Source organism: Oerskovia turbata (assembly GCF_000718325.1).
Classification (GTDB): domain Bacteria; phylum Actinomycetota; class Actinomycetes; order Actinomycetales; family Cellulomonadaceae; genus Oerskovia; species Oerskovia turbata.
Window position 1 is genome coordinate 112,628 of sequence record NZ_JOFV01000003.1, and the last position, 56,821, is coordinate 169,448.

Below are 56,821 nucleotides of genomic sequence, written 5' to 3' on the forward strand. Positions count from 1 at the left end.
CTTGGTGCTCCGGGTCAGGCGGCGGGCCGGTGCCTCTCCGGTCGGGTCGACCTCCCACAGCGCCGAGACGTACGCGGTGCGCTGGGCGTCGAGCGTCGACACGCTCGTCACGAGGCGGCGCCCGTCCGGGGACATCACGAGGCCGCCCGTGCGGGGGATCGCGACGTACTGGTCGAGGTCGTGGAAGGGGGTGGAGCCCGGCTGGTGCGGGGCGTTCGCGGAGTCGGTGGTCACTGCACCGTCCTATCACGACGCCCCACCCCCGGCGCCACACCCCGGCCCGCGCCCTCCCGGTGCCGAACATGCGGTTGGTGTCGTTCCAGGCCGGATTCCGGACGACAACCGCATGCTCGGACCGCGACAACCGCATGCTCGGCGACCCCGACCCGTGCCCGTCCGACGGACCGTGCACGGAGCCTGTGCTCCGCCGTCGAGCGCATACTGGACCCGTGCCCAAGGTTCCCTTCCTCGCCCTGACCGTGAGCGCCGTCGTCGGGCTGCTCCTGACCGGGTGCGGGTCCGAGCCCGCGCAGGATCTCGACGACACCGTGCTCGCCGGGATCGTCGCCGCGGGCCGGTCGGACGGCGACCTCGACCTCATCTCCACGACCCACTTCGACTGGCAGAAGGCCGTGATCGTGTGCCCCGGCGACGACCCGACCGACGTCGCGGAGGCCGCCGGGACCGACGGCCCCGCGCAGGGCGAGCTCCCGAGCACGGTCGACGTCGGCACCGGCCACCTCGTGTTCGTCAACGACGACGAGGTCGCGCAGGTCGCGGACCTGCGCCTCGCCCAGGCCGACGTGTGCTCCGAGGACCTCTCGATCACCAACCGGGTCCTGAGCCCGGGCGCGAGCCTGCACGTCGCCCGCGGCACGGGCGACGGCTGGGTCGTGACACGGGGCTGAGCCGCCGGGCTCCCCGGGTACCGGGTGGTGGGGGTCAGGCGTTGAGGCGTGCCACGAGCTCCGGCAGGTCCGCTACCGAGTCGAGCAGGAAGTCGTGACGCTCGCGCCCGAGGTCCGCCGCGCCGAGCTTGCCCGTGAGCACCCCGACGACCGCCCCGGCCCGCGCGTTGACCCCCGACCGCAGGTCGAGCACGGTGTCGCCCGCGACGAGCACGCGCGCGGCGTCGAGCACGCCCGTGCGCTCCATGCCGCGGTGGACCATGTAGGGCGCCGGGCGGCCCAGCGGCACCTCGTCGGCGCACGTCACGGCGTCGAGCGTGACGTCGGGCGAGAGCCACTGCTCGGGGCCGGACGCGACCGTCCAGCCGAGCACGTCGAGGATCCCCCGGGTCACGTCGCGCGTGAAGCCCGTCGTGAGCGCGACCTTGACGCCTGCGGCGCGCAGGGCCGCGAGGGCCTCGGGGGCGCCGGGGATCGGGGTCGGCGGGTTCAGCCGGTACGCCTCGTGGAGCAACGCGGTGAAACGCGCGAACGCGGCGTCGACCGTCGCCTCGTCGGGCGCGGGGGCACCGTCTGTGCCGGAGGTCCTGTCAGAACCAGCGTGAGCCAGGGCGCTCGCTGGTTCTGACACACCGATCGCGAGCAGGGCGGTGATCGCCGCGCGCTTCTCGGCGCCCATCCAGTGCTGGACGTCCGACGACGTCGCGCCGCTCCCGTGCTCGAGGACCGCCGTGTGCAACGCGTCGTAGACCGCGCCGCCCTCCTCGACGGTCGTCCCCGCCACGTCGAGCGCGACGAGCTCGATCGCGAGGGGCGGTCGCGCGGCGGGCGAGGTGGGCCCGTCGGGCACGGCGGGTGCGGTGGTCGCGGCGGGTGCGGTGAGGGTGCCGGTCATTCGGAGGGCTCCTGGTTCGGGTCGGTGACGCTGTTGGCGTCGGTGAGGTCGGTGAAGGGGGCCGCGTCTGCCCGACCGACCGTGGGCGACACGAGGGACGCCGCGGCGGCCGACGCCGTCGGGAAGCGGACCATCGAGAGCGACGTGTCCTGGGTGTTGTCGATCGTGAAGGCCGCGAGCTCGGGCAGGTAGCGGTCGTCGGCGTACTCGACGGGGACGCCCACGGCGTTGCGCGTGGTGCGGCGCTCGCGCAGCAGCGGGGCGCCCGCGGGCACCTCGAGCAGGTCGGCGTCGGTCTCGTCGGCCGCGACGGCGTCGATCACGTGGCGGGCCGCGTGCAGGTCCGCGCCGCGTGAGATGAGGTGGTCGTAGATCGAGCCGGTGTCCGGGTCGAACTCGAAGATGAGGCGTCCGACGGGCTCGATGAACGTGTCACGCTCGACCATCGCCGGGACCCCGTCGAGCAGGCGCAGGCGCAGGACCTCGACCACGGGCGTGCCCTCCTCGAGGCCCAGGGCGTCGGCCGCGACACCGTGCACGCCGCGGCGCGCGACCTCGACGGTCCGCTGACCGGGCACACGCCCGACCCCTGCGGCCCACCGGCTGAACGACAGGAACGTCTCGAACGGTTGCGGGACGGCGCGCGAGCGCACGACCGGCGGGCGCCCCTGCCCCCCGCCGATGAGTCCTTCGCTGCGCAGCGTCCCGAGCGCCTGGCGGACCGTGCCGCGCGAGATCGAGAACTCGGCGCACAGCGAGGACTCCGACGGGAGCGAGTCGCCGATCGCGTACGTGCCGGACACGATCCGACGGCGCAGCTCACCCAGCACGTGCTGGTGCAGCGGGCCGTGCGAGGGCTGTGCCGCCGACGCCGCCTGGGCCGAGGGGCCCGCCGGGGACGGTGCGGTGCGGGGGGACGACGAGGACTGAGCCATGACTTGACCATACAGGCCGCTCCCTCACCGAGATCGGCGATCTGGTGACTGCCGCATGAACCCCACGGAAGAAGCGCCAACGCCAGGTGAACACTCCGGAAACTTGTCTGGACAAGTCGCGGAATCGCTTGATCCGTGCTCGATCCGCACGGCAGTGTCCGTGTCGTGAGCAGCACAGCACCTCGACGCCCGGACCCGTCCGGCCGCGCCCCCAGACTCCCGGCCGGCCCCACCGGCACGCGCACCCCGTCCGCAGGGACCGACCTCCCCGCCCGCGTCGACCTCGTGGTCGTCGGCGCCGGGATCGTCGGCCTCGCGCACGCCGTCGACGCCGTCGGGCGAGGACTGTCCGTCCTCGTGGTCGAGCGCGACGACCGCGCCGTCGGCGCCTCGGTCCGCAACTTCGGGCACGGCTGCTTCACCGCGCAGGACGGCACGGCCCTCACCTACGCCTTCGCGGCCCGCGAGCGCTGGATCCAGCTCGCCAAGGAGGCCGACTTCTGGCTGCGCGAGTCCGGGACCGTCGTCGTGGCCCGCGCCGACGACGAGCGGCAGGTCCTCGAGGACTTCGCCCACGGCCGCGACGGGCACGTCCGGCTGCTCGACCGCGACCAGGTCCTCGACCGCGTCCCGGGCGACCCCGCCGAGGTCGTCGGCGGTGCGTACCTGTCCCAGGACATCCGCGTCGACCCCCGCGAGGCGGTCCCCGCGATCGCCCGCTGGTACGCCGAGCAGCGCGGCGCCCACCTCGCCTGGTCCACGACCGTCCAGGGCTTCGAGGCCGGCAGCGGCGTGACCCTCGTGCGCACCTCCCGGGGTGACGTCGTCGCGACCAAGGTGATCCTCGCCGTCGGGCACGACGTGGACCGGTTCTTCCCCGACGCCGCCGCCGCCGCGGGCGTCCAGCGGTGCACGCTGCAGATGCTGCGCGTCGACGCCCCCGCGGGCGCAGGCAGCGGCCCCCGCGAGATCGACCCCGCGATCTTCACCGGCACCTCGCTGCTGCGCTACGACGGCTTCCGCCACTCCCCCGCGGTCGCCGCCGTCCGCGAGCGCCTGCGGGCCCAGCACCCCGCCCTGATCGACGCCGCGGTGAACCTCATGGTCACCCAGCGCCCCGACGGGACGCTCACGCTCGGCGACACGCACGCCTACGCGACCACGCCCGGGCCGTTCCACCCCGAGGCCCTCGACGAGCTCCTGCTCACCGAGGCCGCACGGCTCTTCGGCACGGGCCCCCTCACGGTCCGCGAGCGCTGGCAGGGCGTCTACGCCTCCGCGCCCGCACCGTTCCTCGACGTCACGCCCGTGCCGGGCGTGCGCACGGTGTCGGTCACGTCCGGCATCGGCATGACCACCGCGCTCGGGCTCGCCCCGCGCGTGCTCGACAGCTTCCTCTGACAGACGACCCTCTCTCGCGAAACCCCCACCCCAGGAGAAGACATGCACCGCAGCCGCACCGGCCAGGCCACCTCGGTCCTCGCCGCCGCACTGCTCCTCGGCGCACTCAGCGCCTGCTCGACCGGCACGGCCGACGCGGGGACCAGCGCCGACGGCGCCGAGTCCGCGACGTGCCCGAACGGCGTGATCCGCTTCGGTATCGAGCCCTACGAGGACCCCGCCAAGCTCGAGCCCGCCTACCAGCATCTCGCCGACGCCCTGTCGGAGAAGCTCGACTGCCCGGTCGACCTGACGATCGTCGAGGACTACTCGGCCGAGGTCCTCGCCATGGAGAACGGCAAGCTCGAGCTCGCGCAGTTCGGCCCGCTCGGGTTCGTGTTCGCGAGCGAGCGTGCCGACGCGGAGCCCCTTGCCTCGTTCGGCCTGGCCGACGGCTCGCTCTCGAGCTACACGGCCGGGATCTGGGTCCCCGCCGACTCCCCGGTCCAGAGCATCGAGGACCTGCCGGGCCACTCGCTCGCGCTCGGCTCGACCGGCTCGACGTCGGGCGACGCCCTGCCGCGCTTCGCGATCCTCGACGCGGGTCTCGCCGAGACGGACGTCGAGATCACGTACGCGGGCGGCCACCCCGAGGCGCTGCTCGCGCTGACCAACGGTCAGGTCGACGCCGCGCAGATCAACTCCCAGACGCTCGCGACCGCCGAGCGCGAGGGCACGTTCGACTCCTCGGCGTTCCGCCAGGTGTGGGAGTCCGACCCCGTCCCGAACGACCCCATCACGGTCGCCGGGTCGCAGAGCCAGGAGTTCAAGGACGCCGTGCGCGAGGCCCTCCTCACGCTCGACACGGCCGACGTCGAGGCCATCGGCGCGTTCCTCGACGTCGACCCGGCGGGCCCGCTCGTCGAGGTCGACGTCGACACGTACCAGCCGCTGTTCGACCTCGCGAAGACGCTGAAGCTGACCGCCGACGACGTCTGACCCTCACGGACGTGCGCGGGGTGGTCGCCGGGTCGCCCAGGCCCGGCGACCGCCCTGTACGTCCCGTCCGGTCGGCAGCGATCCCGACCGTCCTGTCCCCCGCGGGCTCGCGTCCCGCTCCAGCAAGGAGTTGTTCCAGATGGCTTCACACCACGGCGCGCTCGCGCCGGGCTCGCCGGGGCTGCCCGGCGGGCCGGGCGGCCCGTCCGGTCCCGGCGCGGCCGAGGGCGTGCTGCACCTGCCCGACGGCGTCCGCTCGCCCGGTCTGCACGTCCGCGACCTGCGGGTCCAGTTCAGCACGCGCTCCGAGGCCGGCGACGCCGTGCTGCGCAGCGCGGTCGACGGCATGGACCTCGACGTCGCGGCGGGCGAGCTCGTCGCGATCCTCGGCGCCAACGGCTGCGGCAAGTCGACGACGCTCAGGTCCGTGATCGGGCTCGCGCCCGTGGCGGCGGGCGAGGTGTGGGTCGACGGCGAGCAGGTCCTCCCCCACCACCGGACCTCGGCGGCGGAGCAGCACGAGGCCAGGCGTCGGGTCGCGATGATCTTCCAGCAGGTCAACCTCGTGCGACGACGCAGCGTGCTCGACAACGTGTGTGCCGGGGCGCTCGGGCGGCTGCCGCTGAGCCGGTCCCTCGTGGGGTCGCTGTTCCCCCACGACCTGCGCGCCGAGGCCATGCTCTGCCTCGACCGGGTCGGCCTCGCCGACCGTGCGCTCGACCGCGTCGGTCAGCTCTCGGGCGGGCAGCAGCAGCGCGTGGCCGTCGCGCGCGCCCTGTGCCAGCGGGCGAGCGTCCTGCTGGCCGACGAGCCCACGTCGGCGCTCGACCCGGCGGCCTCGACCCAGGTCATGGAGCTGCTCGCGACCCTCGCGCACGACGAGGGGCTCGCGGTCGTCGCCGTCCTCCACGACCCCGAGCTCGCGCGTGAGCACGCCGACCGCCTCGTCGGGATGGTCGCGGGCCGCGAGCGCCTCAACGGTGCGCCGGACGCGGTCACGCGCGACGCCGTCGAGCACCTGTACGCGGCCGAGACCGCTTCCGCGGCCGTTGCCCGGACGACCGTCGGAACGAGGATCCCCGCATGACCGCCACCGCCCCCACCCGCTCGCCCCGCTCGCCGCGCTCCTCGCGCGGCGGCTCGCCCGCCCGGGCCGAGGGGCCGTCGCCCGAGAGGCTCGCGCACGTCGTCGTGCCGACGGCGCACCGCTCGGGCCGGCAGGTCACGACCTGGGTCACCGCGGGTGCGGTGCTGCTGGGACTGCACGTCCTCGCCTGGCAGGGCACGGGCTTCTCGATCAGCGCGCTCGTGGGCGGCTGGGAGGGCATGGCCCGGTTCGTCGGCGAGGCGTTCCCGCCCGACCTCGACTGGTCGACCGTCGTGGCTCCCGGGCTCCAGGCCACGCTCGTGACGCTGTGGATCGGGCTGCTCGGGACCACGCTGTCCATCCCGCTCTCGCTGCTGCTCGCGGTGCTCGCCGCACGCGGCAGCACGCCGGGGTCGTTCTGGTACCAGGGGTCGCGCGCGATCCTGTCGTTCTTCCGCGCGGTGCCCGACGTCGTGTTCGCCCTGATCTTCGTGACCGCCGTCGGGCTCGGACCGTTCGCGGGGGTGCTCGCGCTCGTCGTCCACAACACGGGCGTCATGGGCAAGCTGTGGGCCGAGGCCATGGAGGAGATCGACCCCGGGCCCGCCGACGCGCTGCGCACCAACGGTGCAGGCCGCACCCAGGTCGTCACGCACGCCGTGCTGCCCGCGGTCGTGCCGCAGTTCCTGGGCCTGCTGCTCTACCGGTTCGACGTCAACGTGCGCTCCTCGCTCGTGCTCGGGCTCGTGGGGGCCGGCGGGATCGGGTTCCTCATCAACAAGTCGATCAAGCTGTTCCGGTTCGACGAGATGCTGACCTACATCCTCATGGTCCTCGTGCTGGTGTGGGTGGTGGACCGCTTCTCGTCCTGGGCGAGGGCAAGGATCGCGGTCTGAGGCCCCACCCGTCGGTGCCGAGCATGCGGTTGGCGTCCGAATTCGTGTGATTCCGGACGCCAACCGCATGTTCGGCCAACGCCAGCCGCATGTTCGGCACCGAACGATCAACGGCCCAGCACCGCCCGGACCGTGCGCCCCACTCCCGGCAGGTCACGAGACGTGAACCGCAGGACGTCGACCTGCCCGGTGCCGACGATGAGGTTCTGCCGGTGCCGGTCGGCATACACGGCTCTCGGCTCGCCATGCAGCTCGTGGCCGTCCATCTCCGCCACGAGCCAGCGCCCGTCCGCCCGGCGCCACGCCATGTCCGTCCGCAGAGGCGCCAGACCGTCGGGGTGCTCGATCGGCAGCTGGAGGGTCGTCGGCGGAACCCCCTCGTCGAGGCAGTCGAGCCTGCCGAACGACTCGAGCGGCGACTCCGCCCGCCCGTCGGCCACCGTCCACAGGTCATGTGTACGGGCGACCCCGCGCCGCCCCCGGGACATGTCGTGCGCGACCTCGAGGCCCCGTGGGCCGATCGCACCACGGTGCAGCGCCGAGTCGAGGACGGCGAGCGCGTTCGCACGCGGAAGCTCGGGGACCGCCTGGGCCAGCGCCCAGTCGACCGTCGCGAGACGCCGCGCCCCGACCCGGGTCGTCGTCATCCCGTCGTCGAACTGGCGCAGTCTGACGCCCTCTCGGTCGACCCGGTTCACCCCCCTGGGGAGTGCGGCCTCAGGACGGATGGCGACCGGCAGCCCCTCGATCCCGTGCAGCGCCAGGGCACATGCACCGACGGCGACCGCGCCCGGCCCGAACGCGAGCAGCGCCGCCCAGGCCGCGCGGCGCCGTCGGGCACCGAACGGCTGCTCGCGGACCGGCACGCCGGACGTGTCGTAGACCCCACGGGCGATCCGAAGCCACTCGCCACGGGCGACGAGCCCTCGGACCTGGCCGTCCGTGAGTCCTGAGGCACGGGCCTGATGGATGTCGACCAGGCCCGCCTGGTCGACGGCGTGGACGAGCAGAGCGGGCGGCACGGGTCGACGAGGCATCGGCCCACTCCAGCGGATCGGCACGACGTGCGTGGGCGGCCTGGCCCGGACCTGTGGAGGACGGATCTGGGACCACGACTGTGGACGGCTCGGTCCGCCGCCGAGCATGCGGTTGGCGTCTGCCGAGCATGCGGTTGGCGTCGAAAATCCGCCCGATCCGGGCGACAACCGCATGTTCGGCACCGGGCACCCGGGTACCCCGGCACCGGGCACCCGTGAGCACAGCTCAGTCCTTGTCCTGGTCCGCCATCTTCGCGAGCATCTTGTTGTACTCGTCCATCTCGACGTCGCCGACCTGGTCGACGCGGCGGTCGCGGCGCTTGGCGTCCTTCTCGTCGGACCGTGCCCACATGACCGCGACGACGATCGCGAGCGACAGCGTCGGCAGCTCGCCGATCCCCCACGCGACGCCGCCGCCGCGCTGCTGGTCCTCGATCGCGCTGATCCCCCAGTCGTGGCCCATGAGCCCGAACCACTCGGGCACGAGCAGCGCCGTGCCGGTCGTGAGCGACACCCCGAAGAACGCGTGGAACGCCATCGTGACGAGCAGGAGCAGGAGCCGCTGCGGCCACCCGGGCCGGTGGGGACCGGGGTCGATCCCGACGAGCGCGTTCGCGAACAGGTACCCGGCGAGCGTGAAGTGCAGGAGCATCGCGAGGTGCCCGACGTACGTCGTCATCGCGAGCTCGAACGCGGGCGTGTAGTAGAAGACGATCATCGACCCGGCGAAGTTGATCGCCGCGACGATCGGGTTGGCGAAGAACTGCCCCCACTTCGAGGTCACGAGCGCGAGGACCCACTCGCGCGGCCCGCGCGAACCGTCCTTGCGCACGGGCACGGCCCGCAGCAGCAGGGTCACGGGCGCGGCCAGCACGAGGAAGATGGGCACGACCATCGCGAGCACCATGTGCTGGACCATGTGCGCGCTGAACAGCACGTGGCCGTACACCGCGGGCCCGCCGTTGGTCACCCAGAACAGGACGACGATCCCGGCGCACCACGAGACGGTCCGGCCCAGGGGCCACCTGTCGCCGCGCTTCGCGAGGCGCCGGACCCAGCGCAGGTAGACGACGAGGGCCGCGACGCACGCGAACGCGGGCAGCAGGTCCCAGCGCCACTCGGAGAACCAGCGTCCGAGGTCGGGCTCGGGGGGCAGCGGGTGACCGGTCACGAGCTCGGCCGGGGTCGGGAGCGCGATCGGCTCGTCGGGCACGGGAGGTGCCGTCGACCCGAGCGCGACGGCCACGCCGGACACCGCGCCCATGACGAGGAGCTCGACCGCGACGAGCCGCCAGAACAGCCACGTCGCGGCCTTCTCTGCGGCGGCCTGCGGTCCGCCCTTCCCGTTCGTCTGCCCGACGGCGGAGCCTCCCGCCGTCCCCGGCTCGCCCGCGGCGACGGCACGGTCGGACGTGCCGGACGTGCCGGTCGTGCGCGGTCCGCGGGCGGGGCCACCGACGACCTGGAGCCGTCGCACGACGAGCTCGCGGTGTGCGAACCCGATGGCGCCGAGCACGACGATGAGGCCGATCTTGGTGAGGATGAGCACGCCGTAGTCGGTGTTGAGCCCGGCGAGGCCGCCGAGCCGGATCCAGGCGTTGGCGACGCCGGAGACGGCGACCGCGACGAAGGACCAGCCCGCGATCGAGGAATAGCGCGAGACCGAGGACGCGAAGGCGGTGCGGTCGAGCCCGCCGCGCAGCCGGACGATCGCGAGGACCCCGAGCCCGCCGATCCACAGGGCCGCTCCGCCGAGGTGGAGGAACATCGAGGAGATGGCGAGCTCGTGGCTCGCGGCGCCGGCGGTGTGGCCGGTGTTGGCCTGGAACGCGAGGGCCGAGAACGCGAGCAGCGCCGTCCACAGTGCGCCGGTCGCGGTGCGGACCGCGAACGCGCACGCCGAGGTCAGCGCCGCGACGACGATGACGCCCAGGAGGCTGCGGCCGAGCGAGATCTGCGTGACGAACGCCGCGAGCTGTTCGCCGAACCCGACGCTCGTGACGGGCATGCTCGACAGGACCGAGTAGCGCAGGATCATCTGGACGACGGTGAGCACGGCCCACACGGCCGAGGCGGCTCCTGCGACCCCGAGTGCCTTGCGCAGCGGTGGCCCGGCGGGCAGCACGCAGGCCGCGAGGACGAGGGACCCGATGGTCAGGGCGATCGCGAGCTCGGTCAGCGTGGTCGAGATCGGCAGCCCCCAGCGTGCGACGGCACCGGGGTCGGCGAACCCTGCGAGGGGCTGGAACGCCCCGGAGAAGGCTCCCGCGGCGACCACCGAGAGGATCGCGACGACCACGGCCGCAGGCCCGGAGAGCACGAGCCACCAGGGGTTGCGGGGTGCGTCGGCGACGCCTCGACCGGGGGACTGCGCGGCCCGGTCGGGCGCGGTTCCTGAGGTGCTGCGGGGGGCGGTGGCGGTCACCCGACCAGGGTAGGCGGCATGCGGGTGATCGCGGTATTCCCGTCGGGCCGCGGACTCCGGGGACCGGGCCGTCGAGGCGCCCCGGGGCCTCCCGGCGGGGACCTCTCCCCGTGCCTCGCCGGTGGACGAGGCGCCGCGGCGCGAGGCACCCGCTGGCATACTGGGCCGGGTTCGCACGGCGTCCCGCTCCCGGGCCGGGCCTCGTCACTCCTCCCCCGAGCACACGCGAAGGACCTCACCATGGCCACAGGTCACGGCAGCATCTCCACGACGGACCTGGACCGTGCGGGTCACCTGCTCAAGCGCGTCGAGCAGGTGTTCGACGAGCGCGTCGTCGGGCAGGAGGCCCTGCGCACGGCCCTGGTCAGCTCGCTCCTCGCGGGGGGCCACATCCTGCTGGAGTCCGTCCCGGGTCTCGCCAAGACCACGGCCGCGCAGACGCTGGCCGCGGCGATCGACGGGTCGTTCCGCCGTATCCAGTGCACGCCGGACCTCATGCCGAACGACATCGTGGGTACGCAGATCTACAACTACGCGACCGGGTCCTTCACGACGCAGCTCGGGCCCGTGCACGCGAACCTCGTCCTGCTCGACGAGATCAACCGGTCGAGCGCCAAGACGCAGTCGGCGATGCTCGAGGCGATGCAGGAGAAGCAGACGTCGATCGGCGGCGAGAACTTCCCGCTGCCGTCGCCGTTCATGGTCCTGGCGACGCAGAACCCCATCGAGGAGGAGGGCACGTACGTGCTGCCCGAGGCCCAGATGGACCGCTTCCTCATGAAGGAGGTGCTGACGTACCCGGCCCCGCAGCAGGAGCTCGAGATCCTCGACCGCATCTCGACGGGCCGCATGTCGGCGCCTCTCACGGCCGAGCCGATCAGCATCGACGACGTGGTCTTCCTCCAGCGCCTGGTCGACGACGTGTACGTGGACGAGTCGATCAAGCGGTACATCGTCGATCTCATCAACACGACGCGTCTGTCGGGTCCGCGGCCGGTGCCGGGCCTCGACCGGCACGTGCGGGTCGGCGCGAGCCCGCGTGGTGGGATCGCGCTCATGCGCGTGGGTCAGGCGCTCGCGATCCAGGCGGGTCGTGCGTACGTCGTCCCGGACGACATCAAGGCGGTCCGTTACTCGGTCCTGCGTCACCGCCTGGTCCGTACGTTCGACGCGCTCGCGACCGACGTCGCGCCCGAGCAGCTCATCGACGCCGTGTTCGACGCGGTCCCGACCCCGTAGGGCTCCCCATGACAGACGTGTCGCGACTGGCCCAGGTGCGGGCCAGGCTCGAGCTCCCGCTGGCCCGGCGGGCCTCGGGGCTGCTCGAGGGGCGGCACCGTTCGATCCTCAAGGGGCACGGGCAGGACTTCGACGACCTCCACCTGTACGCGCCGGGCGAGGACGTGGGCGACATCGACTGGAAGTCGAGCGCTCGCGCGGGCATCCCCGTGGTGCGCCGGTTCGTGCGCGAGTCCAACGTGAACCTCGTCCTGGTCGTGGACACGGGCCGCAACATGGGGGCGACGGCGGCGAGCGGGGAGCCCAAGGCCGACGTCGTGAGCTTCTGCTGCGCGCTCGTGGCGTACCTCGCGCGTGACCGTGGCGACCGGGTCGCGCTCGTCGCGGCGGATGCGGAGCGCGTGGTCCAGCTTCCTCCTCGGGCGAGCACGCGGGACCTCGAGCTCCTGCTCCGCACGGTCGAGGGGCAGCTGGGCGTCGACGCGCCCGCGAGCGACCTGAACCGCGCGCTCGACCGGGCGCTCAACGCCTTCCGGCGCCGGTCGCTCATGGTCGTCGTGACCGACGAGGCCCGCCCTGGTCCGGAGCACGAGCGCCTGCTGCGGCGTCTGCGCGTGCGCCACGAGGTCATGGTCGTCGCGGTCGCGGACCTGTCGCCCGTCGCGGGCGGCCTCGTGCCGGCGGGTGCGGACCACGCGATCGCGGCCGGTCCGACGGGCCGGGCCTCCCGGCGGGCGACGCAGGTCGCCGACGTCGACGGCACGCTCGACCTGCCGCCGTTCCTGCGTGGTCGGGCGGACGTCGCAGCGGGTGCGGCGCAGGCCGCGCAGTCCCGGCGCGAGTCGGTCGTGGCCCTGCTGCGTTCGCTCGAGACGGAGGCCGTGAGCGTGACCGGGACGCACGACGTCGTGCCGCGCTTCGTCGAGCTGCTGGGGAGGGCGAAGCGTGCCCGACGATGAGCTGTACGCCCCCGCGCTGTACAGCGGCTGGTGGGCGGCCCTCGGGGTGGTCCTCGTGCTGCTGGTCGTGGGCTGGGTCGTGTTCGCGCTGGCGTCCACGCGCGCGTCGGCCCAGGAGAAGGCTTCACGGTTCGCGCCGCCCTGGGCGGCCCCGGGGCTCCACGACCCGTTCGCGGGGCTGCGCGTCGAGTTCGCGTCGCGCCTCGACGCGGTCGAGGCGACGTATCTCGCGGGCGGGCTCGACGAGCGCGGTCTGCACCTGGCGTTGTCCAAGGAGGTCCGCGGGTTCGCGTCGGGTCGCCTGGGCGTCGACGCGTCGGTGCTGACCCTCTCGGAGATCGAGCACATGACGGGCACGCAGCACCTGACCCGCCTGATCGCCCGGTACTACCACCCGTCGTTCGCGGAGGACGAGGCGTGGGAGCACGCGCCGCCGACCGGGCGGGACCTGGCCGGCACGCCCACGGGCAGGGAGTCGATCGACCGCGCCCGTTCGGTGGTGAGGACGTGGTGACGCCGGGTCCGCAGGGCGCCTCGATCCTGTGGCCGTGGCTGCTGGCCGCGGTCGTGGTCCTCGTCCTGGCCGCGGGTGCGACGGGGTGGTGGCTCGCGCGCCGGCGTCGGGCGCGGGCGGAGAAGGCGCGGCCCGACGACGTCACGTGGGTCGCGAACTCGTCGTACCTCGCGCAGGTCCCGGCCTTCGCGGCGTGGGTGCGCCGCTACCGGGCGCTCCAGGTCGCGGGGCTCGTGGGGCTGCTCGTCGCGCTGGTCGGTGTCGGCGCGGTGGCTGCCCGGCCGGTCGAGACGGACCTGGTCGTGGACCGGCTGGGGACCCGGGACATCGTCCTGTGCCTCGACGTGTCGGGGTCCATGACGGCGTACGACGGAGAGATCCTGAAGGTCTACTCGGAGCTGGTGGACAACTTCGAGGGCGAGCGCATCGCGCTGTCGATCTTCAACTCGACGTCGCGCACCGTGTTCCCGCTGACGGACGACTACACCCTGGTCCAGGAGGAGCTCGCGGCGGGCGTCGCGGCGTTCGACAAGGACCCCAGTACGCTCGACTTCAGCAGTGCGCGCGACGAGAAGGACATCCTGGAGTTCCTCACGTACACCGCGGGGACCCTCGCGAACGAGTCCGCGGCGAGCCTGATCGGCGACGGGCTCGCGAACTGCGCGCTGCAGTTCGACGAGGGGGCGACCGACCGGTCGCGCTCGATCATCCTCGCGACCGACAACTACGTCGCGGGCGAACCCATCTACACCCTCGAGGAGGCCTCGGCGCTCGTGGCGTCGCGCGACATCACGCTGCACGGCATCTACGGCGGTTCCGACCTCTACGCGGGCACCCCCGAGGAGACGCGGTACCGCGAGGTCGTCGAGGGAGGCGGCGGGCTGTACTTCCTCGCGGGCGACCCGCAGGCCGTCGAGGGCATGGTCGAGGACGTGGTCGCGCAGCAGGCCGTCGAGCTCGACGCGAGCCCCGAGGTCGTCGTGACGGACCTGCCCACGGCCTGGTTCCTCGTGGCGACCGCCGGTGCCGCACTGCTCGTCGTCGTCGCCTGGAGGTTGCGCGAATGACCTTCCAGCCGTTGATCCCCCTGTGGGCGTGGGTCGTCGTGTTCGTCCCGCTGCTCGGTCTCGCCGGGTGGCAGCTCGTCGTCGCGCTCCGCGGCCCGTCGCGCCGCGCCGCCGGGCGGGGCACGCCCGCCGGGCCGCGCGGCGCGTGGGTCCGGCGCACCGCGCTGGTCGCGGTCCTCGCCGTGGTCGGGCTCGGGCCGTCGGTCCCCGTGACGGACCGCGACACGTCGGTCGCGAACGTCGACATGTTCTTCGTGGTCGACCGCACGGGTTCCATGGCGGCCGAGGACTTCGACGGCGCGAACGAGCGCCTCGTGGGCGTCCGGCACGACGTCGCGAGCCTCACGGCCGACATCCCGGGGGCCCGCTACTCGATCATCTCGTTCGACTCCCAGGCCAGCCGCCAGGTCCCCCTCACGACGGACGCCCGGGCCGTCACGTCCTGGGCCGACACGTTCAAGCGCGAGATCACCCTCTACTCCAAGGGGTCCCTCACCGACCGGCCGCTCGACGCGCTGCGTACCGCCCTCGAGGGGGCCGCGACGGACCGCCCGGCCAACGTCCGCCTGGTGTTCTTCCTGTCCGACGGCGAGCAGACGGCGGACGGCGAGCCCCGCTCGTTCGAGGACCTCGCACCTTTCGTCGACGGCGGCGCCGTCCTCGGCTACGGCACCCCGGAGGGCGGGCGCATGAAGGAGTACATGCCGGGCGAGGACCCGGCGACGGCCGAGTACCTGCGGGACCCGTCGGGCGCGACCCTCGACGACCCCGACTCGCCCGACGCGCTGTCGGTGATCGACGAGGACAACCTGCGGGCGATCGCCGGCCAGCTGGGGGTGCCGTACGTGCACCGCGAGACCACGGGTCCGACGGCGGAGCTCGTCGCGGGCGTCGACCCTCAGCAGGTCGCGGCGGACGGCAGGCGCCTCGTCACGGCCTACCGTCCGGTCGTGTGGCCGTTCGCGCTCGTGGGCGCCGTGCTGCTCGGGTTCGAGGCGTGGGCCGCGGGCAGGTCGGCCTCGCGTCGGGTGGGGGTGAGCGCATGAGCGGCGACGGCCTGCCTCCCCAGCCTCCTCAGCCCCCGCCCTCGTGGGGCAGCCCTGGCGCCACCGGCGACCGGCGAGCGACGCACGGAGGGACGCCGTTCCCGGCGCCCCGGGCCGGCGTGCTCTCCCCCCAGGGTGCGGCGTTGCGCACGAGGCGGCTGCGTCGTCGGGCGCTGCTGCTCCTCCTGCCTCTCCCCCTGCTGGTCGCTGTGCTCGTGCTCGGTGCCAAGCTGGTCTCCCTCCCGGTGGTCGCGTCCTCCGCGTCCGGGCGCTACGACGCAGGTGACTACACGGATGCCGCGGCGAGCTTCGGGCTCCAGAAGACGATGAACCTCGTCGACCCGTGGAAGGCGTGGTTCAACACCGGTACCGCGGCCCACAGCGCGGGCGACGACACCGCGGCGATCGCCGACCTGCACCGCGCCTACGACCTCGCCGAGGGCGAGCAGCCGATGGTCCGCTGCCAGGTCCAGGTCAACCTGTCGATCTCCTACGAGACCTCGGGCGACCACGAGACGAGCACGGGTGAGGACCTCCTGGCGCAGAAGGCCGCGCTCGAGCAGGCGCTCGCGGCACGGGCGGCGGGCGAGGACTACGACCAGTACGTGATCGACCCTTACGGCACGGGCGAGGAGCTCGCCCCCCAGGACCTCCAGGACGAGGCCACGCAGTGGTTCTCGTTCGCCGAGCGGTCCTTCGCGACGGCCGAGCAGGTCCGCGGCTGGCCGGGCTGCGAGGAGCAGCCGCCCGAGGAGAAGGAGCAGAACGAGGCGTCCGTCCAGCGTCTGCAGGACAAGCAGCAGCGGGCGAAGGACGCGCAGCCGCAGGCCCCGCAAGACCCTCAGGGCGGTGCGCAGGGCGAGGAGGTGCCACCTGAGACGGACCGGACCGACCAGAGCGAGCAGGAGCGGGCCGAGGCCGAGCGGCAGGAGAGGCTCCAGCAGCAGAACTCCGAGGCCCGTGACGACGAGGACCAGAGCCGGCAGGAGTACCAGGAGTACTTCGGTGGCGAGGACCCGGCCGGCGGCTCGGGCGACGGCGGCGGGTCCTCGAAGAACTGGTGAGGGCTCGCGCCCTCGCACCCCCGTGGCCGGGTGTGTCAGAAGGAGCGTGGTCCCCGGGCACGTCGGTTCTGACAGCCTTGCACGAGCCCTCAGTCGTCGAGGCCTTCGACGAGCCAGGTGCGCGGACCGGGGCCCTCCTCCGCGAGCACGTCGTGCGGGTTGGCCAGGACGCACTTGCGCAGGGAGAGGCACCCGCAGCCGATGCAGTCGGTGAGGTGGTCGCGCAGGCGCACGAGCTGTTCGATCCGGGCGTCGAGGTCCGCGTGCCACATCCGGGACAGCCGCCGCCAGTCCTTGGCGGTCGGGGTCCGGTTCTGCGGGAGCGTCGCGAGGGCCTCGCGGACCAGCGCGAGCGGGATCCCGACGCGCTGCGAGACGCGGATGAACGAGACGCGGCGCAAGGTCTCGCGGGGGTAGCGGCGCTGGTTGCCGGGCGTGCGGCGGGCCGTGAGCAGACCTTCGCGTTCGTAGAAGTGCAGGGCCGACACCGCGACGCCGCTGCGCCGCGCGAGCTCGCCGACCGCGTCTTCCCCGAGGCACGACGGCCCGCGGTGTTCGCGGCGTTCGCCGCGGCGTGGGTCGTGCCCTCGCTCGTCGGGCCCGTGATCTCGGGACTCATGGTCCAGCACCTCGGATGGCGCTGGGTCTTCCTCGCCGTGCCCGTGCTCGCCGTCCCGGCCGTGCTCATGATGCGCCCAGGCCTGCGGGCCGTCGAACGGGACCGCCGCGAGGCCACCCCCGACGCGACCGGGAACGCGGCCCTGTGGTGGGCCGTGGCCGCCGCGGTGGGGATCGGGCTGCTGCACTTCGCCGGGCAGCAGGAGGGAGCGCGGCTGTACGTCCCGCTGGTCGTGGCGCTCGCGCTCGTCGTCGTCGCCGTCCCGCGCCTGCTCCCGCGCGGCACCGCGCGCGCCGCCCGCGGCCTCCCGTCGGTCATCGCGATCCGCGGCCTCGTCGCGGCGGCCTTCACCGGGACCGAGGTCCTGCTCCCCCTGCTCCTCCAGTCCGAGCGTGCCCTGTCCCCGACCCTGGCCGGTGGCATCCTCACGTTCGGGGCGATCGGCTGGTCGGTGGGCGCATGGTTGCGCGGCAAGGCGCACTGGGGCTGGTCGCACGCACGGTTCGTGCTCGTCGGGTCGCTGTTCGTCGCCGGCGGGATCTCCGGCACGGTGCTGCTCGCCTGGTCCGCGGTGCCGCCGATCGTCGGCATGCTCGCCTGGACGTTCGCGGGCCTGGGCATGGGCCTGGTCCACCCGACGCTCTCGGTGCTCACGCTCGCGCTGTCCCCCGAGGACCAGCAGGGCGCGAACAGCTCGGCGCTCCAGGTGTCCGACGCCCTGTCCGCGGCCATCGCGCTCGCCGTGGCGGGATCGATGCTCGTGGTGCTGCGCGAGCCGCTGGGGCTCGGGGCGTACGTCGTGTGCTTCGGGGCCATGGTCGCGATCGCGCTGCTCGCGGCGTTCGTCTCGCCGCGTACCCGGGTCCCGGCCTGAATCCCTCGTGTCAGCGGCTCGCGAGCGCCTCGACGCCCTCGGCGTAGCGGTCGAGCACGATGGCCGTCAGGCGCGCGTCGGGTGCGAGCGGGGCCGTGACGAGGTCGGCGCCGGTCTGGAGCAGCCGGTCGTGGAAGAAGCCGGGGGCGAGCAGGTAGGCGGCGACGACGACGCGCGGAGCGGGTGCGCCCGTCCCGCGCTCGTCGCTGCCCGACGGCGTCGCGTGGGTCTCACCGGTGGGTTCGCCGTCCGCGGTGGCCACCTCGCCCGTGGCTGCGCTCGTGGCGAGCGCCTCGCGCGCCGCCGCGACGGCGTCGCGCACCGTCGGGGTGGCCATGGCGCCGAACCCGACCGTGACGGGGCCGTCGTGGCGCGCACGCAGGAGCTCGGCAACGGCCTCGACGTCGCGTGCGGCGCCCGCCTTGCTCGACCCGGCAGCGGCCAGGACCACCGAGTCGTGCGGACGGACACCGGCCTCGGCCAGGCGGTCGGCGAGGATCTCGGCGAGGCGCGGGTCGGGGCCGAGCGCGCGGGCTGCGGCCGCCGCTCCGTGCTGGGGTCCGCGGCCCTCGTGCGTGGGCGAGACGGCCTCGGTGATGTCGACGTTCACGTGGAAGCCCGTGGACAGCAGCAGGGGGACGACCACGGCTGCCGCGCCCCGACCCTCGCCCGTGGCGGGCGGTGCGACGGACTGCGTGACGACGTCGGCAACCTCCGGCTGCTGGACGTCGACGAACGCCTCGCGCACGTCGAGGTCGGGGCGGGTCGCACGGACGTCGTCGAGGATCGCGCGGATCGCGGCCTGGCCGTCCGGGTTGTCGGTGCCGTGCGAACAACCCACGAGCACAGGGCCACCACCGCCCGCGCCGCTGCCCGCGACGGCGCCGGCGCCGGACGGCACGCTCCCCTCGGTCGCGTCGGAGGGGAACCCCAGGATCTCCGTGCTCATGCCAGCTCCAGTCGATAGCCACGTTTGACGACGGTCTTGACGAGGGTGCGGTCGCCGACCGCCTCACGCAACCTGGCGACCGCGACCTCGGCGGCGTGCGGGTCGCGCGAGTCGCCGGGCAGGGCCGCGAGGACCTGGTCCCGCGTCACGACGTCCCCCGCCCGGTCGCCCGCGCGCGCGGCCAGCAGCCGCAGGACCTCGAGGCCCGACGGCGAGAGCGGCAGGACGCGGCCGTCGAGCACCGCGACGCGTGAGCGGATCTGCAGGTTGCCCGCGACGGTCACGAGCGCGAGGGTCTCGGCGTGCTCGTAGTGCCCGACGAGCGTGCGGACCAGCGCGCCGAGGCGGCCGCGGTCCGGCTGGAGCGTCGGGATGCCGCGGTGCGCGAGCGGGCGGGCCGTGATGGGGCCGACCGCCGCCGCGATCATGGCACCGCTCGCGAAGCGCGCGACGACGGCGTCCCCGACCCCCTCGGACTCGGTGGCCGCGAGCCAGGCCTCGGCACCGGGGGCCGACGTGAAGACGACCGCGTCGATCTCCCCGGCCGCGGCAGCGTGGACCGACGCGCGCAGCGCCGCCTCGTCGGGCGGCGGCCCCCAGCGGTACACGATGAGGCTCGCGACGTCGGCCCCCGCCTGCGCGAAGACCACGTCGAGGCCGTCCGCGCCGGCGCCGTGGTGCTGGACCGCGATCCGCGACCCGTCGACCCCCTCGCCGAGCAGCACGTCCGCGATCTCGCCCGACGTCTCGGACTCGGCGACCCAGTCGGCCTGGAGGCCCGCGGCCTGGATCGCACCGCGCGCCTTGGGGCCCCGCGCGACCAGGCGGGCCCGGCCCATGACGTCCAGCAGCTCGTCGGCCAGGCCGTGCGCGTCGGCGGCCTCGATCCAGCCCCGGAACCCGATGCCCGTGGTCACGACCACGACGTCCGGCGGGTGCGCGATCAGGTCCCGCGTACCCGCGAGCAGCGCCTCGTCGTCCTCGTTGGGCACCATGCTCAGGGCCGGCGCGTGCCGCACCTCGGCGCCCCGGCGGGACAGCGCCGCGGCGAGCTCGGCCGACCGGCGGTCGGCCGTGACGAGGACCGTGCAGCCTGCCATGACCTGGCCCAGCGCGGGCCGGCGCTCACCGGTGGGCTCGTCCGCGACATCGGTGACGTCCGTGGCCTGCCCCGTCACAGGGCGGGCTCCGGCACGAGGACGGACAGGGCGGGCAGAGCAGGCAGCGGCGCCGATCCGTCCGGGACGAGCAGCCCCTCGGCCGCGACGTCGCCCACGACCACGACCGCGGGCGCGCGGATCCCGACCTCGGCCGCACGACGGACGAGCGTCCCGAGCGTGGCGCGCGTGACCCGCTGGTGCTGCGTGGAACCGGACTCGACCACGGCGACGGGCGTGGCGACGTCGGCCCCGGCGGTGATCGCCTGGTCCGTGATCTCGCTCAGCATCGACACTCCCATGAGGATCACCAGGGTAGCCGTGCGGTCGCGCACCGCGGTCAGCGCGACCACGCCCAGGGGCTCGTGACCGTTGACGACCAGGAACGCGCCGACCGTCCCGCGGTGCGTGAGCGGGATGCCCGCGAGCGCCGGCACGGACAGCGCGCTGCTCACGCCGGGCACGACCTCGACCGGGACGCCCGCGGTCCGGCACGCGAGGACCTCCTCCCCGCCCCGCCCGTAGACGAACGGGTCGCCGCCCTTGAGCCGGACCACGCGTCGCCCGCGGCGGGCCTGCTCGACGAGGATCGCGTTGATCTCGTGCTGCGGGACGGGGTGGTGGCCCGGGGTCTTGCCGACGTCGATGATCTCGACGCCCGCGGGCAGGTCGGCGAGGACCTCGGTAGGCCCGAGGCGGTCGGTCACGACGACGTCGGCGCTCGCGAGCGCTCGCCAGGCGCGCACCGTGAGGAGGTCGGCGGCACCAGGTCCGCCGCCCACGAGCACGACCGAGCCGCCGGGCCCGGTGCCGCCGGCGCCGAACATGCGGTTGGCGTCCGCCGAGCATGCGGTTGGCGTCCGTTCCTGGTCCGATCCGGACGACGACCGCATGCTCGGCACCGAGGGGGGCGTCACGGGGTGGGGCCGGTCGGGGTGGGATCAGCCAATGTGGGGCCGGTCGGCACGGCGAGGTTCACGACGCCGTCACGCACCTCGACCGGCCACGTCGCCAGGTCCGGGCCTGCCGCGAGCACCGGGAGGAACCCGACGGGATCGAGGCACTCGCCCGTCTCGAGCGCGAAGACCTGCTTGTACATCGGGGACGCGACGGTCGGCACCCCGCGACGTGTCCCGACGATGCCGCGCGACATGACGTTCGCGCCGCTGAACGGGTCGAGCTGCTGGACCGCGAGCACGCGGTCGTCGGTCAGTCGGAAGAGCGCGACCTGCCTCCCGCCGACGAGTGCTGCGGCCCCGCGCTCGACCGCGAGGTCGGCGACCCCGCACACGGGCTGCCACACCAGGTCGGCCTGCCCGTGGGGATCGACCCGCCCCGCGCCACCGGGTGCCCCCGTCGGCCCCGTCAACCCCGTCATCTGCGCGTTCATGCCCGTACCTCCAACGTCGTCCCGGCGACCAGCACCGCGCCCGCTCGCTCCGCGGTCGTCGCCGGGCGCGGCTGCCCACGCTCGGCCACGTACGCGAGGTCGGGGTCCGCCGTCGTGGGCGCGTTGACGAACGACCCGAACCGTCTGAGCTTCTCGGGGTCCTCCAGGACCGCGCGCCACTCGTCCTCGTAGGTGTCCACGTGCAGCGCCATCGCGGCGTCGAGGTCCGCCGCGATGCCCAGCGAGTCGTCGAGGATCACCGCGCGGATCCCGTCGAGCCCACCCTCGACCTCGTCGACCCACACCGACGTGCGCTGGAGCCGGTCGGCGGTGCGGACGTAGTACAGGAGGAAGCGGTCGATCGTCCTGATGAGCGTCTCGTCGTCGAGGTCCTCCGCGAGGAGTCGCGCGTGCCGGGGCGTGAAGCCGCCGTTGCCGCCCACGTACACGTTCCAGCCCTTGTCGGTCGCGATGACCCCGACGTCCTTGCCCCGCGCCTCGGCACACTCGCGCGCGCAGCCCGAGACGCCGAGCTTGATCTTGTGCGGCGACCGCAAGCCGCGGTACCGCAGCTCGAGGCGCACCGCCATGCCCACCGAGTCCTGCACCCCGAACCGGCACCACGTCGACCCGACGCACGACTTCACGGTCCGCAGCGACTTGCCGTACGCCTGCCCCGACTCCATGCCCGCGTCGACCAGGCGGCGCCAGATCAGCGGGAGCTGCTCGATCCGTGCCCCGAACATGTCGATCCGCTGACCGCCCGTGATCTTGGTGTAGAGCCCGAAGTCCTTCGCGACCTGCCCGATCACGAGCAGCCCTTCGGGCGTGATCTCTCCACCCGGGATGCGCGGGACCACCGAGTACGTGCCGTCCTTCTGCATGTTCGCCATGACGTGGTCGTTGGTGTCCTGGAGCGCGGCCTGCTCACCCGACAGGATGTGACCGTTGCCCAACGACGCCAGGATCGACGCCACGACCGGCTTGCAGATGTCGCACCCCCGGCCGGGGCCGGCGGCCGGGAGCGCGGCCGGTGCGACGCCGTCGGGCATCTGGGGGGCCGTGGCCGCGACCGGCGCCGGGACGCGGCCGAACCGCGCGATGATCTCGCTGAACGTGTGCAGGTCCGCGACGCGGACCGCGTCGAAGAGCTGCGCGCGCGAGAGCTCGAAGTGTTCGCACAGCGCGTTCGAGACCTCGATGCCGGCCCTCTCGAGCTCGGTCGTCGTGATTTTCTTGACCAGCGGGAGGCACGAGCCGCAGCTCGTGCCGGCCCTGGTGCACGACTTGACCGCGGCGACGTCGGTGCACGCGTGCTCGGTCACGGCCGAGCGGATGGTGCCCGCCGTGACGTTGTTGCACGAGCAGACGGTCGCGTCGTCGGGCAGCTCGATCCCTGCTGCACCGCCGCCCGCGGCACCCTCGGGCAGGAGGAACGAGCCGGGGTCGGCCGGCAGCTCGCGCCCCAGCAGGGGCCGCAGGGCCGCGTACGGCGACGCGTCGCCCACGAACACACCACCCAGGAGGGTCCGTGCGTCGTCGGACAGGACGAGCTTCTTGTAGACGCCCGCGACCGGGTCCGCCCAGACGAGCTCCATGGCGCCTTCGGTGCGCGCGAACGCGTCGCCGAAGCTCGCGACGTCCACGCCCCGCAGCTTGAGCCTGGTCGCGGTGTCCGCGCCCGGGAACGTCGCCTCGCCGCCCAGCAGGCGGTCCGCGACGACCTCGGCCATCGCGTAGCCCGGGGCCACGAGGCCCAGGCACCGGCCCTCGATGCACGCGACCTCGCCGACCGCCCACACGTGCGGGTCCGGCGTCCGGCACGACAGGTCGACGACCGCTCCCCCGCGCTCGCCGACCGGCAGGCCGGCCGCCCGGGCCAGCTCGTCGCGCGGCCGGACGCCTGTCGCCAGGACGACCACGTCGACGTCGAGCCGCCCGCCGTCCGCGAAGTCGAGGCGGCCCACGTGACCCGTGGTGCGCGCGGGCCGCATCTGCTGGGTCGCGGTGCTCACGCGCACCGCGATGCCCCTGTCGTTGATGAGGCGACCGAGCGCCTGCCCACCGCCCAGGTCGACCTGCGCGTCCATGAGGTGCGTCCCGAACTGGACGACGGTCGCCTGCGCGCCGAGCGCCTTGAGGGCTCCCGCGGCCTCGAGCCCCAGGAGCCCGCCACCGATGACGGCGCCGCGCACCGGGCGGTCGTACGACGCCCCCGAGCGTTCCGCCCGCTTGGCCTCGACCCACCCGCGCAGGGCCGCGACGTCGTCGATCGTGCGGTACACGAACACGCCCGGCAGGTCGTTGCCCGGGATCGGCGGCCGCGCGGCGTCCGAACCCGTCGCGAGCACGAGCTCGTCGTAGTCGTGGACCCGGCCCAGCCGGTCGGTGACCTGGCGGGCCGCGCGGTCGATCGAGTCGACGCGGCAGTCGCGGACCAGGCGCACGAGCGGGTCGTCCCACAGCGCAGGGTCCCCGAGATCGAGCTCCTCGGGGTCGCGCGCCGAGAAGTACGAGGTGAGCGCGACGCGGTCGTACGGGTAGCGGGGTTCCTCGGCGAAGACGGTGACCCGCCACTCGCCGGCGGTGTCACGGGCGCGCAACGCCTCGACGAGACGCTGGGCGACCATGCCGCCGCCGACGACCACGAGGTGGCGGGGAGAGCTCGATGGTGTGGTCACGGGGGCTCCTGGGGGGTGCGGTCCGGGTGTCCGGGAAGCGGCTGCTGCTCAGACACTAGGGACGCCCCGTTTCCGTGCCGCACCCTCCCCTTTGCCCCTCCGTAACGTTCTTCTCACGCCCGCCGGGGCCCGCCCGTGAGAACGTCCCGGGCGACCCGCGAGCGCCGCCCGGGAGTCCTGTCAGCGGGGCAGGTCGGCGGGCTGGGGGGCCGTGGGATGCGCGGGCGCGGGGCTGTCCTGCTCCGGGTCCGCGCGGCGCAGCCAGTCGGCGAGCCCGCACACGACGTCCTTGCACCCGCCGCACCCGGTCGTCGCACGCGTCGTGCGCGCGATGTCCGTGGTGCTGCGGGCGCCTTCTCGCCAGCTCGCGACGATGTCGCCCTTGGTCACGCCGTTGCAGCTGCACACCGTGGTCCGGTCGGGCATGCGTGTGGGGTCCGACGCCGGTGCGGCGGCCTGCGCGACGGGTCGCAGCAGGAGGTGGGCCGGGTCCGCGGGCACGGGGACCCGGCGCGTGTAGGTCGCGGCGAGGTCGGCGCCGACCTGGGCGGCGCCGACGACGGTCGCCCCGACGAGGACCCCGCCCGCGACCACGACCTCGACGTGGCGTCCCGCGTCGGGGTCGGTCAGGCGCAGCGTGCGGTGGGTGGGGTCGTGGGGGCGCTGCGACCCGCAGACTCCCATCGCGACGACGTCGAGACCCGCGGCCTTGAGCCGCACGACGTCGGTGGGTGGTGTGGTGGACGCCCCACCGCCGCGAGGGTCTTCCCGAGTTGCGGCCAACGGGGGTTCCTGGGCGCCGTGGACCCCCGCTGGCCTCGTCTCGCGAGGGCCGCGACCCGGCGTATCCCACGCGCTCCGCCCGACGTCGAGCGCGATCCGCAGCGCCATGCTGGGTCGGTCCTCGTCGACGAACCGGACTCGGGGGCCCGGCCCGGCCTCCGTGGCGCCGGAGGCCGAGCGCCGTGGCCCCCTCACCGGTTCCGAGACGTCCGACACCCGCAGGGCGAGCCGTGCCGCGAGCCGCCGCGACTGCTCCCACCCCTGTGCGATCAGGCCCGTGCCACCCTCGGGCGGCTGCGCGCAGTCACCGATCGCGTAGACGTCCGGGTCGTCGGGGCTCACCAGCCCCTGCCCGACGACGACGCCCCGGTCCACCGTCAGTCCGGCGGTCCGGGCGAGGGTCGCCTCGGGCACCGTCCCGCACGCGAGCACGAGCAGGTCGGCCGGGATCTCGTCGGCCGGGGCGACCGGGTCCGGGGCGGTGGGCCCCCCGGTGATCCCGGTCCCCGGTGCGCCGGTCGCACGAGGCGGGCGTCCACCGTCGGGCACGAGGACGAGGCCCGAGACCACCGCGCCCTCGTCGCCGACGCCGCGCACCACGACCTCGCGCGTGCGCGTCCCGGTGCGCACCGTGATCCCGAGCGCGGTGAGCGTGCGCAGCGCGGCGAGGCCCGCGTCCGGGCCGAGCTGCCGGTCCATGGGGCTCGCGCCGCCGTGCGCCACGGTCACCGCGAGACCGCGCCGGGCCAGGCCGCACGCGACCTCGAGCCCGAGGACCCCCGCACCGATCACGACGGCGCGGCGCGCGTTGGCGGTCGCGGCGACGATCTCGCGCGCGTCGTCGAGCGTGCGCAGGGCGTGCACCCCGGCGGGCAGCGAGCCGCCGGGCCCCGAGCGCAGGCCCGGGACGTCCGGGATGCGCGCGGCCGAACCGGTCGCGAGCACCACCGCGTCGTACCCGAACGCGCCGTCGCTCGTGAGCACGGTGCGCGAGGCCCGGTCGATCGCGATCGCGGGCGCTCCCCGGTGGACCTCGACGCGTCCGTCGTCGACCGAGGGCAGGGTCAGGGCACCGATGTCGGCCCGGCCCGCGACGACGTCGCTCAGCAGGACACGGTTGTACGGCTCGTACTCCTCGTCGCCGAGCACGGTGACGTGCAGGGCACGGGCGCGGTGCTCCTGGTCCGGGTCGATCGCGGCCAGGAGGTCGGCCACGAACCGCGACCCGACCATCCCGTCACCCACGACGACGACCCGGAACGAGGTGTCAGAACCAGCGTGACCCCTGGCCCACGCTGGTTCTGACACCTCGATGGCGTGGGTCATGCGACCACCTCCTCCGGGGCCGGCTCGACCGCGACCGCGCAGACCTTGAACTCGGGCATCCCGGAGATCGGGTCTGTCGCGTCGGTCGTGATGCGGTTGACGCTCCCGGCGCCGCTCCAGTGGAAGGGCATGAACACCGTGTCGGTGCGGATGTCGTCGCTCCACCGCGCGGGGGCCCGGACGTCGCCCCGGGCAGACGTGAGCCGCACCGGGTCGCCGTCGCGGATGCCCAGGCGGAACCCGAGGACCGGGTGCATCTCGACGAACGGACCAGGCACGATCCGTTCGAGGTCGGCGACGCGGCGCGTCTGCGCACCCGACTGGTAGTGCTGCAGGACGCGGCCCGTCACGAGGTACACCGGGGCGTCGGGCCGCAGGTCGTCGCTGGGCCCGACGTGGTCGACCGCGACCATGCGCGCACGCCCGTCGGGGGTGTGGAAGCGGTCGAGGAACAGTCGCGGGGTGCCGGGGTGCGGCTCTCCCCCGACCGGGTTGTCAGAACCAGCGTGGACCATGGCACTCGCTGGTTCTGACAAGCCAGCGGGTTCCGCCGGCACCGGCCAGTACAGGCCCGGTCCGCCCGCGGCCTCGTCGGCGTCGAGCCTCGCGTGGCTGAGCCCCGAGTAGTCCGCGACGCCGCCCGCCGAGGCGCGGGCCAGCTCGTCGAAGACCTCGGCCGGGTCGAGCGGGAACGGCACGGTCGAGCCCAGGCGTCGCGCGAGCTCGGCGAAGACCCACAGCTCGGACCGGACGTCTCCCGGCGGCGTCACGACCTGCCGTCGGCGGATCACGCGTCCTTCGAGCGACGTCATGGTCCCCTCCTCCTCGGCCCACTGCGTCACGGGCAGCACGACGTCGGCGCGCAGCGCTGTCTCGGACGGCACCAGGTCGCACACCACGAGCAGGTCGAGGGCGTCGAGGCGCTCCGTGACGCGGGTCGCGTCCGGGGCGCTGACCAGCACGTTCGAGCCGTGCACGAGCAGCGCCCGGGGGCCGCCCGGTGTCCCGAGCGATCGCAGCAGCTCGACCGCCGGCCTGCCGGGCCCGGGCAGCGAGTCCGGGTGCACGCCCCACACCGCAGCGACGTGGGCGCGTGCGGCCGGGTCGTCGATCTTGCGGTAGCCGGGGAGCTGGTCGGCCTTCTGCCCGTGCTCGCGCCCGCCCTGCCCGTTGCCCTGCCCGGTGATCGCGCCGTACCCGGACCCGGTCCGGCCGGGCAGGCCCAGCGCGAGCGCGAGGTTGATCGCAGCGGTGACGGTCGCGGTCCCCTGGGTCGACTGCTCGACGCCCCGGCCCGTGAGGACGTACGCCCCGCGCCCGCCGCGCGCGGGCGAGGCCGCAGCGAGCAGCCGAGCGACGCGGCGGAGGTCGTCGGCAGGGACACCGCACACGGTCTCGGCGCGCTCGGGCCACCAGGCCGCGACCGCTCGCCGCACGTCCTCGACCCCGGACGCCCGCGCCGCGAGGTACTCGGTGTCGGCGAGGCCCTCGGCCCACACGACGTGCAGGAGCGCGAGCAGCACCACGAGGTCGGTGCCCGGCACGGGCTGCAGGTGGATTCCCTGCGGCGGGCCCTCGCGCGGCCCGGTGAGCGCGGCGGTCGCCGAGCGTCGCGGGTCCACGACCACGAGCCCGCCGCGCTCGCGCACGCCCGCGAGGTGCTGGACCGAGGGCGGCATGGTCTCGGCCGGGTTCGAGCCGAGCAGCAGCACGGCATCGGCCCCGGCGAGGTCGGCGAGCGGGAAGGGCAGACCGCGGTCGGCACCGAACGCGCGGTTGGCGCCGGCGGCCGCGCTCGCCATGCAGAAGCGCCCGTTGTAGTCGATGTTCGCGGTGCGCAGCACGGCCCGTGCGAGCTTGCCCAGCGCGTACGCCTTCTCGTTGGTGAGTCCCCCGCCGCCGAAGACCGCGACCGCGTCGCGCCCCGACGCAGCCTGGATCTCCGTGATGCCGCGGGTGACCCGCCCGAGCGCCTCGTCCCACGTCGCGGGCCGCAGCCCGCCGCGCGTCACCGCCCCCGCCGCATCGACCGTGCGGTCGCGCACGAGTGGGACCGTGAGCCGGTCGTGCGCGGTGAGCAGGCTCGCGCTGGTCCAGCCCTTCTGGCACAGCCCGCCCTTGTTGGTGGGGAACTCGCGCGGTACGACGACCACGCGGGGCGAGACTCCGCCGTCGGGCCCGGGGTCCTGTGCGGGCGTGAGCGTCATGCCGCACTGCAGCGCGCAGTAGGGGCAGTGCGTGTCCCGGCCCGACGGCGCCGCTCGCCCGGCGCGGGCTGCGGCACCCGGGGCGTGGGCCGGCCGGGCGACGGGGTCCACGCTCAGACCCCCGCCGCGGCCAGCGACGCACCCTGGCGCTGGTAGACGGCCCACGTCACGACGGCCATGACGGCGTACACGCCGATGAAGATCCACAGCGCCGGGACGAGCGACCCCGCGAGGTCGTTCGAGACCGCGAAGCCGCGCGGGATGAGGAACCCGCCGAACGCCCCCACAGCCCCTGCGATCCCGATGCACCCCGCGGCCGCCTTGCGGACCCGCAGGCGGTGGGCGGCGCGCTCGTCGTCGGGCAGTCCCTTCGCGGTCGCCTCCCCCGACGCCGCGAACACCGCGGGGATCATGCGGTAGGTCGCGCCGTTGCCGATGCCCGTCGCGACGAACAGCAGCAGGAAGGAACCGAAGAACAACCCGAAGTCGTGCGACTCGAGGGCCCGGATCGCGCCGAACGCACCGACGGCCATGACCACGAACGCCACGATCGTCACGCGCGCCCCGCCGACCCTGTCGGCGACGATCCCGCCGAGAGGTCGGGACACCGAGCCGACGAGCGCACCGAGGAACGCGATCGAGAGCGTGACCTCGGGGAACTGGTTCCCCAGCAGCGTCGGGAACGCGCCCGAGTAGCCGATGAACGACCCGAACGTCCCGATGTAGAGGAACGAGATGATCCACGTGTGCCGGTTGCGCGTCGCCGCCGCGAACGACCGCACGTCGGCCTTGGCGTGCGACAGGTTGTCCATGAAGCGCCACGCGAGGAACGCCGCGAGCAGGACGAACGGGATCATCATGAGACCCGCCCGCTCCAGGGCGATGCCCGCCCCCGTCACGATCACGAGCGGCACCGCGAGCTGGACCGCGGCCGTCCCGAGGTTGCCGCCCGCAGCGTTGAGCCCGAGCGCCCGGCCCTTCTCCTTCTCCGGGTAGAAGAACGAGATGTTGGCCATCGAGGACGCGAAGTTGCCGCCGCCGACACCCGCGAGCGCCGCGACGAGCAGCATCACGCCGAACGGCGTCCCCGGGTCCTGCACGACGACCGCGAGCGAGACCGTGGGCACCAGGAGCAGCAGCGCGGACACGACCGTCCAGTTGCGTCCCCCGAACAGCGGCACCGCGAACGTGTACGGGATGCGCAGGGTCGCGCCCACGAGGCTCGGGACGGCGATGAGCCAGAACTGCTGGTCCACCGTGAAGGCGAAGCCCGCCGCACCGAGCTGCGGCACGACGATGGACCACAGGGCCCACACCGCGAACCCGAGAAACTCGGCGAGCACCGAGATCCACAGGTTGCGGGTCGCGACCGTCCGACCGCCGTCGCGCCAGAACGTGGGGTCCTCGGGGTCCCAGTGCTCGATCCAGCGACCGCGGCGACGAGCCGGGGACGGTGCGGGAGACTGCGGCGGTGACGCCGATGACGGCCCGAGCGTGGTGGTCGTGGCCTGCGGGGTGGGGCCTGCGGGGACGGGCATGGCGCCTCCTGATGGGACCGGGCGTGGGACCGGGGGACCTGACGTGGGACCGGTTCGGCGGGCTCGTCGAGCGACGCCCGACCGGTACCAGCGACGGTAGGAAGCGCGTGTTTCTGCCGGACGCGGCGCCCGTTTCCCGTCCGTAAGGGTTTGCGCACACCGCGACCTGCCCGGCTGTGAGGGCTCGTGCCGCACGGCGGGGAGAGGCACAGTGACCAAACCGTCAGGTGATTTGCGGGCGGTGCGGCGTTTCATCCTGCCTGAGTCTCACGACGCCGGTTTAGACTCACGCCAGTCCCTTCGACGGCGGCCGGGCTGGGCGCGCTCCGACCACTGCACGACGGGGCGAACCTCCGGACCGACGTCCAGGGGTTGAATTCGAGAAAAGGATCCACGCATGCCGCGACAGAGCACCGCTGCATCCGGAGCGGTCAACCCGCTGCGCGCGCTCGCCGCGCTCGTCCGTCTGACGAGCGCGCCCGCACCGAAGGACGTCGACCACAGCGCGGCCCTGTGCCGGGTGTGCGCCTGGTACCTCGACGACGCGGGCTGGACGCTCGACGGCCCCACCCACACGATCTGCGACTGCTGCGGCGCGGAGAGCGGGATCGACGACACGACCCCCGAGCGCATCATCGCGTACCGCCGCCGCTGGACCCGCGGTGGCCACGTCTGGTTCGACCCGACGCGCAGGCCCGCGGGCTGGTCCTACGACGAAGGGCTGCCGTCGGACACGCAGGACCGTTCGAGCGCCGCACGTCACTGACGGGGGCGTCGTCGGGCCCGGCGGGAGCCGGCCGACGAACGAGCAGGGGGTGGTGAGCCGGTCCGGCTCGCCACCCCCTGCTCGTTCGGGCCCGGAGCTACTTCGTGCCTGACGTCCAGCGTCGGCGGGCGACGACCGCCGCGAGGCCGACCGCGACGAACAGCACCGACAGCCCGGCGATCATCGCGATGTCCGCTCCCGTCGTCGCGAGGTCGCCGTCGGGGGTCGTCGGGACGGACGGCGTGGGCGTCGGCGTGGGGGTCGGCACGGCGTCGGCCGTGTTGGTCACGACGACCTCGGCCGAGGCCCCTCCACCCACCACGAGCCGGTTCGTCGACTGACCGTCGACCGTGATCGTCGGTGTCCCCCAGGTGACCCCCGGGACCCCGGGCAGCGCGATCTCCTCGAACGTGACGACCGTGCCCTCGGGCAGGTCCTGCGGCCCTGCGACCGAGGTTCCGTCTGCCGGGACCTGGACGTCCTGGCTGACGGTCGTGCCGTTGAGCGCGTACGAGTAGCGCACGGTGAACACGGCGTCCGCGGGCACCTGGGCGGCGGCGTCCCCGTCGAGCGCCTTCGCGATCTCGAACCCGCCGACGGTGCTGCGGAACGTGTTGGTCACGGTGACCGCGACGATCCCCGTCTCGCCCGTGCCGATCACGACGTCCGTGGGGTCGACGTCGGAGCCCGTCCACTCGTGGGTGTCCGACGCGAAGTCCCCCGGTTCCTCGGTGAGCGGCGCCTCGGTGAAGGTGCACGTGGTCCCGACCGGGAACCACGCCTCGTCGCCGCCGACCGCGGGGCGGACCGTCGCGCCCGCCGCGACGCTCACGGTCCCGGACGTCACGGCCGGGTCGACGGCGACGCCGTCCACGTAGGCCCCGGCCGAGCACTGCCAGTCGACGTCGAACGTCCGGTCACCGACATACCCGCCCTCGGGTCCGGACACGACCTTCGTCACGTCGGCAGTGCCGAGCAGGGTGTTGTCGATGTCGATCGTGATGTTCTGACCGTCCTCGGTGATCTCGAAGGTGTCGGTCTCGACCCCGTCGACCGTGTACACCGGCTCGGCCCACTGCCTGTCCTCCACGTCCACGGGGACGAGCACCCCGTCGACGTCCTCGTAGACCCCGTCGAGGTCCTCGATGATCACGCACCTGACGTCGAGCGGGAGGCTGTCGAAGACCGTGACCTCGTCGGCCCTGACGGACCACCCGGCGATGAAGATCGAGCCGTCCGTGAGGGTGCAGCGCGCCGACCCCGTGAAGACGAGGTTCGTGAGACCCGAGCCTGGCGCGACGCTCTTGGTCACCGTGAGGGAGCCGTTCTCGGTCGGGAGGGGCGGCACGTCGTCCTCGCACGGGAACGCGTAGTTCCAGGGGTAGTTGTGGTGCTCGGTGCCCGCGCCGCCCATCGTGTAGTCGCCCCCGACGAGGAGGCGGCCGTTGGTGCTGGTCGTCGCCGTGAGGTTGATACCGGGACCCATGATCGATCCCATGAACTGGCCGTTCTGACCGATCGACACGTCGGTGTCCCCCGTGAAGTTCCACATCAGGCTCGACGCGAAGGCACCGAACCCGGGGAAGCCGAACGCGTCGACCCGCACACCGTCCGCGGTGAAGTCCTGCGGCGAGAAGTCCACCGGGCCACCGGTCACGTTGACCACGATCGAGTCGCCGTCCGGGATGCCGTTGAACTGGAGGGCGGTCGTCCCGTTCAGGCTCGCCGCGTCGATCTCGAAGACCTGGAGCCCGCTGTGGGTCGGGTCGTCGGGGCCCGCGGTGAAGATCACCGTGTCGCCCGACCGTGCGGCCGTACCGTTCGCGGCGAACGCGGCGAGCTCGGCCGAGACGTCGACCATCTCCTGCGGGAAGACGTCCGGGTCGTAGGGCAGCAGCGCGCTCGCCCCCATGTTCTCGATCGCCCCCGCGCCGTTCGTCACGAGCCGCGACTCGCCGTCGATCTCGCCGCCGACGTGCACGGCGCCCCCTCCGGTGGCCCCGGCACCGACGTCGACCGCCGACGAGGGGCCGATGGTCAGGTTCCCGCCCACGGCCAGCATGGTCGAGCCGGGGGTGGGTACCGCCCCCGAACCTGCTCCCACGATCCCGACGTTGAAGAGGCCCTCCCGCTCGAAGCTCGCGTCCCCGTGCACCACGAGCAGGCCCTCGCTCTCGGCCGCGTTCTCGTGCGCCGTGAAGTCCCCGCCGACGTACACCGAGACGGCGTTGTCGGTGAACAGCGGTGGCCCGACGGTCCCGTCCCCCTCGCCGTCGGGGCAGGTCGGGAGCTGTTCGGCGGCGGCCGGGGCGACGTACGGCCCGACCGCCGCGGCCCCGAGCGTCAGTGCGGCCGTCAGGACCAGGACCGACGTCGCGGCGACCAGCCGTCGACGCGAGGTCCGTCCTTCGGGGGAGCGGGTGATCGTCATCGGGCACGCCCTTCCTCGTCGGTTCCTGACAGTCTCCGGTGGAGGACCTGGACGAGCAACCGGTAGGGATTCGGCGTGGTGGTGCTGCGAGGGCGTCAGCCCCAGACGAGCGCCTGGGCCGGGTCCTCGAGGATCTTCGCGACGTCGGCGAGGACGTACGCGCCGAGCGCGCCGTCGACCAGGCGGTGGTCGAAGCTCAGCGCGAGCTGCGTGACCCAGCGCTTCTTGATCTTGCCCTTGTGGACCCAGGGCTGCTCGCGGATCGCGCCGAACGCGAGGATCGCGGCCTCGCCCGGGTTGAGGATCGGGGTACCGGTGTCGATCCCGAACACGCCCACGTTCGTGATGGTGATGGTGCCGTCGGACATGTCGGCGGGCGACGTGCGTCCTGCACGGGCCGTGGCCGTGAGGTCGGAGAGCCCCTGTGCGAGTCCCTTGAGGTCGAGGCGGTGCGCGTCCTTGATGCTGGGCACGACGAGCCCGCGCGGCGTCGCGGCCGCGATCCCCAGGTTCACGTAGTGCTTGTAGACGATCTCCTGCGCGGCCTCGTCCCAGCTCGCGTTGATGTCGGGGTGGCGGCGCACGGCGAGCAGCAGCGCGCGGGCCGTGATGAGCAGGGGCGTGACGCGCACGTCCTTGAACTCGCGGTCCTCGCGGAGCCTCGCGACGAGCTTCATGGTCTTGGTGACGTCGACCGTCTGGAACTCGGTCACGTGCGGGGCCGTGAACGCGCTCTGGACCATGGCCTCGGCCGTGCGCTTGCGCACCGACTTCACGGGTACGCGCGTCTGGCGTCCGTCGGGGGTCACGGTCGAGCCCGCGCCGGCGTCGTTGAGCCAGGGCGAGTCGTCGCCCGCGTAGGTCGCGAGCGTGCGCGGCTCGGAGCGTGCGTTGTAGGCGAGCACGTCCTCGCGCGTGATGATCCCGCCGGGACCGGTCGCGGGCACGGACGCGAGCTCGACGCCCAGGTCGCGCGCGAGCTTGCGCACCGGGGGCTTCGCGAGGACGGTCCGACCGGCGGTCGCGGCGGAGACCAGGGCCCGGATGGGGCCCGACGGCGCCGGTCGCGCCGGCTGCACGGGTGCGGCGGGTGCCGGGGTCACCCGAGCGGGGGGCGCGGCGACGGGAGCGGGGCGCTCCGCCGTCGGGCCGGCGGCAGGGGCTGCGGCGGCGCGGCGCGGGCGACGCGCGCTCGCCTGCTCGGCGACGCCGTAGCCGACGAGGACGGCACCGCCACCCTCTGCGGCAGGGGCCTGCGCCGCGGGGGCGGCGGGGTCCGACGCCGACGGCTGACCCGTCGGGTCGGTGTCGACCACGATGATCGGCACGCCGACCTCGACCGTGTCGCCCTCGGCGACGAGCAGCTCGGTGACGACGCCCGTGTAGGGCGACGGGAGCTCGACGAGCGACTTGGCCGTCTCGATCTCCACGATCGTCTGGTTGACCGTGACCTCGTCACCGACGGCGACGTGCCACTGCACGATCTCCGCCTCGGTGAGTCCCTCGCCGGCGTCAGGGAGCTTGAACTGCTCGAAGGTGGGCACTGCCTGCTCCTCGGGTGGTCGTGCTGCTGTGGTCAGGGGGTGGTGCGACGGGGCCGGGGCTAGAACGCCATGGCGCGGTCGACCGCGTCGAGGACCCGGTCGAGGCTCGGCAGGTACTCGTGCTCGAGCTTCGCGACGGGGTACGGCGTGTGGAAGCCGCCCACGCGCAGCACGGGCGACTCGAGCGCGTAGAAGCACTCCTCGGTCACGCGTGCGGCGATCTCGGCGCCCGAGCCGAGGAACGTCGCGGCCTCGTGCACGACGACGCAGCGACCGGTCCGGCGGACCGACGCGACGACGGTCGCGGTGTCGAGCGGCGAGATGGTGCGCAGGTCGACGACCTCGATGCTCGTGCCCTCGGCGGCGGCCGCGGCCGCGGCCTTGAGCGCGGTCGGGACCGTGGGGCCGTACGCGACGAGCGTGAGGTCCGTGCCCTCGCGCACCACGACCGCGGAGTTGAGGGTCGAGTCGCCGACGGGTCCGTCGAGCACGACGTCGCCCTTGTCCCAGTAGCGTCCCTTGGGCTCGAAGAACAGCACGGGGTCCGGGGACGCGACGGCCTCGCGAAGCATCGTGTACGCGTCCTGCGGCGTCGACGGCGAGACGACGCGCAGCCCGGGGGTGTGCGCGAACAGGGCCTCGGGGCTCTCGCTGTGGTGCTCGACCGCGCCGATCCCGCCGCCGAACGGCACCCGGATGACCACGGGCAGGTTGAGACGCCCGCGCGAGCGGTAGTGCATCTTGGCGAGCTGCGTCGTGATCTGGTCGTAGGCCGGGAAGATGAAGCCGTCGAACTGGATCTCGCACACGGGCCGGTACCCGCGCAGCGCGAGGCCGATCGCGGTCCCGACGATGCCGGACTCGGCGAGCGGGGTGTCGACCACGCGGTCCTCGCCGAAGCTCGCCTGGAGCCCGTCGGTCACGCGGAAGACGCCGCCGAGCCTCCCGATGTCCTCACCCATGAGCAGGACCTTGGGGTCGCCCGCGAGCGAGGCGCGCAGCCCCTCGTTGATGGCCTTGCCGAGCGTGAGGCGGACCGCTCCGGTCGCCGCGGCGGGTGCGGTGGTGGTCGGCGCGCTCATCGTGCTCCTCCGTGCTGGTCGTGCGTCCTCGAGGCTCCCTCGTCCGTGAAGGACGCCTCGTACTCCTCGAACCACCGGCGCTCGGCCGTGACGACCGCGTGCTCGGTCGCGTACACGTGCTCGAACATCGACTCGGTCGACGGGCGGCCCAGCCCGCGGACGAACGTCCGCAGGCGTTCGCCGAGCGCGTCGCCCTCGGCCTCGAGGTCCGCGGCCCACCGCTCGTCCCAGGCGCCCTCGACCTCCAGGAGGAGGCGCAGTCGGTCGATCGGGTCCCGACGGCGCCACAGCTCCTCCTGCTCGGAGGTGCGGTAGCGCGTGGGGTCGTCCGAGGTCGTGTGGGCGCCCATGCGGTACGTGTACGCCTCGATGAACGTGGGGCCTCCGCCCGAGCGCGCACGCTCGAGGGCCTCGGCCGTCGCGGCGTAGCACGCGAGGACGTCGTTGCCGTCGACCCGCAGGCTCGGGATGCCGAAGCCGTGGGCGCGCTGGTGGATCGGCACGCGCGACTGCTTGGTCGTGGGCTCGGAGATGGCCCACTGGTTGTTCTGGCAGAAGAACACGACCGGCGACTCGTTGACCGCGGCGAACACGAGGGCCTCGTTCACGTCGCCCTGGGACGTGGCGCCGTCGCCGAAGTACGTCACGACCGCGGTGTCCTTGGTCGCGTCGCCCGTGCCGACGAGGCCGTCGCGCTGGACGCCCATCGCGTAGCCCGTCGCGTGCAGCGTGTGCGAGCCGATCACGAGCGTGTAGAGGTGGAAGTTGTGCTCGTCCGGGTCCCAGCCGCCGTGGTCGATGCCGCGGAACTGGCGCAGGACGTCCGCGACGTCGACGCCGCGCGTCCAGGCGACCCCGTGCTCACGGTAGGACGGGAAGACGTAGTCCTGCGGGGCGAGCGCCCGGCCCGAGCCGATCTGCGCGGCCTCCTGGCCGAGCGCCTGCGGGAAGAGCCCGAGCTCGCCCTGACGCTGCAGCGAGGTCGACTCGTCGTCGAAGCGGCGGGTCAGGACCATGTCGCGGTACAGGCCGCGCAAGGCGTCGGCGTCCAGGTGGGCGACGCGCTCGCGGTAGGCCGCGTTCTCCGGGGTCACGACCCGCGCACCGGTCGGGGTCAGGAGCTGGAGGAGGTCCGCGTCGACGGGGAGCGTCGCCCCGGTGTCCGTCGCATCGGCGGTGCCGGTGTCCGTCGTGCCGGTGTCCGTCGTGCCGGGGTCGGTCGAGGCCGCCAGGGGACCGCCGGCCGGCTCGGCTGCGAGGTCGGCCGCGGGGGCCGTGTGCTGCTGCTTCACGCGTTCTCCTTCGGTGCGGCCCGGGGCGTGAGCCCGGGTCGCTCGGGGGCGGTCCTCGGCCGTTCCCGACCGAACCTACGACAACCTACGACACCGTAGCTTACGCAAGCGTAGGCTACGAGTCCGTAACCTCCATCGCCACGGGAGGACAAACGTTGCCCGCTCATCTTTAGAGGTTCCCTCCAACCCGGCGTCCACGTCACGCCACGAACCACGGCGTCACGGGCAGAACGGTTGGCGCAACCCCTCAGAAGCCGGAGGCCACCCCTGCCCCCAGGTCACGTGCCCCGCGCGCAGACACCTGTCCGCACGACGAGACACCGAGGTCAGCCCGGCGGGTACTGGCCCGTGTACCCGGCCCGCGCACGCAACGCGTCCCGCTCGCGGATCACCGGCCACGTCGAGAACGCGAACACCAGGAACATCACGACGTTCAGCAGCGGCACGAGCCCCACGAGGACCCACCACCCCGAGTAGCCGGCCTTGCGGATGATCTGGATGTAGGCGATCAGGAAGATGATCGCGACGGCCGCCCAGACGATCAGGGCCGCCGTGCCGAAGAGCCAGCCGTAGTCGTCCTGGAGCTGGTCGTACGAGGGAGTGTCCATACCGGGAGTCTCGTCCGGGCCGGACACCTCGGCAACAGGGACCGGTGCCGCTACCGCCAGCCCGCCGCGACCCTCAGGAACGCCTCGGTCGCCTCCTCCTCGCCCACGCTCACCCGGATGCCCTCACCCGCGAAAGGGCGCACCAGCAGACCCGCGGCCGACGCGCCCGCGGCGAGCTCCGCCGTCGGGCCGCCGAGCGGGAACCACACGAAGTTCGCCTGCGTCTCCGGCAGGTCCCACCCCTGGTCGCGCAGTCCCTCGACCAGGCGCTCGCGCCGCGCGACCAGGTGCTCGACGCGCTCGAGCAGCTCGTCCTTGACCGACAGCGCCGCGAGCGCCGCGCGCTGGGCCACGTGCGAGACGCCGAACGGCGTCGAGACCGCACGGATGCCTGCCGCGAGCGCCGGCTCGGCGACCGCGTAGCCGACGCGCAGCCCCGCCAGCCCGTACGCCTTGGACAGCGTGCGCAGCAGCACCACGTTGGGGTGCGCCGCGAGGACCGCGAGGCCGTCGGGCGCCTGCGTGTCGCGCACGAACTCCAGGTAGGCCTCGTCGAGGACGACCAGGACGTCGGACGGGACCGCCGCGAGGAACGCGTCGAGCTCGCCCTGGTGCACCACGGGTCCCGTGGGGTTGTTGGGCGTGCAGACCAGGACGACGCGCGTGCGGTCGCTGATCGCCGCGGCCATCGCGGGCAGGTCGAGCCGACCGTCCCGGGTCACCGGGACACGCACCGACGTGCCGCCCGCGACCGCGACCGCGATCGGGTACGCCTCGAACGAGCGCCACGGGTAGACGACCTCGTCGCCCGCCTCCACGACGGCCGACAGGACGTGCGCGAGCACCGCCACCGAGCCGTTGCCCACGACGACCTGCGCCGCGCCGACGCCCAGGTCGGCCGCGAGCGCCTCCGTCAGGTCGGTCGCGTACATGTCCGGGTAGCGGTTGGTGTCCGCGGCGGCGTCGACGATCGCCGCGACGACCGCGGCGGGCGGCGGGTACGGGTTCTCGTTGGACGACAGCTTGAACGCGCTCGACCCGGGCGCCAGGCGCGCACCCGGCACGTACGCGGGCAGCGCGGCGACGGCGGCACGGAGCGGGACGCCTGCGGCGGGGGGCGTGGGCACGGAGGGCGCGGGGCTGGTCACGCCCTCCAGGATGCCACCGCCCCTCGCTGCCCGACGGCGTCGCTCACCTCGTGAGCGGGGTGCGGCATCGCGCGGAGACCGCGTGTGCGGCACCGACCCGCGGTAGCCGGTGGCAGGATGGCACGCATGAGCTTCGTCATCCGCGTCATCGTCACCGGCATCGCGATCTGGCTCACGAGCCTGTTCATCGACGACCACTTCTCGATCGTCGGCTCCGACACCGTCGGCGGCCAGATCGTGATCGTCCTCGCCGTGGCCCTCATCTACTCGCTGGTCAACGCGATCATCAAGCCGATCGTGCAGATCATCTCGATCCCCCTCTACATCCTCACGCTGGGCCTGTTCACGCTCGTCGTGAACGCCCTCATGCTGATGCTCACGGCGTGGATCACCGAGCAGACCGACTGGGGCATCCGGATCGAGGGCGGGTTCTGGTGGGCGCTGCTCGCCGCGCTCGTCATCGGCGTCCTGAACTTCCTCATCTCCGCGGTCGTCGCGCCCAAGTCGCGGGTCTGACCCGGCCGGGCCAGGCCTCGACCAAGGGTCATGACGGGGTGACGGCTCTGCAGGGTCACGGCGGCGCGACCGGCAGCGGGACGAGGGTCCCTCGGAAGTAGCGCGCCTCGACGCGGTCACCCGAGACGGCCTTCTCGAGCGCGTCGAGGTTGTCCATGAGGCCCGGGTGCCCGACCTCCCGGGCCCGGCTCAGGACGTCGACGTGGAACGGCACGCTGTGCGGGACGCCCTCCGTCCGGGGTGCGCCCGGTGCGTCGAGGTCTGCCCGGACCGTGACCCGGTCCGGGCCGACCGGGTTGTCGGTGCCGTCGAGCTGCGAGACGCCCTCCTGCTCGTTCTCGACGTGCGTGGCGCGGACACCCGCGGGCAGGGCCGCCAGCCCGACCGGCGCACCGGCCGTCAGAACCTGCCGGACGTCGTAGCGGGGCACTGTCCCTGCCGCGCCGGAGGCACCGGACGCCGCCGCCGCGACGGCCATCGCGACCATGCCGCCCTGCGAGTGGCCGACGAGCACGACCTCCTCCCCCTCGGGGATGCCGGCCTGACGCATGGCGTCGAGCACGTGCGCGGTGCTGTCCGCTGCCTCGCCCTGCACCAGGTCGAAGTTCGACGTCATGCTGAACGGCGTCGTCGGGTTCCCGAGCTGGGTCCCGGGCACCGTCACGACCCAGGTGGCCCGCTGGTCGTCGCCGACGTACTTCTCGACCGAGACGACCGAGTCCGGGAGGTCGTTCCCCGTGCCGTAGACCACGTCGATCCCGGACAGGAGGTCCTCGGCGCTGCGCGCCACGGGCTTGTCGAACCCGTCAGGCAGTGCGTCGCCGGTCAGCTCGGTCGTCTCGACCCCCGGCTCGAACAACCGGCGGTAGGACTGCGACACGCCGCGCAGCACACCGGCCGCGTCCTGGACGGTCGCCCCACGGAACCACCCGCCGAGGGCGCTGAGCCCTCGACCGGCCGCGCCGATCCCGACGAGCGCGCTCGTACCCCGCACGACCTCGTCGTGGTACGCTCCGGACCCCGTGACCAGACGCCCCGGCTGCATCCCCTGCCCCGCCCCCATCCCCTTCCCGACGTCGAAGACCCCGGCCGCCAGCACCACACCCACACCGAGCCCGGGCACCGTCGCGAGCCACGAGACGAAGCCCTCGGCCCCCGACTCGCCCTCCTCGTAGATCCCGGCGGCCTTCCGCAGCCGGTCGAACAGCCCCAGGAGCACCTCGCGCGCCAGGACCAGGGCGTCGGTGTACGCCACGGTCTCGTCGAGCAGCACGGAGCGGGCCGCGACGACCTCGGGCGGGACGGGGGCCCACGCCGACGTCCCGGGACCGAGGGCCCCGTAGCACGCGGCCAACCCGCCGCCCCAGCGCACCGAGGACTGCGGCGCGTCCACGAGGCCGCTGACCAGCCCGTACGCACGCCGGCTCTCGTCGAGGGCGGCCTCGACGTGCAGCGCGGCCTCGAGGACGGTGGCGGCGGCCGCGATCAGATCGGCCGTCTCGACCCGGGTCACTCCGCCGGAGACGACGATCCCCGCGGTCGGGTCCGGTGAGCGGCTCATCGCAGGCTCGCCTCGGCGTTCGCGGCCTCGACCGTCCGGACGTACCGTGCCGCCGCCCCCACCGCACGGTCGGCGGCACGGTCGGTCCGGTACAGCTCGTGGACGGCCTCGACGACGAGGTCGCGGTACCCGTCCGACGCCTGCCCCTCCCACGCGACGTCCGCGGTCCGGCGGACCAACCCGATGGCCTCGGCGGCGAGGTCGGCCGCGCGGCGCAGCTCGGGTCGCGGATCGACCACGTCGAGGGCGAGGGACCAGCCGGACGTGGCGCCGGGGAGGGAGAAAGAGGTCGACATGCGCACGACCGTAGGGACCTCCGACAGGGTCCCGCTGGGCCGGCGACCGGGTCTGTGGGCACAGGCTCCGCACCCCGGTCCTGTGCACGGCCCCGTCGCCCGAGCACGCGGTGACCGTCCTCCGAGCAGGCGGTGGGCGGCGACGCGCACCCAGCGGTGGACGACCGCGAGACGCTCGCTCCGCCGTCGGGCCACCGTGGGAGAATGGCGCCATGCCTACGGACTCCGCCGACTCCGCCGCGCCTGTGACCACCCCGCAGCGCGCCACGCTCGCCGACATCACCCCTCCCATCGCCCTGGGCCCGCTCGACGGGCGCTACCGCGGTGCCGTCGCGCCCCTGGTCGACCACCTGAGCGAGGCCGCGCTCAACCGCGAGCGCCTCCACGTCGAGGTCGAGTGGCTCATCGCCCTCACCGAGGGCCCCGTGGTCCCGGGCGCGCCCACGCTGAGCGACGCCGAGAAGGCGTACCTGCGCGCGATCGTCACCGACTTCGACGCCGCGGGCATCGCCGAGCTGGGCGAGATCGAGCGCGTCACGGTGCACGACGTCAAGGCGATCGAGTACTACATCAAGCGTCGCCTCGAGGCCGCGCCGGGCGTGCTGGGCGAGGGCACGGTCCTGCCGTCGGCGGGCGAGCTGGTGCACTTCGCGTGCACGAGCGAGGACATCAACAACCTGTCGTACGCGCTCATGGTGCAGGGCGCGGTGCGCGACGTGTGGCTGCCCGCCGCGACGGCCCTCGCGGACCAGCTCGCCGAGATGGCCCGCGAGCACGCGGCCGTCCCGCTGCTGAGCCGCACCCACGGCCAGCCCGCGACGCCGTCGACGCTCGGGAAGGAGCTCGCGGTGCTCGCGCACCGCCTGCGCCGCCAGCTGCGCCGCATCGAGGGCGCCGAGTACCTCGGCAAGCTCAACGGCGCGACGGGCACCTACGGCGCGCACACGGTCGCCGTCCCGGGAGTCGACTGGCCCGCGGTCTCGAAGTCGTTCGTCACCGGGCTGGGGCTGACCTGGAACCCGCTGACGACGCAGATCGAGTCGCACGACTGGCAGGCCGAGCTCTACAGCGACATGGCCCGCTTCAACCGCATCCTCCACAACCTCAGCACCGACGTGTGGACGTACATCTCGCTCGGCTTCTTCAAGCAGATCCCGGTGCCGGGCGCGACGGGGTCCTCGACCATGCCGCACAAGGTCAACCCGATCCGCTTCGAGAACGCCGAGGCGAACCTCGAGATCTCCTGCGCGCTGCTCGACACGCTCGCCTCGACGCTCGTGACCTCGCGCCTGCAGCGCGACCTCACGGACTCGACGACGCAGCGCAACATCGGCCCGGCGTTCGGCCACTCGCTGCTCGCGGTGGACAACGTCTCGCGCGGGCTGCGCGCCCTCGCGGTCAACGCGGACCTGCTCGCCGCGGACCTCGACGCCAACTGGGAGGTGCTCGGCGAGCCCATCCAGTCGGCCATGCGCGCGGCCTCGGTCGCGGGCGTCCCCGGCATGGAGAACCCGTACGAGCGCCTCAAGGACCTCACGCGCGGACACCGCCTCACGGGCGAGGAGATGCGGGAGTTCGTCCAGGGCCTCGGCCTGCCCGACGACGTCACGCGCCGCCTCGTCGACCTCACCCCGGGCACGTACACGGGCATCGCGGAGCGCCTGGTGGGCGACTACCTGGAATGAGTCCGCTCCGAGCAGCGCTGAGACGTGAGGAGGCGCCCCCGGATCCGACTGGATCGGGGGCGCCTCCCTCACGTCTCAGCCGTCCGGCGCTCGCTACTGGAACTCGCGGTTCGCCCGCAAGAGCGTCAGGACGTCCCGTCGGGTCCACGGGCGGATCACGAACAGGGTCACGAACACCCCGAGAAGGCAGAGCACGACCAGCAGGACCGCCATGCTGAGCAAGGCCCTGACCGTGCCCGCGGTGGCACCGAACAGAAGCAACGACCCCAGCCATGCCGCCGCCGTCGCCACAAGGAACGGCGTCACCAACGACCGCGCGAGCCGTCCGGAGTAGAGCCGGCGGATCTCGTGCTCAGAGATCTGCCAGTGCTTCAGCGTCCCGATGTCCCGACGGCTCAAGGACATGTACGAGCGCCAGCTCAGGACGAAGTGCAACCCGACACCGACGATCAAGGCCAGCCCCAAGGCCAGCCCCAGGAGCCGCTGTGTAGCGAGGCCGGACTCGATCTCGTCGAAGGCCTGGAGGGCGTAGCTCACCGCGTACCCCCGCTCCTCGAGGAGCCCGGCGACCCTCCTCACGTCGTTCAGCTCCGGCACGTCGACGTAGACCGCCTCGACGAGCGGGACCATGGGCAGCTCACCCGACTGGTAGGCGCTCTCGATCGCGGTGCGATCACGGTCGAACATCGTCTCGGCAACACGCCAATAGGTGTCCGAGGTGACGTAGGTGAGAGAGTCGATCCGCCCGCCTTCCAGATACTTCACCTTGAGGGGGTCGATCGTGTGCCCGGGTTTGAGCTCCATCTCCACGAGCTCGTCGCTCACCATGCCGTCGCTGCCCTCTGCGGCGACCACGGGAATGGCCACCAAGAGAGGCCCGGACGACGGGTTGGTCGAGTAGCCGAAGCCATCCTTCATGCCGTCGATCCCGATCAGCCCTCCCGCCTCCGGGTCGATGCCGATGAGCGCGACTGGTTCGTCGGCCCCTGCGACGAGTCCTGCCCCCAGCGCCCATCGGGGAGAGACGGTCGTCGTGCCGGGGAGCCCGTCGGCTCCGACGACGACCGAGCGCACGTCCTCGACGTCTGCCGGGACGAGCGTCTGCAGCGCAGGCCCCTGGAGCCGATGCGTCACAGAGATCACGTGCAGGTTCGAGTTCGCGTCGAAGTTGGTGCGCTTGACGTCGGCCTGGTGCTGCAGCACGAGGAGGACCGCCACGCACAGGACGAGGACCGCAGAGAGCAGCATCGTCGAGACACGCAGGTACCCCCGGGCCTTGGTGACGACGGGGGTGAGCGTCGGGTCCGGGCGCTTCATGGTTCCTCGAATCGTGCGTTCTTGATGGTCAGACGACGAAACCCGCCGCGGATCGTCGACAGGTCCCGCTCGTGCGTGACCACGACGATCGTCCGTCCTGCGCGCAGGGACCAGAGCGCGTCGTAGACGTCGCGCGCGCTGTCCGGATCCAGGTGGGCCACCGGCTCGTCGAGCAGGAGGACGCGAGGATCGCTCAACAACGTCCCGGCGAGCTCGACACGGCGTCGTTCTCCCCCGGACATGAACGACACCCGATCATCCTCGCGTCCCGCGAGCCCTAGTCGTGCCAGCGCGTCGTGGACCGAGACCTGCGAGTCACGCGCTCCTGCGCGACCCGGACGCAACCCGAGGGAACGCGCACGCAGGTTCTGTCCGACAGTGAGCTCGCTGAAGAGCAGCTCGTCCTGCATCAGGTACTCCACCGGTCCTCCGGCGAGCACGCGTCCTGACGTCGGCGTGACGTAGCCCGCCGCGATGTTGAGGACAGTGGACTTGCCGGCCCCGGACGGGGCCTGGAGCACGTACGGCTCGCCGGGTTCGAACGTGAAGCAGACGTCGTCGAGCACGCGCCGGCCACCGAAGGCCATCCCGACGTGTTCCAGCGCGATCACGGGAGATTCTCCTCGGGGAGGGTGACGCTGCCCGTCCGCAGGTGGACCACCAGGCCGTCAGGTCCTGGTGCGAAATCGACGATGTCGCCTTCGACGACGGTGCGTTGCTCACCTGAGGCGAGGTCGACCGCGACGAGCACGAGGTTCTCCGCGGTGGTCTGCAGGGCGTAGAGGCGGTCGGCGGCCTCGTCGACGTAGCAGTAGAGATCGCACTCCGGTGCGTCGGGGCCTAGCCCGAAGTCGCCGTCGACGATCAGTCGCCCCTGTGTCGCGAACAGGGCGCCGTCCTCCAGTCCGGTCGAGACCACGACAGGAGAGGCGGTCTCGTCGCTCGGCAGGACGGAACTGAGCGTGAAGGAGTCGCTCGGCTCGTCGTACGAGGTGAACCACAACAGACCATCGACGAGCGCGCCTCCCGCGACGTTCCCGGTGATCTGCGGCAGCTCGCGCAGCTCAGCGTCACGGAGCACCGCCACCGTCGAGTCCTCGACCGCGCCGTCCGGGCCGTAGTCGTTGATGAGGAAGTACTCGTCGGCCCCGTCCGTCGCCAACGGGAAGACACCCCGGTCAGCGACCGTCAGCACCGATCTCAGCTCGGTGTCCGTCCGGCGAACGATCTCGAAGTCTCCGCCGAGGCTGCTGCCGACAGTCATGAGGTCGCTGTCCCTCGTCGGGAAGGCGTACCCGAAGCTCTGCTCGCGCTCGTCCTCCTCGACCACACCGAGTTCGGCGTCGAAGACGACCAGCTTGTTCTTGTATCGGTCGAGAAGGAAGACCTCTCCGTCTGTGAGCGAAGAGGGAAGATCGACCACTGCCTCTGGCTGAGGGGCGGCCTGCTCCGACGCGCTGCACCCTGCCAACAGAATCACGCCGGGAATCACCCACGCAGCGCGGAGAATTCTAGGCAACCAAGCCCCCATCCCGATGTTCTTGACCACTCGACAACCGGTCGGGCCGGGGTGCGACACCCCGGCCCGACCGATCACCCGACGATCAGGCAGCCGCCGCGATCTGCCAGTTGCGCGCGTCGCCCTTGAACTTCACGAAGGCCGTGTTCGACAGACTCACGGTCCCGAAGCGGTAGTCGGCGGCAGGCATGGCGACCATGTTGGAGCGGTACGAGGCGGTGCGCGCCCCGTTCGTGTTGGACCAGTACTTCGTCTGGCTCACGTACTGCCAGCTCGAACCGCCACCGACACCGACCGAGTCGGCGCCCGCGGAGACGGAGAAGTTCGCCGAATTGCGCATGCTCGCGCCACCGGTCCACGTGGCCTTGATCTGCGCGACGGACTGGGTTCCCGCAACCTTGGCGGTGACCTGGTAGTCCCACTTGCGAGCGCCACCGGTCGTGGCCCCTCCGTCGTACCAGACATCAGCGGTGAGTTTCCCGTAAGGCGTGTTCAACGGCTTGCTGTCCTGCCACGCCGACGCCGGGGCTGCCGTCACCAGCATTCCCCCCAGACCCAGGACGGTGGCGGTGGCGAGCACCATCAGCTTTCGCAGCATTGCGAATCCCCTCTGCCGCCTCCCCCCCTTGGAGATGTCCGGCAGATCGGAAACCTACTGGAATTCCCAAAGCGGGGCAAGCGTCGTATTTCACACCGCCCTCCTACGGCCCGCCCGGACCCGCCCGCACGGACAGGCGCCCGCCGCCGCTCGACTGTCCGGACCGCACGTGCACTCGCACTCGCACTCGCGACAGCGACAGCGACAGCGACAGCGACAGCGACAGCGACAGCGACAGCGACAGCGACAGCGACAGCGACCATGGCGGAATCCTTCACAAATGGAAAGAAGTGTGAAATTCTCTTCCATGCATCGGACCCGTACCAACGGAGGCATGGACATGACGCACCACCCGAACGACCCCACCGCGGTCGCCCCCGCTCCCACCACCCCCTCGCCCGAGACCACCGGCCTCGGTCGCCGCGGCTTCCTCACGCTCGCGACCGCCGGCATCGCGGCCAGCACGCTGAGCGTGACGATCGGCTCGCTCTCCCCCGCCGCGGCCGCGACCGCACCCGCCCCGGCGACGGGAGCGACGCCGTCGGGCCCTGCGCCGCGCAAGCGCGAGCTGCGCGCGATGTGGATCTCGAGCGTCGTCAACATCGACTGGCCCTCGGCCGCCGGGCTGAGCGCCGAGCAGCAGAAGGCCGAGTACCTGCACTGGCTCGACGTCGCCGAGCAGTACCGGCTCAACGCCGTGTTCGTGCAGGTCCGGCCCACGGCCGACGCGTTCTGGCCCAGCCCCTACGAGCCGTGGTCGCAGTACCTCACGGGCACCCAGGGCAAGGACCCCGGCTACGACCCGCTCGCGTTCGTCGTCGAGGAGTCGCACAAGCGCAACATCGAGATCCACGCCTGGTACAACCCGTACCGCGTCTCGATGCAGGCCGACCCCGCCCAGCTCGTGCCCGAGCACCCCGCCCGCCAGCACCCCGACTGGGTGTGGGCGTACGGAGGCAAGCTCTACTTCGACCCCGGCCTGCCCGAGGCGCAGGAGCACATCCAGCGCGCGATCCTGCACTCGGTCGAGAACTACGACCTCGACGGCGTGCACTTCGACGACTACTTCTACCCCTACGCGGTCGCAGGCCAGACCATCCCCGACGCACACACCTACGCGACGCACGGCGCGGGCTTCGCGACCGTCGAGGAGTGGCGCCGCCACAACGTCGACACGTTCGTGCAGTCCATCTCGCAGCGCATCAAGCAGGTCAAGCCGTGGGTCAAGTTCGGGATCAGCCCGTTCGGGATCTGGCGCAACGCCTCGACCGACCCGCGCGGCTCGGCGACCAACGGCTCGCAGTCGTACGACATGCAGTTCGCCGACACGCGCAAGTGGGTCACCGAGGGGTGGCTCGACTACATCAACCCGCAGATCTACTGGCAGATCGGGCTCGCCGTCGCGGACTACGCGAAGCTCGTGCCCTGGTGGGCCGAGGTCGCGGCCCAGTCCGGCACACAGCTCTTCATCGGCGAGGCGCTCTACAAGGTCACCTCGGGGGTCTTCACCGACCCGGCCGAGATGTCGAACCACCTGACGTTCAGCCAGCAGGTCGACGCCGAGGTCGGGCCCGTGCTCGGCAACGTCTACTTCTCGGCCAAGCACGTCCCCGCCGACCCGCAGGGCTCCATGAGCCGCGTGCTCGAGGACCACTACCGGCACCCGGCACTCGTGCCCGCCTCCCCGAAGCTGCCCGCGCAGCCGCTGCGCACCCCGGTCCTCGCGTGGGCCGGATGGCGCGACGACGGCGTCCGCGTCCACTGGACCGACGCCGGCGGACGCCGCTTCCCCGCGACGTCGTTCGCGATCTACCGCGTCGACGGCTGGGTCAAGAAGGTCGACGTCGAGAACCCCGCGCACCTCGTCGCGACGCAGCGCGCCGAGGGGCGGATCCTGCAGGACTACCTCGACGAGACCGCGCTGCGCGGCAAGAAGTACACCTACGTCGTCACCGCGCTCGACCGCCTGTGGAACGAGTCGCGACCCAGCGAGGTCCGCTGGTCGGTCTGACCCTGACGGTTCCGCTCCGCGGTGCCGAGGGAGCACGGTGCTCCCTCGGCACCGGCGGCTGGCCGGGCCGCTCAGGCCGGCAACGCGAACCTCCCGTCGGGGTCGATCTCGCGACGCACGGTCGCGAGGTGCGCCTGGTCGGCGGGCGACCACAGGTCGACCGGCGCCGCCTGGCTGATCGTGCCGGCGAAGTTGGCCTGGGTGCGACCGAGCGACCAGGGCTGCGTCGCTTCGAGGAGGCCGTTGATCGCCGCGGGCACGGCGGTCTCGAACAGCTCGGGGACGGGCAGGCCGATCGTGAAGAGCGCGAACGCGGCGTCTCGTCCCGTCACCGAGTCGGGGCCGTTCGTGCCGTCGGCGAGCGCCCCGCCGAGGTGGCGGATCTCGGTCATCATGAGCGGGGTCTGCGTCTGCGGTCCTGCGACCGCGAGCACCGCCTCGGCGGTCTGCGGCTCGAACGTGTGCAGCAGGGTCGACCCGTCGATGAACGGCATGGGCTCGGTCGGGTCGGCGTGCACTCCCCCGATCGCCGCGTAGGGGATCTCGGCGATCGTGTCCATGAGGATCGGGACCGTGGTCCGCAGGGGGGCGATGGCGCTCTCGACCTCGGCCAACGGCCGGGTCGAGGCCACGCGGACGTTCGCGACGTACTGGCCGCGCAGGGGCTCGGGCAGGAACTCGAGCGGTGGCAGGCGTAGCAGAGCGATCGAGGTCGTGATGTCGGACGGCGCGCTCGGGACCCACTCCGCGTAGGCCCGGAAGAGCGTCGCGGCGTCGTCCCCGAGGGCGAAGAAGTTCCCGCCTGTCACCTTCTCGAGGTTCAGCAGCCGGACGGTCACCGAGGTGACGACGCCCAGGCCCCACTTGCCGCCGCGCAGCGCCCGCAGGATCTCCGGGTGGTGCTCGTCGTCGACGTGGAGCAGGGTGCCGTCGCCCGTGACGACGTCGGCGGCGACGAGGTAGCTCGACCCGAAGCCGACCTCGCGCGCGAGGGGGCCGATCCCGCCGCCGAGGAGGAAGCCGACGGCTCCCACGTCGGGCGAGGACCCGGTGACGGCCGCGAGCCCGAGGGGCGTGACGACGTCGAGCACGTCCTTCCACCGGGAACCGGCGGCGATGCGGGCCGTGCGTGCGGGCTGGTCGACCTCGACGCCGGTCAGGCCGGCGGTGCTCACGGCGATTCCGCCCTCGATCCCGCGGGCGAACCCGTGTCCTGTGCTGAACACGGTGACGGGCAGCCCGAAGCGCTGGGCGGTGCGCACGGTCGCCTGGACGTCGTCGGCGGACGTGGCGTGGACGACGTAGTCGGGCCGGTGCTCGACGGCGACGTTCATGCCGGAGAGCCTGGCGTCGGGGTCGGTGCCGGCGAGGACCCGGCCGGTCACGCCCTGTGCGAGCGCGGCGAGCACGACGTCCTGCGTGGTCTCGTGGGCAGTCATGGAAGTCCCTCTCGGACGGTGGGGAGCGCGGAGCAGCGCTACCACAGAGAGAGGGTTGGGAGCGCTCCCGGTGACACGTCCGCCGAAGGTGACCGAACTGTCCGCCGACGGTGACGCCCGCAGGCACCCACGGTGACGCTCCGCCGCGCCCACGGTGACCGCACGCGCCATGATGAGCGAGGGCGCCCGCACGCCCCGGACCCGAGGAGCGACGATGCCCCAGCACGCGACGGACCAGGCCCCGACCCTGCCCCCCACCCGGCCCGACGGCCGCCCACCCCTGCGCGGGACGCCTCCCCCCGAACAGCGCAAGGAGGAGGGGCGCGCCGCACGCGCCCTCCTGCACCGCCGCGCGACCGCCTCGTGGGGTCCCGCCGCCGACCGCCGCGACCCCGTCGCGATCCTCCAGGCCCAGAACGCGAGCCGCGTCCCCGAGCTCGTCCCGCTGCGCATGGGCCGCATGGCCGCCACGCCGTTCACGTTCTACCGCGGTGCCGCGGCCGTCATGGCGGCCGACCTCGGCACCGGGCCCAGGACGGGGCTGACCGTCCAGCTCTGCGGTGACGCGCACCTCGCGAACTTCGGGGGCTTCGCGTCCCCCGAGCGCTCGCTCGTGTTCGACGTCAACGACTTCGACGAGACGCACCGCGGACCCTTCGAGTGGGACGTGCAACGCCTCGTCGCGAGCCTCGAGATCGCGGGCCGGCACCGAGGCATGTCGCACCACGAGCGCGAGCGGATCGTGCTGGGGGCGGGGCGCGCCTACCGCGAGACCCTGCGGACGTTCGCCGACCTGGGGCACCTCGACCTGTGGCACGTGCAGCTCCGCGGCGACGAGATCGTCGACAGGTGGCGCGGCTCGGTCCCGCCCGCCGTCATGGACAACCTCCGCAGGGCCCTGCGGAAGGCGCGCACGAAGGACCGGCAGAAGGCACGCCGTCGCCTCACGGTCCTCCACGACGACGGCGAGCTGCGCTTCCAGAGCAACCCGCCCCTGCTCGTGCCCGTCCGCGACCTCTTCAGCGCGGACGAGCGGGCGCGCCTCCTGGGCGTCGTGACCACGGCCCTCGCGGCGTACGGCGACTCGCTCACCGGCGCCCGCCGCATCCTGCTCGAGCGCTACCGCCTCGTCGACCTGGCGCGGCGCGTGGTCGGGGTCGGGAGCGTCGGGACGCGCTGCTGGGTCGCGCTGCTCGTGGGCCGGGACAACGACGACCCCCTGTTCCTGCAGGTCAAGGAGGCCGAGCCGTCGGTGCTCGAGCCGTACACCTCGGCGAGCCCCTACCCCGAGAACGGGCGGCGCGTGGTCGAGGGGCAGCGGCTCCTGCAGGCGACGAGCGACGCCCTGCTCGGCTGGAACACCGTGCACGGCGCCGACGACCGACGGCACGACTACTACTTCCGCCAGCTCTGGGACTGGAAGGTCTCGGCCGACCTCGAGACCATGCTCCCGGTCGCCATGGCCGCGTACGCGCAGATGTGTGCGTGGGTCCTCGCGCGCGGCCACGCCCGCTCGGGCGACGCGCTCGCGATCAGCGCGTACCTCGGCAAGGGCGACGTCGCGGACCGCTCGTTCGCCGAGTTCGCGACGCGCTACGCGGACCAGAACGCCCTGGACCACCGGGCCCTCGTGGACGCGATCGCCGCGGGGGACGTGGAGGCGGTCCGGGGCGTCTGACGCCCCGGACCGCCTCGCCCCCTGCCCGACGGCGCCGCCCACCCTGCGCGGACGTGTCCCGTCAGTCCGTGGCCGGGGCGTGTCACGCGAGGCGGGGCGGGCTCAGGCGCCCGCGGTCCGGCCCGCTGCCGACCGCGCGAGTCCCCGGCGCAGAAGGAGCGCCTGGACCACGAGGCCGCCCAGGATGACCGCCCCGAGCAGGACGGCCACGACGATCCCGCCGACGTTCGCGCCCGCGGCCTCGCACGTGGTCGTGAAGTCCCCGGTCGTCGGCGCGTGGAAACCGCCCTCACCCTCGGCCGCGAGCGCGCCCGAGGCCTCCACCGCGGACAGGGAGCTGACCGACGTGCAGGTCGTGGACGGCAGCAGCATCATGCCCGTGATCCCGAGCCAGGCGGCACCCGCGGCGAAGCCCGAGACGATCCCCCAGACCTTCTCGTTCGCGGTCCACAGCGGCGAGGATCCCAGCAGGACCGCGGCGGCCAGCCACAGGACGCCGGGGATGAGCAGCGGCGCACCGACGATGCCCGCGATCGCGAGCCCGAACACGACCGGGGCGACCCACGCGGCGGTGAGGGACGGGCGGGAGGTGGCTCCGCCGTCGGGCAGCGGGACCCCGGTGGTCCCGGACGCGACCCGCGCGACGTCCTCAGGAGCCCCCAGCGACGCCAGGATCGTCGCGACCTCCTGGTCGTTGGGCGCGTGCCCCAGCTCGGCCAGGCTCGCGTCGACGTGCTCACGCACACCGCCCAGGACGTCGGCACGCTCGGCCGGGTCGAGGTGCGTGAGCATCCGACCGAGGTCGTCGAGGTAGGTGGTGATCGCGTCGGTCGTGTCGTTCATCGGTGGCTCCCCAGGGTCGAGTCGACGGCATCGCGGAAGGGCGCCCACGTGCGGGCGAAGGTCTCGAGGGCCGCGCGTCCCTCAGGGGTCAGCGCGTAGTAGCGGCGGGGTGGTCCGGCGTCGGACTCCCGCCAGTGCGTCTCCACGAGCCCGCCCTTGCGCAGCCGCGCGAGGAGCGGGTAGAGCGTGCCCTCGCCGCTCAGGAGGACGCCGTCGCCGGACAGGCGGCGGGCGATGTCCAGCCCGTACCACTCGTCGTCGGCCAGGAGGGCGAGCACGCAGTACTCGATCGCCCCCCGCCGGAGATGGGTGAGGATCATGTCCTCGGTAGGTACCATGCGACACAAGGTAGCAGGGCCGCGTCGGGCCGGGAAGGGCTTCTCGGGTGGTGTCGTGCTCCGCGCGAGCCGGGCGGGGTCAGATCTGGTCGAGACGACGCAGGATCGCGCCCTCCCGCAAGGCCCACGGGCAGATCTCCACCTCAGCGACCTTGAGCGCCTTCATGGTCTCCTCCGCGACCACGCCACCGGCCACGATCTGATACGTCCTCTCGGCTGTGATGCCCGGCAGCTCCGTGCGGCCCGTCGCCGGGATGCGCGCGAGGCGCGGAACCCAGTCGGAGAGCTGCGAGCGCTCCATGCGCCACCGCTCCTCCGGCCCCACGACCGCGACCTTCATGCCCGCGAGCCGCGCGAGCGACCGGAAGGTCTTGGACGTCGCGACCACGTGGTCCGGGCGCGGCAGCCGCTTGACCTCGCTGAGCGCCCCCGCCAGCACCCCCCGCACGTGAGCCCGGAGCGCCGCGACCTGCCTGGCCGACGGCGGGTCGTCCGGCAGGAACTCGATCGTCATGCGTCCCGCACCGAGCGGCACCGAGACCGCGACGTCGGGCTCCTCGTCGAGACCCGACGCGATCTCGAGCGAACCACCACCGATGTCGAGCACCATGAGCCGCCCCGACGCCCACCCGTGCCAACGGCGCGCGGCGAGGAACGTCAGCCGCGCCTCCTCAGGCCCCGAGAGGACCTCGATCGGCACGCCCACGCGCTCCTCGATCGCGGCCAGCACCTCGGCGCCGTTGCTCGCCTCGCGCAGGGCCGACGTCGCGAGCGCCAACGACTCCTCGACCTCGTACTCACGGGCCAGGGCCGCCGCCTTGTCAGCCGCATCCAGGAGGGCATCGACACCCTCCGCCGAGATCGAACCGTCGGGCTGCAGGTAGCGCATGAGACGGACCACCGACCTGCCCGACGCCGCCGGGTCCGGACGCGCACCCCGCTCGGCGTCCACGACGAGCATGTGGACCGTGTTGGAACCGATGTCGAGCACTCCCAGTCTCATCGCCCCACGGTAGCGGGCGTGAGCAGGGCGGGCCCGACGCCACGCACCGGCCGTCGCCCATGGGGAGGTCTCCCCATGGGCGACGACGCACTTCTCCGTTATCGTCCACCTGGAACCTGCACCGAGGAGAGACACGTGCCTGACCTGAAGCTCGACCTCGATGCGATGGCCGACGCCGCAACCGGCCTGCGCGCCCTGCGCACCGAGTTCCTCGCTGCCGAGGAGTTCAACCGCGGGCTCGCCGACGCCGCCGGCCACCGACGCCTCGGCAGCACGATCGACGACTTCGCGAGCGCGTGGAACATCCGGCGCGAGAGGCTCAGCGAGGAGATCCAGGCCGTCGCGGACGCGACGCAAGCCGTCTGCGACACGTTCCGCGAGCTCGACGAAGCCACGGCCGCACAGCTCCGGAACGTGGAGCTCTGACATGGTGCACGCCTCCGCGGTCCCCTACCTCGAACCTCTCAGCGGCGAGCCCGACCAGCTCGAGCAGGCCGGTACCCACTACCTCTCGGTCGCGGACCAGATCAGGGAGGTCAGCCGCGGTCTCGCGGACCTCTCGAACCGCACCGAGTCCTTCGGCAGGGCGGCCGACGCCCTGCACGAACGGACGCTGGACGTGTCCGGCGCCGTCGAGGACGTGATCCCCCGCTACGAGACCACCGCGAACGCGATCAAGGTGTACGCCGTCGCGCTCGCGGACGCCCAGGCCGAGGCGCGGACCGCGCTCACCGTGGTCGACGACGAGCGCAACCAGCTCTGGTCCCTGTACACCCGGCAGGACCAGGCCGAGCAAGACGTCTACCTGGCGGCCGCGTCCGGGGCGTCGGACACCTCCATGGACGACGCGCACCACGAGCTGCGCCGGGCGGGCGCGCTCGTGCGGGACCACGAGGAGGCGCTCGACGTCGCGCTACGCCGGTTCCGGGACGCCGAGGACGCGAAGGACGCGGCTGCCCTGCGGGCGGCAGACGCGATCCGACCGGTGCTGGACCAGCTCGACGACAGCTTCGGGGACAAGGTCGGAGCGTTCTTCGCCCCCGTCGGGGACTTCCTCGCGATGGTCGACCAGTGGCTCGCGGACGTCCTGGAGCAGGTGCTCCAATGGCTCTCCGACGTCGTGGTCATCGTCCTGGCGATCGCGCTCGTCGCCTTCTCGTTCGTGGTGTACTCGATCCCCGCGCTCCTGGGGTGGGTCACCTGGGACCAGGTCCTCGACGCCGGGATCGGCGCCACGATGATCCTGCTCAAGGGGCTCGCGCCGATCCTCGTGCCGGCGCTGTGGGCCGAGGTCGCCAGCGAGACGCCCGAGATGCGGTTCACGGGCGTCACGGTCGAGTCCCCCTCGGGGGACCCGTATACCCAGGCCTTCAAGGACGCCGAGGACGTGGACCTGCTCGGCGGAGCCGACAGCACGGCCGTCCGGATCGTCCGCGTCGGCACCGGCCCCGACGGATTGCCCGTCTGGCGCGTGATCCCGCCGAGCACGCAGGACTGGGAGCTCGGCAGCGACACCGGTGCCGCCAACGACCTGGGTTCCAACCTGACCCTCATGCTCGCCCCCGACCAGCAGGCCGCGTACGAACGAATGGTCCTGCAGGCCATGGAGAAGGCAGGCATCGGACCCCAGGACCACGTCATGATGGTGGGCTTCAGCCAGGGCGGGATCCTCGCGGGCAAGTTCGCCGCCGACCCGGACCTCCCGTACAACATCGAGGCGATCGTCGTTGCCGGCGCGCCGATCGACGCGATGGACATCCCGTCGGGCGTCTCGGTCGTCTCCTACCAGCACCGGGGCGACCCGGTCCACCGTCTGGACGGCGAGGCACCACCCTCGCCGCACGACCGCTGGGTCACCGTCGAGACGGACACGTGGGACGGTCCCTCCGCACCCTCGTCCAGTCCGTTCTTCGACGCAGGGCGCCACCACGCCGGGAAGTACTCCACCACGGCCGAGCACCTCTCCGACGGTTCGCTGCACGACGGCGGCTACGTCTCAGGCTCGACCCAGGACGCCTTCGAGAAGATTCGCGCGGACCAGTCGATCTTCTTCGGCGACAGCGAGACCTACTACACCTACGAAGGAAGCGAATAGTGCGCCCTCATCCTCGACGTCGCACCACGGCCGCCATACTGCTTGCCCCGCTCCTGCTCCTGACCGCGTGCTCGGGATCCTCGGAGAAGGACGCCCAGGACGTCCGCGAGGCGATCGTCGCCAACGCCCCCGGCGTCGAGGACGCCATGGTGCGCTACCGCACGGACGTCCTCGCGAACGACCTCGACATCCGGCTCTCCATGCCCACGACCAGCGCGGAGGACGACGCGGCACTCCTGGCAGCCATCGACGTCGCCCTCGACCAGGCCTGGAACACCTCCCCGTCCGCACCGTCGAACATCAACCTCGACGTCGTCGTCGCTCCGTTCACCGACGGGGACCGCATCGGAGACTCCCGGGCCGTCGCCATGGAAGACAGGGGAATCGACGAAGCCCTCGGCCTGGAGAACGGCACCAACCGGTCCTCGGTGGCCGTCCAGTCAGATGTCCTGGCGGAGCGCTACGGCCAGCGGTCCGACACATGAGTCTCGATCCGCGAGAGCTTCTCCGCCTGCTCGGTGGTGCCCGGCGTCATCGCACGGACCCCACGGACGACGCCGTCGCCGTCGCCGCCCGTGCCTCGAACCCCTACGTCGCCGCGTCGATCGGCCGGACCCGGGTCTCGCCCTTCACCACCGATCTCGACCTGCGCATCTATCTGCCCCGGCTCGCCGCAGAACAGCCCGGCACGATCGCGGAGGTCGTCGAGGCAGCTGCCATGGCTGCGTGGAGATCGTCATCGCGCCATGTCGACGCCATCAACCTCGACATCGTCCTCGATCAGCGGCGACCCGAGGACCGCCTGGGCGACGGCCGGGCCATGCGTGTCTCACCACTGGAACACGCGTTGGGCCCTGGCGTGCTCTTCTCATGGAGACGACTGACCTTTCCCGAGGCCGAGCTGGTACGGCGCTTCGGTGCCAGACCCCAGGAGAGGAGCCGATGACCAGCGTGCCTCTCCCGTTGCGCAGCGCGGCCGACGCCCCCGACCTGATCACCTTCGACGGGCAGCGGGTCGGCACATGACCGCCGACCACCGAAGCTTCCTCGGCCCGCGCGCCAGTACCCGAGACGAG

General features: G+C 73.0%; 51 protein-coding genes (1 of these 51 only partly in view). 21 read left to right on the top strand and 30 right to left on the bottom strand.

Features of this window, described 5'->3' with window-relative positions; all coding sequences use genetic code 11:
* Positions 1–135: the beginning of a S9 family peptidase gene (locus tag IE95_RS0103665; protein WP_084689811.1), read on the bottom strand. 2,016 nt of this gene lie to the left of the window's left edge; only the first 135 of its 2,151 coding nucleotides appear in the window; the start codon lies at positions 133–135; its stop codon lies off the left edge, out of view.
* A 314-nt stretch (positions 136–449) separates the two neighbouring features.
* Between IE95_RS0103665 and IE95_RS0103670 the strand changes: the two genes are divergently transcribed.
* On the top strand, positions 450–908 hold the full coding sequence (locus IE95_RS0103670) for a hypothetical protein (protein ID WP_030150278.1): 459 nt from the start codon (positions 450–452) through the stop codon (positions 906–908).
* Positions 909–942: 34 nt separating this feature from the next.
* On the opposite strand, the gene IE95_RS0103675 is transcribed toward IE95_RS0103670, so the two are convergent.
* Both IE95_RS0103675 and IE95_RS0103680 read right to left on the bottom strand, forming a co-directional pair.
* On the bottom strand, positions 943–1,803 hold the full coding sequence (locus tag IE95_RS0103675; protein ID WP_084689776.1) for an HAD family hydrolase: 861 nt from the start codon (positions 1,801–1,803) through the stop codon (positions 943–945).
* Entirely contained in the window at positions 1,800–2,738 is a 939-nt protein-coding gene (locus IE95_RS0103680; protein ID WP_084689777.1) for a GntR family transcriptional regulator, read from the bottom strand. The genes IE95_RS0103675 and IE95_RS0103680 overlap by 4 nt, the downstream gene beginning before the upstream one ends.
* 165 nt (positions 2,739–2,903) lie before the next feature.
* Here IE95_RS0103680 and IE95_RS0103685 point away from each other — a divergent pair, with 165 nt between their 5' ends.
* From IE95_RS0103685 to phnE, 4 genes are all read left to right on the top strand, one after another.
* Positions 2,904–4,139 carry a TIGR03364 family FAD-dependent oxidoreductase gene (locus IE95_RS0103685; RefSeq protein ID WP_206053339.1) on the top strand — a complete coding sequence of 412 codons (1,236 nt, stop codon included), beginning with the start codon at positions 2,904–2,906 and terminating at the stop codon, positions 4,137–4,139.
* Positions 4,140–4,181: 42 nt separating this feature from the next.
* Positions 4,182–5,117, top strand: coding sequence for a phosphate/phosphite/phosphonate ABC transporter substrate-binding protein (locus IE95_RS0103690; protein ID WP_030150282.1), 936 nt, complete (start codon positions 4,182–4,184; stop codon positions 5,115–5,117).
* Positions 5,118–5,256: 139 nt separating this feature from the next.
* Positions 5,257–6,204 carry a phosphonate ABC transporter ATP-binding protein gene (locus tag IE95_RS0103695; RefSeq protein ID WP_084689778.1) on the top strand — a complete coding sequence of 316 codons (948 nt, stop codon included), beginning with the start codon at positions 5,257–5,259 and terminating at the stop codon, positions 6,202–6,204.
* On the top strand, positions 6,201–7,100 hold the full coding sequence (gene phnE, locus IE95_RS0103700; protein WP_084689779.1) for a phosphonate ABC transporter, permease protein PhnE: 900 nt from the start codon (positions 6,201–6,203) through the stop codon (positions 7,098–7,100). Before IE95_RS0103695 ends, phnE begins: the two co-directional genes overlap by 4 nt.
* Positions 7,101–7,207: 107 nt before the next feature.
* Here phnE and IE95_RS0103705 read toward each other — a convergent pair whose 3' ends face one another.
* Complete coding sequence (locus IE95_RS0103705; RefSeq protein ID WP_129429548.1) at positions 7,208–8,137, bottom strand: type IV toxin-antitoxin system AbiEi family antitoxin domain-containing protein; 930 nt, start codon at positions 8,135–8,137, stop codon at positions 7,208–7,210.
* Positions 8,138–8,363: 226 nt separating this feature from the next.
* Positions 8,364–10,562, bottom strand: a complete 2,199-nt coding sequence (locus IE95_RS0103710; RefSeq protein WP_030150286.1) for a bifunctional copper resistance protein CopD/cytochrome c oxidase assembly protein — start codon at positions 10,560–10,562, stop codon at positions 8,364–8,366.
* Between the two features lie 240 nt (positions 10,563–10,802).
* Between IE95_RS0103710 and IE95_RS0103715 the strand changes: the two genes are divergently transcribed.
* The 6 genes from IE95_RS0103715 to IE95_RS0103740 all read left to right on the top strand — a co-directional run bounded on the left by IE95_RS0103715 (position 10,803) and on the right by IE95_RS0103740 (position 16,451).
* Positions 10,803–11,801, top strand: a complete 999-nt coding sequence (locus tag IE95_RS0103715) for an AAA family ATPase (RefSeq protein WP_030150287.1) — start codon at positions 10,803–10,805, stop codon at positions 11,799–11,801.
* Between the two features lie 8 nt (positions 11,802–11,809).
* Positions 11,810–12,760 (top strand): DUF58 domain-containing protein, encoded by a 951-nt coding sequence (locus IE95_RS0103720; protein ID WP_030150288.1) that lies wholly within the window; start codon positions 11,810–11,812, stop codon positions 12,758–12,760.
* Positions 12,747–13,274 carry a hypothetical protein gene (locus IE95_RS0103725; protein WP_030150289.1) on the top strand — a complete coding sequence of 176 codons (528 nt, stop codon included), beginning with the start codon at positions 12,747–12,749 and terminating at the stop codon, positions 13,272–13,274. The genes IE95_RS0103720 and IE95_RS0103725 overlap by 14 nt, the downstream gene beginning before the upstream one ends.
* Positions 13,268–14,341, top strand: a complete 1,074-nt coding sequence (locus tag IE95_RS0103730; protein ID WP_051702680.1) for a vWA domain-containing protein — start codon at positions 13,268–13,270, stop codon at positions 14,339–14,341. Before IE95_RS0103725 ends, IE95_RS0103730 begins: the two co-directional genes overlap by 7 nt.
* The gene (locus IE95_RS0103735) at positions 14,338–15,387 is read left to right on the top strand and encodes a vWA domain-containing protein (protein WP_051702681.1); all 1,050 of its coding nucleotides are present in this window, start codon (positions 14,338–14,340) and stop codon (positions 15,385–15,387) included. The genes IE95_RS0103730 and IE95_RS0103735 overlap by 4 nt, the downstream gene beginning before the upstream one ends.
* A 143-nt stretch (positions 15,388–15,530) precedes the next feature.
* Positions 15,531–16,451 (top strand): hypothetical protein, encoded by a 921-nt coding sequence (locus IE95_RS0103740; RefSeq protein WP_129429550.1) that lies wholly within the window; start codon positions 15,531–15,533, stop codon positions 16,449–16,451.
* A gap of 89 nt (positions 16,452–16,540) precedes the next feature.
* Here the strand turns inward: IE95_RS0103740 and soxR are convergent, their stop codons facing one another.
* Positions 16,541–16,939 carry a redox-sensitive transcriptional activator SoxR gene (gene soxR, locus IE95_RS0103745; RefSeq protein ID WP_051702682.1) on the bottom strand — a complete coding sequence of 133 codons (399 nt, stop codon included), beginning with the start codon at positions 16,937–16,939 and terminating at the stop codon, positions 16,541–16,543.
* Here soxR and IE95_RS0103750 point away from each other — a divergent pair.
* Positions 16,925–17,944: an MFS transporter gene (locus tag IE95_RS0103750; protein WP_051702683.1), complete on the top strand. Its 1,020-nt coding sequence runs from the start codon at positions 16,925–16,927 to the stop codon at positions 17,942–17,944. The genes soxR and IE95_RS0103750 overlap by 15 nt on opposite strands.
* A 10-nt stretch (positions 17,945–17,954) precedes the next feature.
* On the opposite strand, the gene IE95_RS0103755 is transcribed toward IE95_RS0103750, so the two are convergent.
* The 8 genes from IE95_RS0103755 to IE95_RS0103790 form a co-directional block, all read right to left on the bottom strand.
* Positions 17,955–18,893, bottom strand: a complete 939-nt coding sequence (locus IE95_RS0103755) for a sirohydrochlorin chelatase (protein WP_084689781.1) — start codon at positions 18,891–18,893, stop codon at positions 17,955–17,957.
* Entirely contained in the window at positions 18,890–19,993 is a 1,104-nt protein-coding gene (locus IE95_RS0103760) for a uroporphyrinogen-III synthase (RefSeq protein ID WP_030150295.1), read from the bottom strand. The genes IE95_RS0103755 and IE95_RS0103760 overlap by 4 nt, the downstream gene beginning before the upstream one ends.
* A gap of 74 nt (positions 19,994–20,067) precedes the next feature.
* Entirely contained in the window at positions 20,068–20,877 is an 810-nt protein-coding gene (cobA, locus tag IE95_RS0103765) for a uroporphyrinogen-III C-methyltransferase (RefSeq protein WP_051702684.1), read from the bottom strand.
* 86 nt (positions 20,878–20,963) lie between these two features.
* Entirely contained in the window at positions 20,964–21,440 is a 477-nt protein-coding gene (gene nirD / locus IE95_RS0103770) for a nitrite reductase small subunit NirD (RefSeq protein ID WP_240666329.1), read from the bottom strand.
* Positions 21,437–24,070: an FAD-dependent oxidoreductase gene (locus IE95_RS0103775; RefSeq protein ID WP_051702728.1), complete on the bottom strand. Its 2,634-nt coding sequence runs from the start codon at positions 24,068–24,070 to the stop codon at positions 21,437–21,439. Before IE95_RS0103775 ends, nirD begins: the two co-directional genes overlap by 4 nt.
* A 231-nt stretch (positions 24,071–24,301) precedes the next feature.
* Positions 24,302–26,230 carry an FAD-dependent oxidoreductase gene (locus IE95_RS0103780; RefSeq protein ID WP_084689783.1) on the bottom strand — a complete coding sequence of 643 codons (1,929 nt, stop codon included), beginning with the start codon at positions 26,228–26,230 and terminating at the stop codon, positions 24,302–24,304.
* On the bottom strand, positions 26,227–28,548 hold the full coding sequence (locus tag IE95_RS0103785; RefSeq protein ID WP_169741401.1) for a molybdopterin oxidoreductase family protein: 2,322 nt from the start codon (positions 28,546–28,548) through the stop codon (positions 26,227–26,229). Before IE95_RS0103785 ends, IE95_RS0103780 begins: the two co-directional genes overlap by 4 nt.
* Positions 28,549–28,550: 2 nt before the next feature.
* Positions 28,551–29,975: an MFS transporter gene (locus IE95_RS0103790; RefSeq protein ID WP_036570824.1), complete on the bottom strand. Its 1,425-nt coding sequence runs from the start codon at positions 29,973–29,975 to the stop codon at positions 28,551–28,553.
* A 397-nt stretch (positions 29,976–30,372) separates the two neighbouring features.
* Here IE95_RS0103790 and IE95_RS18630 point away from each other — a divergent pair, with 397 nt between their 5' ends.
* Positions 30,373–30,741: a hypothetical protein gene (locus IE95_RS18630; RefSeq protein WP_051702686.1), complete on the top strand. Its 369-nt coding sequence runs from the start codon at positions 30,373–30,375 to the stop codon at positions 30,739–30,741.
* A 97-nt stretch (positions 30,742–30,838) separates the two neighbouring features.
* Here the strand turns inward: IE95_RS18630 and IE95_RS19435 are convergent, their stop codons facing one another.
* From IE95_RS19435 to hisC, 6 genes are all read right to left on the bottom strand, one after another.
* Complete coding sequence (locus tag IE95_RS19435; protein WP_051702687.1) at positions 30,839–33,172, bottom strand: choice-of-anchor A family protein; 2,334 nt, start codon at positions 33,170–33,172, stop codon at positions 30,839–30,841.
* A gap of 95 nt (positions 33,173–33,267) precedes the next feature.
* Complete coding sequence (locus tag IE95_RS0103805) at positions 33,268–34,716, bottom strand: dihydrolipoamide acetyltransferase family protein (protein WP_030150303.1); 1,449 nt, start codon at positions 34,714–34,716, stop codon at positions 33,268–33,270.
* 59 nt (positions 34,717–34,775) lie between these two features.
* Complete coding sequence (locus IE95_RS0103810) at positions 34,776–35,798, bottom strand: alpha-ketoacid dehydrogenase subunit beta (RefSeq protein WP_030150304.1); 1,023 nt, start codon at positions 35,796–35,798, stop codon at positions 34,776–34,778.
* Positions 35,795–37,090 (bottom strand): pyruvate dehydrogenase (acetyl-transferring) E1 component subunit alpha, encoded by a 1,296-nt coding sequence (gene pdhA / locus IE95_RS0103815; RefSeq protein ID WP_420819386.1) that lies wholly within the window; start codon positions 37,088–37,090, stop codon positions 35,795–35,797. Before pdhA ends, IE95_RS0103810 begins: the two co-directional genes overlap by 4 nt.
* Positions 37,091–37,416: 326 nt before the next feature.
* A complete protein-coding gene (locus tag IE95_RS0103820) occupies positions 37,417–37,698 on the bottom strand; it encodes a DUF805 domain-containing protein (protein WP_206053320.1) in 282 nt (93 codons plus the stop codon).
* Positions 37,699–37,748: 50 nt separating this feature from the next.
* A complete protein-coding gene (gene hisC / locus IE95_RS0103825; RefSeq protein ID WP_240666328.1) occupies positions 37,749–38,846 on the bottom strand; it encodes a histidinol-phosphate transaminase in 1,098 nt (365 codons plus the stop codon).
* A 126-nt stretch (positions 38,847–38,972) separates the two neighbouring features.
* Between hisC and IE95_RS0103830 the strand changes: the two genes are divergently transcribed.
* Positions 38,973–39,362 carry a phage holin family protein gene (locus IE95_RS0103830; protein WP_030150308.1) on the top strand — a complete coding sequence of 130 codons (390 nt, stop codon included), beginning with the start codon at positions 38,973–38,975 and terminating at the stop codon, positions 39,360–39,362.
* Positions 39,363–39,417: 55 nt separating this feature from the next.
* On the opposite strand, the gene IE95_RS0103835 is transcribed toward IE95_RS0103830, so the two are convergent.
* Entirely contained in the window at positions 39,418–40,923 is a 1,506-nt protein-coding gene (locus IE95_RS0103835; RefSeq protein WP_030150309.1) for an alpha/beta fold hydrolase, read from the bottom strand.
* Positions 40,920–41,219: a hypothetical protein gene (locus tag IE95_RS0103840; RefSeq protein WP_030150310.1), complete on the bottom strand. Its 300-nt coding sequence runs from the start codon at positions 41,217–41,219 to the stop codon at positions 40,920–40,922. The genes IE95_RS0103835 and IE95_RS0103840 overlap by 4 nt, the downstream gene beginning before the upstream one ends.
* 212 nt (positions 41,220–41,431) lie before the next feature.
* Here IE95_RS0103840 and purB point away from each other — a divergent pair, with 212 nt between their 5' ends.
* Positions 41,432–42,904, top strand: a complete 1,473-nt coding sequence (gene purB / locus IE95_RS0103845; RefSeq protein ID WP_051702688.1) for an adenylosuccinate lyase — start codon at positions 41,432–41,434, stop codon at positions 42,902–42,904.
* Between the two features lie 93 nt (positions 42,905–42,997).
* Here purB and IE95_RS0103850 read toward each other — a convergent pair whose 3' ends face one another.
* Genes IE95_RS0103850 through IE95_RS0103865 form a run of 4 tightly spaced genes read right to left on the bottom strand, consistent with a single transcriptional unit; the run spans position 42,998 to position 46,338 of the window.
* Positions 42,998–44,221: a hypothetical protein gene (locus tag IE95_RS0103850; protein ID WP_030150312.1), complete on the bottom strand. Its 1,224-nt coding sequence runs from the start codon at positions 44,219–44,221 to the stop codon at positions 42,998–43,000.
* Positions 44,218–44,832, bottom strand: a complete 615-nt coding sequence (locus IE95_RS18635; RefSeq protein WP_051702689.1) for an ATP-binding cassette domain-containing protein — start codon at positions 44,830–44,832, stop codon at positions 44,218–44,220. The genes IE95_RS0103850 and IE95_RS18635 overlap by 4 nt, the downstream gene beginning before the upstream one ends.
* Positions 44,829–45,770: a hypothetical protein gene (locus IE95_RS0103860; RefSeq protein ID WP_129429552.1), complete on the bottom strand. Its 942-nt coding sequence runs from the start codon at positions 45,768–45,770 to the stop codon at positions 44,829–44,831. Before IE95_RS0103860 ends, IE95_RS18635 begins: the two co-directional genes overlap by 4 nt.
* Before the next feature lie 55 nt (positions 45,771–45,825).
* Entirely contained in the window at positions 45,826–46,338 is a 513-nt protein-coding gene (locus IE95_RS0103865; RefSeq protein WP_036570826.1) for a hypothetical protein, read from the bottom strand.
* 334 nt (positions 46,339–46,672) lie between these two features.
* Between IE95_RS0103865 and IE95_RS0103875 the strand changes: the two genes are divergently transcribed.
* Complete coding sequence (locus IE95_RS0103875; protein ID WP_240666326.1) at positions 46,673–48,349, top strand: glycoside hydrolase family 10-like protein; 1,677 nt, start codon at positions 46,673–46,675, stop codon at positions 48,347–48,349.
* 71 nt (positions 48,350–48,420) lie between these two features.
* Here the strand turns inward: IE95_RS0103875 and IE95_RS0103880 are convergent, their stop codons facing one another.
* Positions 48,421–49,788, bottom strand: coding sequence for an FAD-binding oxidoreductase (locus IE95_RS0103880; protein WP_051702691.1), 1,368 nt, complete (start codon positions 49,786–49,788; stop codon positions 48,421–48,423).
* A 214-nt stretch (positions 49,789–50,002) separates the two neighbouring features.
* Between IE95_RS0103880 and IE95_RS0103885 the strand changes: the two genes are divergently transcribed.
* Positions 50,003–51,466 carry a DUF2252 domain-containing protein gene (locus tag IE95_RS0103885; RefSeq protein ID WP_084689818.1) on the top strand — a complete coding sequence of 488 codons (1,464 nt, stop codon included), beginning with the start codon at positions 50,003–50,005 and terminating at the stop codon, positions 51,464–51,466.
* Between the two features lie 102 nt (positions 51,467–51,568).
* On the opposite strand, the gene IE95_RS0103890 is transcribed toward IE95_RS0103885, so the two are convergent.
* The 3 genes from IE95_RS0103890 to IE95_RS0103900 form a co-directional block, all read right to left on the bottom strand.
* A complete protein-coding gene (locus IE95_RS0103890) occupies positions 51,569–52,309 on the bottom strand; it encodes an HAAS signaling domain-containing protein (RefSeq protein ID WP_030150319.1) in 741 nt (246 codons plus the stop codon).
* Positions 52,306–52,647, bottom strand: coding sequence for a PadR family transcriptional regulator (locus IE95_RS0103895; RefSeq protein ID WP_030150320.1), 342 nt, complete (start codon positions 52,645–52,647; stop codon positions 52,306–52,308). Before IE95_RS0103895 ends, IE95_RS0103890 begins: the two co-directional genes overlap by 4 nt.
* Positions 52,648–52,726: 79 nt before the next feature.
* Positions 52,727–53,650, bottom strand: coding sequence for a Ppx/GppA family phosphatase (locus tag IE95_RS0103900; RefSeq protein WP_030150321.1), 924 nt, complete (start codon positions 53,648–53,650; stop codon positions 52,727–52,729).
* A 135-nt stretch (positions 53,651–53,785) separates the two neighbouring features.
* On the opposite strand from IE95_RS0103900, the gene IE95_RS0103905 reads away from it, so the two are divergent.
* From IE95_RS0103905 to IE95_RS0103920, 4 genes are read left to right on the top strand one after another with little or no spacing between them, the layout of a single operon-like run.
* Positions 53,786–54,076, top strand: coding sequence for a hypothetical protein (locus IE95_RS0103905; RefSeq protein ID WP_030150322.1), 291 nt, complete (start codon positions 53,786–53,788; stop codon positions 54,074–54,076).
* Position 54,077: 1 nt separating this feature from the next.
* Positions 54,078–55,745 (top strand): hypothetical protein, encoded by a 1,668-nt coding sequence (locus IE95_RS0103910; protein ID WP_030150323.1) that lies wholly within the window; start codon positions 54,078–54,080, stop codon positions 55,743–55,745.
* Entirely contained in the window at positions 55,745–56,230 is a 486-nt protein-coding gene (locus IE95_RS20325; protein WP_030150324.1) for a hypothetical protein, read from the top strand. The genes IE95_RS0103910 and IE95_RS20325 overlap by 1 nt, the downstream gene beginning before the upstream one ends.
* Positions 56,227–56,691, top strand: coding sequence for a hypothetical protein (locus tag IE95_RS0103920; RefSeq protein ID WP_030150325.1), 465 nt, complete (start codon positions 56,227–56,229; stop codon positions 56,689–56,691). Before IE95_RS20325 ends, IE95_RS0103920 begins: the two co-directional genes overlap by 4 nt.
* Positions 56,692–56,821: the final 130 nt, after the last annotated feature.

Coding starts and splice junctions, on each gene's coding strand:
- IE95_RS0103880 (WP_051702691.1), bottom strand. CDS start 49,788: ATGACTGCCCACGAGACCACGCAGGACGTCGTGCTCGCCGCGCTCGCA.
- IE95_RS0103865 (WP_036570826.1), bottom strand. CDS start 46,338: ATGCTGCGAAAGCTGATGGTGCTCGCCACCGCCACCGTCCTGGGTCTG.
- IE95_RS18630 (WP_051702686.1), top strand. CDS start 30,373: ATGCCGCGACAGAGCACCGCTGCATCCGGAGCGGTCAACCCGCTGCGC.
- IE95_RS0103835 (WP_030150309.1), bottom strand. CDS start 40,923: ATGAGCCGCTCACCGGACCCGACCGCGGGGATCGTCGTCTCCGGCGGA.
- IE95_RS19435 (WP_051702687.1), bottom strand. CDS start 33,172: ATGACGATCACCCGCTCCCCCGAAGGACGGACCTCGCGTCGACGGCTG.
- IE95_RS0103735 (WP_051702681.1), top strand. CDS start 14,338: ATGACCTTCCAGCCGTTGATCCCCCTGTGGGCGTGGGTCGTCGTGTTC.
- IE95_RS0103720 (WP_030150288.1), top strand. CDS start 11,810: ATGACAGACGTGTCGCGACTGGCCCAGGTGCGGGCCAGGCTCGAGCTC.
- IE95_RS0103820 (WP_206053320.1), bottom strand. CDS start 37,698: ATGGACACTCCCTCGTACGACCAGCTCCAGGACGACTACGGCTGGCTC.
- IE95_RS0103680 (WP_084689777.1), bottom strand. CDS start 2,738: ATGGCTCAGTCCTCGTCGTCCCCCCGCACCGCACCGTCCCCGGCGGGC.
- nirD (WP_240666329.1), bottom strand. CDS start 21,440: ATGAACGCGCAGATGACGGGGTTGACGGGGCCGACGGGGGCACCCGGT.
- IE95_RS0103920 (WP_030150325.1), top strand. CDS start 56,227: ATGAGTCTCGATCCGCGAGAGCTTCTCCGCCTGCTCGGTGGTGCCCGG.
- IE95_RS0103840 (WP_030150310.1), bottom strand. CDS start 41,219: ATGTCGACCTCTTTCTCCCTCCCCGGCGCCACGTCCGGCTGGTCCCTC.
- IE95_RS0103790 (WP_036570824.1), bottom strand. CDS start 29,975: ATGCCCGTCCCCGCAGGCCCCACCCCGCAGGCCACGACCACCACGCTC.
- IE95_RS0103695 (WP_084689778.1), top strand. CDS start 5,257: ATGGCTTCACACCACGGCGCGCTCGCGCCGGGCTCGCCGGGGCTGCCC.
- IE95_RS0103910 (WP_030150323.1), top strand. CDS start 54,078: ATGGTGCACGCCTCCGCGGTCCCCTACCTCGAACCTCTCAGCGGCGAG.
- IE95_RS0103890 (WP_030150319.1), bottom strand. CDS start 52,309: ATGAACGACACGACCGACGCGATCACCACCTACCTCGACGACCTCGGT.
- IE95_RS0103830 (WP_030150308.1), top strand. CDS start 38,973: ATGAGCTTCGTCATCCGCGTCATCGTCACCGGCATCGCGATCTGGCTC.
- cobA (WP_051702684.1), bottom strand. CDS start 20,877: ATGTTCGGCGCCGGCGGCACCGGGCCCGGCGGCTCGGTCGTGCTCGTG.
- IE95_RS0103895 (WP_030150320.1), bottom strand. CDS start 52,647: ATGGTACCTACCGAGGACATGATCCTCACCCATCTCCGGCGGGGGGCG.
- IE95_RS0103760 (WP_030150295.1), bottom strand. CDS start 19,993: ATGGCAGGCTGCACGGTCCTCGTCACGGCCGACCGCCGGTCGGCCGAG.
- purB (WP_051702688.1), top strand. CDS start 41,432: ATGCCTACGGACTCCGCCGACTCCGCCGCGCCTGTGACCACCCCGCAG.
- phnE (WP_084689779.1), top strand. CDS start 6,201: ATGACCGCCACCGCCCCCACCCGCTCGCCCCGCTCGCCGCGCTCCTCG.
- IE95_RS0103875 (WP_240666326.1), top strand. CDS start 46,673: ATGGACATGACGCACCACCCGAACGACCCCACCGCGGTCGCCCCCGCT.
- IE95_RS0103715 (WP_030150287.1), top strand. CDS start 10,803: ATGGCCACAGGTCACGGCAGCATCTCCACGACGGACCTGGACCGTGCG.
- IE95_RS0103675 (WP_084689776.1), bottom strand. CDS start 1,803: ATGACCGGCACCCTCACCGCACCCGCCGCGACCACCGCACCCGCCGTG.
- IE95_RS0103900 (WP_030150321.1), bottom strand. CDS start 53,650: ATGAGACTGGGAGTGCTCGACATCGGTTCCAACACGGTCCACATGCTC.
- IE95_RS0103885 (WP_084689818.1), top strand. CDS start 50,003: ATGCCCCAGCACGCGACGGACCAGGCCCCGACCCTGCCCCCCACCCGG.
- IE95_RS0103690 (WP_030150282.1), top strand. CDS start 4,182: ATGCACCGCAGCCGCACCGGCCAGGCCACCTCGGTCCTCGCCGCCGCA.
- IE95_RS0103775 (WP_051702728.1), bottom strand. CDS start 24,070: ATGGTCGCCCAGCGTCTCGTCGAGGCGTTGCGCGCCCGTGACACCGCC.
- IE95_RS0103850 (WP_030150312.1), bottom strand. CDS start 44,221: ATGAAGCGCCCGGACCCGACGCTCACCCCCGTCGTCACCAAGGCCCGG.
- IE95_RS0103705 (WP_129429548.1), bottom strand. CDS start 8,137: ATGCCTCGTCGACCCGTGCCGCCCGCTCTGCTCGTCCACGCCGTCGAC.
- IE95_RS0103755 (WP_084689781.1), bottom strand. CDS start 18,893: ATGAGCACGGAGATCCTGGGGTTCCCCTCCGACGCGACCGAGGGGAGC.
- IE95_RS0103780 (WP_084689783.1), bottom strand. CDS start 26,230: ATGACCCACGCCATCGAGGTGTCAGAACCAGCGTGGGCCAGGGGTCAC.
- IE95_RS0103810 (WP_030150304.1), bottom strand. CDS start 35,798: ATGAGCGCGCCGACCACCACCGCACCCGCCGCGGCGACCGGAGCGGTC.